The organism is Sulfurimonas sp. (assembly GCF_016744025.1).
In the GTDB taxonomy this organism is placed as follows: Bacteria; Campylobacterota; Campylobacteria; order Campylobacterales; family Sulfurimonadaceae; genus Sulfurimonas.
This window is the reverse complement of sequence record NZ_JADGFC010000007.1, coordinates 1-42,025: the sequence shown is the minus strand read 5'-3', so window position 1 is coordinate 42,025 and position 42,025 is coordinate 1. Positions and strand designations below refer to the sequence as shown.

Annotated in this window: 34 protein-coding genes; 28 read left to right on the top strand and 6 right to left on the bottom strand. The window is 31.4% G+C overall.

The window, feature by feature from the left end; translation table 11 throughout:
* Positions 1-72: 72 nt before the first annotated feature.
* The 28 genes from QZZ48_RS02425 to QZZ48_RS02290 all read left to right on the top strand — a co-directional run bounded on the left by QZZ48_RS02425 (position 73) and on the right by QZZ48_RS02290 (position 36,872).
* Complete coding sequence (locus tag QZZ48_RS02425; RefSeq protein WP_294961545.1) at positions 73-1,704, top strand: TraB/VirB10 family protein; 1,632 nt, start codon at positions 73-75, stop codon at positions 1,702-1,704.
* A gap of 11 nt (positions 1,705-1,715) precedes the next feature.
* Positions 1,716-2,378 (top strand): hypothetical protein, encoded by a 663-nt coding sequence (locus QZZ48_RS02420; protein ID WP_294961543.1) that lies wholly within the window; start codon positions 1,716-1,718, stop codon positions 2,376-2,378.
* The gene (locus QZZ48_RS02415; RefSeq protein ID WP_294961541.1) at positions 2,378-2,689 is read left to right on the top strand and encodes a hypothetical protein; all 312 of its coding nucleotides are present in this window, start codon (positions 2,378-2,380) and stop codon (positions 2,687-2,689) included. The genes QZZ48_RS02420 and QZZ48_RS02415 overlap by 1 nt, the downstream gene beginning before the upstream one ends.
* A 33-nt stretch (positions 2,690-2,722) precedes the next feature.
* The gene (locus QZZ48_RS02410; protein WP_294961538.1) at positions 2,723-6,202 is read left to right on the top strand and encodes an EAL domain-containing protein; all 3,480 of its coding nucleotides are present in this window, start codon (positions 2,723-2,725) and stop codon (positions 6,200-6,202) included.
* Positions 6,192-8,039 (top strand): TraM recognition domain-containing protein, encoded by a 1,848-nt coding sequence (locus QZZ48_RS02405; protein ID WP_294961535.1) that lies wholly within the window; start codon positions 6,192-6,194, stop codon positions 8,037-8,039. The genes QZZ48_RS02410 and QZZ48_RS02405 overlap by 11 nt, the downstream gene beginning before the upstream one ends.
* Positions 8,036-9,352, top strand: coding sequence for an AAA family ATPase (locus QZZ48_RS02400; protein WP_294961531.1), 1,317 nt, complete (start codon positions 8,036-8,038; stop codon positions 9,350-9,352). The genes QZZ48_RS02405 and QZZ48_RS02400 overlap by 4 nt, the downstream gene beginning before the upstream one ends.
* Positions 9,353-9,421: 69 nt before the next feature.
* Positions 9,422-9,751 (top strand): hypothetical protein, encoded by a 330-nt coding sequence (locus tag QZZ48_RS02395; RefSeq protein ID WP_294961529.1) that lies wholly within the window; start codon positions 9,422-9,424, stop codon positions 9,749-9,751.
* Between the two features lie 10 nt (positions 9,752-9,761).
* Positions 9,762-10,403, top strand: coding sequence for an SH3 domain-containing protein (locus tag QZZ48_RS02390; protein WP_294961527.1), 642 nt, complete (start codon positions 9,762-9,764; stop codon positions 10,401-10,403).
* 11 nt (positions 10,404-10,414) lie between these two features.
* A complete protein-coding gene (locus tag QZZ48_RS02385; protein WP_294961524.1) occupies positions 10,415-10,945 on the top strand; it encodes a hypothetical protein in 531 nt (176 codons plus the stop codon).
* Positions 10,945-11,574, top strand: a complete 630-nt coding sequence (locus tag QZZ48_RS02380) for a hypothetical protein (protein WP_294961521.1) — start codon at positions 10,945-10,947, stop codon at positions 11,572-11,574. The genes QZZ48_RS02385 and QZZ48_RS02380 overlap by 1 nt, the downstream gene beginning before the upstream one ends.
* Positions 11,574-12,599 carry a hypothetical protein gene (locus tag QZZ48_RS02375; RefSeq protein ID WP_294961518.1) on the top strand — a complete coding sequence of 342 codons (1,026 nt, stop codon included), beginning with the start codon at positions 11,574-11,576 and terminating at the stop codon, positions 12,597-12,599. The genes QZZ48_RS02380 and QZZ48_RS02375 overlap by 1 nt, the downstream gene beginning before the upstream one ends.
* Before the next feature lie 3 nt (positions 12,600-12,602).
* On the top strand, positions 12,603-13,193 hold the full coding sequence (locus QZZ48_RS02370; RefSeq protein WP_294961515.1) for a TrbC family F-type conjugative pilus assembly protein: 591 nt from the start codon (positions 12,603-12,605) through the stop codon (positions 13,191-13,193).
* Positions 13,156-15,726 carry a hypothetical protein gene (locus QZZ48_RS02365; protein ID WP_294961512.1) on the top strand — a complete coding sequence of 857 codons (2,571 nt, stop codon included), beginning with the start codon at positions 13,156-13,158 and terminating at the stop codon, positions 15,724-15,726. Before QZZ48_RS02370 ends, QZZ48_RS02365 begins: the two co-directional genes overlap by 38 nt.
* Entirely contained in the window at positions 15,726-17,168 is a 1,443-nt protein-coding gene (locus tag QZZ48_RS02360) for a hypothetical protein (RefSeq protein WP_294961509.1), read from the top strand. The genes QZZ48_RS02365 and QZZ48_RS02360 overlap by 1 nt, the downstream gene beginning before the upstream one ends.
* An 8-nt stretch (positions 17,169-17,176) precedes the next feature.
* On the top strand, positions 17,177-17,338 hold the full coding sequence (locus QZZ48_RS02355) for a hypothetical protein (RefSeq protein WP_294961506.1): 162 nt from the start codon (positions 17,177-17,179) through the stop codon (positions 17,336-17,338).
* A complete protein-coding gene (locus QZZ48_RS02350) occupies positions 17,335-17,940 on the top strand; it encodes a hypothetical protein (RefSeq protein WP_294961503.1) in 606 nt (201 codons plus the stop codon). The genes QZZ48_RS02355 and QZZ48_RS02350 overlap by 4 nt, the downstream gene beginning before the upstream one ends.
* Positions 17,937-20,348 carry a hypothetical protein gene (locus tag QZZ48_RS02345; RefSeq protein ID WP_294961500.1) on the top strand — a complete coding sequence of 804 codons (2,412 nt, stop codon included), beginning with the start codon at positions 17,937-17,939 and terminating at the stop codon, positions 20,346-20,348. Before QZZ48_RS02350 ends, QZZ48_RS02345 begins: the two co-directional genes overlap by 4 nt.
* Positions 20,327-24,367 carry an interleukin-like EMT inducer domain-containing protein gene (locus tag QZZ48_RS02340; RefSeq protein ID WP_294961498.1) on the top strand — a complete coding sequence of 1,347 codons (4,041 nt, stop codon included), beginning with the start codon at positions 20,327-20,329 and terminating at the stop codon, positions 24,365-24,367. The genes QZZ48_RS02345 and QZZ48_RS02340 overlap by 22 nt, the downstream gene beginning before the upstream one ends.
* Before the next feature lies 1 nt (position 24,368).
* Positions 24,369-25,955, top strand: coding sequence for a hypothetical protein (locus QZZ48_RS02335; RefSeq protein WP_294961495.1), 1,587 nt, complete (start codon positions 24,369-24,371; stop codon positions 25,953-25,955).
* 204 nt (positions 25,956-26,159) lie between these two features.
* Complete coding sequence (locus QZZ48_RS02330) at positions 26,160-27,221, top strand: hypothetical protein (protein ID WP_294961493.1); 1,062 nt, start codon at positions 26,160-26,162, stop codon at positions 27,219-27,221.
* On the top strand, positions 27,211-28,893 hold the full coding sequence (locus tag QZZ48_RS02325) for a conjugal transfer protein TraH (RefSeq protein WP_294961490.1): 1,683 nt from the start codon (positions 27,211-27,213) through the stop codon (positions 28,891-28,893). The genes QZZ48_RS02330 and QZZ48_RS02325 overlap by 11 nt, the downstream gene beginning before the upstream one ends.
* A gap of 2 nt (positions 28,894-28,895) precedes the next feature.
* Positions 28,896-29,615, top strand: a complete 720-nt coding sequence (locus QZZ48_RS02320; protein WP_294961487.1) for a hypothetical protein — start codon at positions 28,896-28,898, stop codon at positions 29,613-29,615.
* On the top strand, positions 29,606-30,127 hold the full coding sequence (locus QZZ48_RS02315; protein ID WP_294961485.1) for a hypothetical protein: 522 nt from the start codon (positions 29,606-29,608) through the stop codon (positions 30,125-30,127). The genes QZZ48_RS02320 and QZZ48_RS02315 overlap by 10 nt, the downstream gene beginning before the upstream one ends.
* 28 nt (positions 30,128-30,155) lie before the next feature.
* Positions 30,156-31,790, top strand: coding sequence for an EAL domain-containing protein (locus QZZ48_RS02310; RefSeq protein ID WP_294961483.1), 1,635 nt, complete (start codon positions 30,156-30,158; stop codon positions 31,788-31,790).
* 73 nt (positions 31,791-31,863) lie between these two features.
* Complete coding sequence (locus QZZ48_RS02305) at positions 31,864-32,058, top strand: hypothetical protein (protein WP_294961480.1); 195 nt, start codon at positions 31,864-31,866, stop codon at positions 32,056-32,058.
* Positions 32,033-34,678, top strand: coding sequence for a DNA topoisomerase (locus QZZ48_RS02300; protein WP_294961478.1), 2,646 nt, complete (start codon positions 32,033-32,035; stop codon positions 34,676-34,678). Before QZZ48_RS02305 ends, QZZ48_RS02300 begins: the two co-directional genes overlap by 26 nt.
* Positions 34,679-36,658 carry an ATP-dependent helicase gene (locus QZZ48_RS02295; protein WP_294961475.1) on the top strand — a complete coding sequence of 660 codons (1,980 nt, stop codon included), beginning with the start codon at positions 34,679-34,681 and terminating at the stop codon, positions 36,656-36,658.
* A gap of 37 nt (positions 36,659-36,695) precedes the next feature.
* Positions 36,696-36,872: a hypothetical protein gene (locus QZZ48_RS02290; protein WP_294961472.1), complete on the top strand. Its 177-nt coding sequence runs from the start codon at positions 36,696-36,698 to the stop codon at positions 36,870-36,872.
* Positions 36,873-36,944: 72 nt separating this feature from the next.
* Here the strand turns inward: QZZ48_RS02290 and QZZ48_RS02285 are convergent, their stop codons facing one another.
* The 6 genes from QZZ48_RS02285 to QZZ48_RS02260 form a co-directional block, all read right to left on the bottom strand.
* A complete protein-coding gene (locus QZZ48_RS02285; RefSeq protein WP_294961469.1) occupies positions 36,945-38,204 on the bottom strand; it encodes a helicase C-terminal domain-containing protein in 1,260 nt (419 codons plus the stop codon).
* A gap of 216 nt (positions 38,205-38,420) precedes the next feature.
* Entirely contained in the window at positions 38,421-39,350 is a 930-nt protein-coding gene (locus tag QZZ48_RS02280; RefSeq protein ID WP_294961467.1) for a tyrosine-type recombinase/integrase, read from the bottom strand.
* A 75-nt stretch (positions 39,351-39,425) separates the two neighbouring features.
* Positions 39,426-39,605 (bottom strand): hypothetical protein, encoded by a 180-nt coding sequence (locus tag QZZ48_RS02275; protein ID WP_294961466.1) that lies wholly within the window; start codon positions 39,603-39,605, stop codon positions 39,426-39,428.
* Positions 39,605-40,504 (bottom strand): GGDEF domain-containing protein, encoded by a 900-nt coding sequence (locus QZZ48_RS02270; RefSeq protein ID WP_294961464.1) that lies wholly within the window; start codon positions 40,502-40,504, stop codon positions 39,605-39,607. Before QZZ48_RS02270 ends, QZZ48_RS02275 begins: the two co-directional genes overlap by 1 nt.
* 28 nt (positions 40,505-40,532) lie before the next feature.
* Complete coding sequence (locus tag QZZ48_RS02265; protein ID WP_294961462.1) at positions 40,533-40,889, bottom strand: helix-turn-helix domain-containing protein; 357 nt, start codon at positions 40,887-40,889, stop codon at positions 40,533-40,535.
* Entirely contained in the window at positions 40,886-41,962 is a 1,077-nt protein-coding gene (locus tag QZZ48_RS02260) for an ATP-binding protein (RefSeq protein WP_294961460.1), read from the bottom strand. The genes QZZ48_RS02265 and QZZ48_RS02260 overlap by 4 nt, the downstream gene beginning before the upstream one ends.
* Positions 41,963-42,025: the final 63 nt, after the last annotated feature.

The window sequence follows — 42,025 nt, the reverse complement described above, 5'->3', positions numbered from 1 at the left end:
CTTACCCAAACAATTTATAAAAATAATTAAGGAGAATACAAATGATTATAAAATCTCACAAAAGGGGTAACTTTGCCTAATAATGAAGATGCTATTAATAACGAAGAAAACTTCTCTGATAGAAAAAAGAATTTTTTCGTTGAATTATATTCTAAGATTGAAAACTTCAATAAAAAAGAATTTGCTAAAAAAAGAGAAGTTAAAAAAGATATAAATAAAGATATAAAGCAAAAGCAAAAAGAGCTTGAAAATAGTGAAACAACTCTTGGTGATATGCAAAAACAAAGATCTGGTTATCTTAAAAAAATGGCACAGAAACTTGGACTTGTAGGATTGGTGGTTATTTTAATAACGGGTGCAGTTATCCTTGCTCTTCAAGATAATGAACAAATGGCTAGAAGACCAATTAATATCAAAAGCATATTGAACGATACTACGTCTTTTGGTGGAATTGATAAAAAAGATTATTTTCTTGAACAAAATATTTTAGATGACAAAATCAATATTGTTGAAAAAAAAGCTGAGGATGGCAGAAAAGTAATTAGTGCAAATATGCTAGAACAAACAAGCGTTATAACCGAGCATATTGATACGAAGTTAACAGAGCTTAGTGATAAGCAGACTATAGAATTGGAAAATACAAAAAAAAGTATTCTTAAAATAGTTGACCAAAAAGTAGGAGATGTTATTTCTGCAAACACGGATACTAAGAGGACGATAACTAATTTAAAAAAAAAAGTTGAAGGATATAAAAATGCTCCAAGACTCAAACTTAATAATGGAAAAATAATATTTCCAAATGCGAATAGTTCAACGAAAGTTATTAACCCAATTCCAGATCTAAATACCAACAATAGTAATAGCGGAAATGAGCTTTTGGATACGAATAATAGAGTCGCAGATATAAAAATTATAAAAGAAGTCGAATATGAAACAGTTGAAGTTGATATGGGTTCTGTAGAAATTCAAGAACTATCGTTTGATACGGGAATGAAAGATTTAAATCAAAGTAAAATAAAAAATTTTGAATTTGACCTTACAACTACTCTTGTACGAATTACCCTTATCAATGGAATTAAAGCTCCCACCCTTGATATTGGCGTTAAAAATCCAACTCCCGTTCTAATGAGTGTTGATGGTATTGCATATGCAGCTAACGATCAAACAAGCGGGATACTTAAAGGATGCCTTTTGAGGGGTGTTGCAGTTGGAAATATTAATACAAGTCGCGCTGAAATATTTGGAACACATCTAAGTTGCATTCTTGAGGGAGATAGTGGTGATTTGTATAAAATTGAACATACCTTTCCAGATAATGAAGTGTGGATTAAGGGAGAAGATGGTGCTGATGGAGTGTCAGGTTTAATAGTAGACTCTAGCGGTAAAATATTATCTAAGTCAGCAGCAATTGGATTCTTACAAGGGCTTACAAACTACTTTTCAGCACAAAATCTCGTTACTGGAGGGGTAGTGAACACTACTCAATCAACTATATCTCAACTTGGTACTTCTGTTCAGAGTGGAGTTGGTTCAGGTATGGAAACAGGATTTGATTTAATTATAGCAAAATATGAAAAGATACTCAGCGGTTACTATCCATTTATTGATATAAAAGGTGGTAGAAAAAATCTAACTGCTATTTTTGCTGGTGGAGTTAAAATAATTGCTACTCCATATAAAGAAGCTCATTTAGAAAATTACTAAAAGGAAAACAAATGAATAAAAAAATAATATATTTTGCACTTATTACTATCACTTTAACTTTTGGAGGATGCACCACTTCTCCAAAAGTTAAAACAAAGTGGGTGAACAAAAGTACTAAGAATTATGAAAGAAGAAATAATCCTATTGAGTTTAGATTTAAACCAGTTATTGGAACTAAGCAATCAGACACTAAAGTCATGATTGACATGGGAGAGTGGGCGAAGATTTGGGTAAAAAATTACAAAAATAAAAATAAAACTTTTGTAGCCACTCACTCTATTGTAACTATGATTAGAGAGCCAGGATTCATTGCAGGAGAACAAATACCCAGAAGTAGAAGAGATACTGTTAGCAAGTCATATGGAGCTCGTTCTTTCTCTTTTAGAAGTCAAGATTTGACGTATAACAACAGCAGTTTAGGAAGTGATAATATATCAGATAGTCAAATTAAAGATTATATGAACTCCTACGAGTACTCTAAAAAAACAAAAAGAATGAAGCCGCAAAAAAAAGAGTCAATACTTAAATATGATAAAGCAATAAAAGAATACATGAAAAAAGCGAAAGTAGATGAGAATAACAATGCAAAGATAGTTAAAAAAGAATCTGTAGAAAAAGAGATTAATATATCCTATGGTAGTGAAGATGAAAATATAAACGGAGGTTTAAAATAATGGAAAAGAGAAAAATAATTTTAGCAATGCTAGTTTTAGTATTAGGTGCTTGTAATTTGAGCGCTCAGGATGATGTGAGCATTATGGATTTAAAAGAGACGACATACTTTTTACTGCAAGATGTAAATAATATGAAGCAAAAAGAAGAGAAAGTACTTGGTGAAATTAAAACAATATCATCTCGAAATATCTCAAAAATTGAAGCAATGCAAATTAAAATTGATCAACAAGAAAAAGAACTAGATATATTGAGAAATAAAGAAATAATTCCAGAGTATCAGGTTTCAAAGAAGCTTGAAAATTACAAATAATAATTATATAACAATTACAAAAAGGTATTAAATATGGGTAAATATATAGATTTAGGCATCGAAATGGCAAAGATTTTTCTTGCCCCGAAAGAAGAACTTCAAAATACTCAAGGACTTTCTCAGAAAAATTTAAAAGCTTTTTTAGAACAAAAAGGAGTGTCTGATTTTCTTTTGTATAGATATTATAAAGAAAATGATAAAGGTATGGGAACATATCATATGGCAGACGGCAGAAAAGGAATTATATTAAGAGTTTTTCCTACTGCTTTTTCTTCTAAATCTATAGAAGACTCTATGTTTAGCTTAGTTGATACTCTTACAGATCCGGGGACTATTATACATTTTAATACATTTGGAAGTAGAAATATAAACTATTTACTTGAAAGCTTTAAACATCTTCATCATTGTAATATTAATGTAGACCATACGAGTGTTTTAAAAGAGCTTGTTGATGATTCTTACGACTTTATGAAGTCTGGTATTAAAGATAGTCTTGTGGACGGTGTAGACTTTAGGATTAAAGATTTTATCAGTACAATTTCAATCTTATTTCCAGAAGGTACAGATGATAGATATATTTCTCAGGTTTATAATCAAAGTTTAGGAAATCTACGAAATTTGTTTCCAATAAACTTTAATGGAGGCTCTCTTGTCAGAATGTTGAAAGAAATGTTAAATCCAGGACAAGAAATGGAAGATTGGGAAAACAGCTACGATAGACATAAGGTAATGAATCAGCAGATTGCTTCTATGGGAACAACTATTAAAACTTCTGCGGATGCTGATTATATTTCAGTGGGGGATGATTGGAAATATAGAACATTCACAACAAAGCAATTCCCAAACAGTTCAACTATTTTATCTAGCTATGATTTTTATAACTTATTTTTTGATAGATTCGGGGAGAGCATACAAATCCCACTTCCTTGTCCATTTTTTGCTTCTTTAACTGTTATAGTTGATGATGTTGATAATGCCCGCGAAAATGCTTCTAAAAAATCAAGAAATGATATCACTAATGTTAGAAAGCTTAAGCGTGATGTTAGAGAACAACATCCAGAACTAGATGAGAGGTTGAAAGAAGCTAAGCGAAATATTGACTTAGTTGAGCAACAAAACCAAACTCCATTGAAAGCAATGTTTCAAGTAACTTTAATGGAAAAGAACATAGATGATTTAGATAAATACTCAAAGGTTTTAAAAGAAAGATTTAGAGCAAAAGATTGGCATATAGAAGAAGAAAAGTTTGGAAATATTACATTATTTGCATTTTTATATTCCCTTCCTTTGCAACATCATAAACATGTGGAAGATTTTTTAAAACGATATGATATTTTATTCACTAGTAATACAGCTTCAATTGCCCCATTATTAGGAAATATTGCTACAAATCGAATGATGATTCCCTACTATGATAGAAATGGCCAAATAATTCCATATGACAATTTTAGTGGAGATAGTTACAACGAAGCTAAAACAGGTGCTACTGGAGCAGGTAAGTCATACTCACAGGCATATGCCCATATTATGAAACTTTCATCCGGAGTAAAAATAAGAGTTATAGATAATGGACACTCTTATAGAAGATTCTGTGAAATAGTTGGTGGTACATATATAGATATTGGAGGAAATAAAAGTGTTTCACTTAACTTTTATACAAAAGCCAATACTGCTAAGGTGCTAGTTGCTAATGAACAGGGCGAAGATGAAGAAACCGAAGAAGAATTTCTTGTTGATGTTGGTAATGGAAGTAGAGTACCAACTCTTCATACTGAAGAGATAGACGGTATTGTTCCTATTATTGGATTAATGGTAGGACTGAATCTTGTTCAGACAGGAAAAGAGCAGAGTGCTTCAGATGCAACTGAAGAAGCTTATCTGGCAAGTAAAATCAAGAGGGCAGTTATAGAAACTTTCTTGGTTCATCAGCATGAAGGGAGACTTGAATACACAAAAGATATTATAGAAAGTTACTCAAGAGAAGAAAAATCAAAAAAGAATTTAAGACAAGCAGAACTTCTTTACAATGTTTCAGTTGGGATGTTTGACTTTGCAGATCCTAAAGGTAGTCATTATTCAAAATTCAACACACCAAACAATCTAGACCTTGGAAAAGACTACGTTGTGCTAGACACTCTTGGTCTTAAAGGGATTATTCTTGATGTTGTATTGGTCTCACTTGCATTTTCTATTAAAAGTGAATTTTGGAAAGAGGGTAACGTAAGAGAAAAAACATTAGATATTGATGAAGGATGGATGTACAAAGACAATGAAATTGTAGTAAAAATTTTAGAAAATAATGCAAGAACTTTGAGAAAATCTTTAAGTGGTCAGGGTTTTATTACACAAGGCATTGAAGATTTTTCAGCGAATAGCAGTATGCAAGTATTGTTCTCTAGCTCATACCATAAGTTTCTTTTGGCACAAGATAAAAAAGAAATTCAAAAAGTTGCTGGTGGAAAATTCTTTCCATTAGATTCTTACGAAGTTAGAACTTTTGAATCAGTAGCAAATAAAAAACCATATTGGGGTGAGGCTTGTTATATGTCAAAGAAAAGTGGAGCTAACGTTTTCATAATCAAGACTTCTCCTAAAACGCATTGGGTTTCAGCCGGTGCTGATCCGTCAGGAAATAAAATATTTGATGATACAAGAAAAAAATATAGATTATCAATAATTGAAACAGTTCGATATCTTGTATATAAAGCACAATACCCAGATTCTAATGATAATGATCTTCTCTTTAAAGCTAAAACATACTCTGAGCATAACCGCATAAAAGGCACTGAAGAGAAAAAATATTGGGAAGAAGAGATATCTAGTGCAATCAAAAATAGAAGAGTTCAAGTTAGAGCAGAGCCTATATGCTCGATAAAGGAAGATAAAATAACTGGTTATGAAATTTTCTCTCAAATCAAGCACAACGATGGAACTATATCAACATATGGAGTTGTTTCAAAATGGCTAGAAGAATTTAATAAAGTAGAAGAATACAATATGATTATGTATGCAAAAGCATTTAAGTATTTTGAAGATATTGACTTAGATATCCATATAAACGAAAACAACTCTGAAATCAGAAATGAAGACTATTGGAGAGCCTTTATCGAACTAGCTGTATCTTATAGAATGGAAAATAAATTAGTTATTGAGTTAAAAGATACAGTAAGCAATAATAACATTGAAGAGTTGAGAACTTTTATTTCACGAATGAAAGATTTAGGAGCAAGAGTAGCAATTGATAATGTCGGAATACACTATCATAAAATGTCTTACCTTGTTGCTTTAGACGTTGACTATATCAATATAGACAGAGGATTATTGGATACAGATGATAATGAACCTGCTTCAAACATTCTCGAAATGATAGTGGCCTTTTCAAAACACGAAAGTAATAAGAAGCAACTTGTTGCACTTAAGGTAGAAAATCAAAAAGAATTATCAAAAGCTAAAGAAAAGGGTCTGGATTTTTATCAAGGTTGGTTACTAAAGGAAGAACAAGTTGTTATTTAAAAAAAAAAGAAAACCAATCAAGAAAGCGGATGAAAATTTTAAAGAATTAATGTATTGGAAGAGAGAATTTAAAAAAATAAACAATGAACTTGATAAAGTCAAAAATGAAATAAGCGAACACTCAGAAACTGAAATAGTACAGAGAAAAATTCATATAGAAAAAAAATTAGATGCAGCAGAAAGAAATATGTACAACATAAGTGAAGGGATGTATTTTGGAGTTGGCTTTGAACTCAACAATACTAACACGCCTGAGCCTAAACCTATAATAGCTAAATGGGGGAAACTTGATAATCATTGTGGGTTTAAGGGTTCAACGAGAGTAGGAAAAACAATAAATATGCAAGGACATATTGAACAATGTGTTGCCAAGAATATGGACGTCATTGTGATAGACCCTAAAGGTGGAGTAAATCAAGAAGTTCTGTCTTCAGTTGTAGAGAGCTGTTTTAAATATAAAAGAGCTGAAGAGTTAACATATTTTTCACCAGCATTTGCTTCAATATCGCAAAGAATAAACGTTTGCTATGGATTAAGTAATTTAGAACTGACCGGAGGAATAGTTGAATCAATTAAGACACCTACAATGGACTCGTTTTATCTTGAAACTGCTGAAGAAATACTTATGGCAATAACGAGCAGTTTTGAATATTTACAAGAAATAAGCGATCCTACCGGAAAAATTACAAAAATGCTAGAGCAAAAAGAATTGAAGAGATATCATGCTTTTTTAAATAGTAAAAACAAAGAAGAGTATGACTTTTTAGAAAATATTGATCTTGATAATATTGATATGATTGAAGAATTTAAAAGCAATGTTATTGATGAAGCTCTTTTGTTGGAATTTCAAGAGAATGGATTCAACAGAAGTCTTATAACTTTTAGGGAGCTAGAATATTATGCACACTACAAGACACTTAGATCTCTTAAAACCCTTGTTGAAACAGTAGAGATAGAAAGAGAAGTTAAATACAGAAAAAATATAGCAGCTCTAAGAAGAGATGCATTAGTCCTACTCAAAAGTGCATTATCTACTGAAGAGACTCATTTTGCAAAAGTATCAAAAACTCTAACAAATAGACTTACCGCTTTAAGTGTTGGTCCGATTGGTGAACTATTATGTGGAATCAGAATAAACCCACTTATGAACAGACTACTTAGAGAAGACAAAGGTATTGTTTCTGTAATACAGCCTTTTCCTATGAAATTCAAAAAATCAGCTGACATATTTAATAAAATGCTTCTAGGTATGCTTGATTCGATGATGGGTGCAGTTGGAGCAGAAGGTAGAGGATTACCAAGAAGAGTAGCTATATTTATAGATGAAGCAGGTGCAATCGCTTACCCTGGTATTGAAAGTTTTTTTAATAGAGCAGGTGGTTTAGGGATTAGTGTTTTTGTTTACACTCAAACTGACGAAGATTACAAAGAAGCAGTAGGTGAGACTTTGTCTAGCATAATATTAGACAATGTTAATAGCAAGGGAATTATGAGACAAAACACATTGTTATCATTAAGAAATGCTGCTGAAGAGATTGGCACATTTAAGCAAATGAAAACAATTGCTATGGTTTCAGCAGGAGGAAGTGGCTCAGAGGGTAGATACACTACTGATATTTCGGAAGAATTTATGTGTAGTCCACAAGATATAAAAGCTCTTCCCGTAGGAGAAGGTATATTTATGCATGATGGGAAAACTTTTTATATGGAGTTTCCATTTAGAACGCCCCCTGCTGCATCCATTAAAATGCCAAAGCTAAGTGAAGAAGTAGAGAAAAGAGAACTTGCGAGTTATGAAAAAATACTTGAAGATAATGAAAGGGAATTGGCATCATGAATCCAGAGCATATAGAAGAACTACTAAAAAAAGTAGTTGAATTAATGAATGAGTTAAATGGAAAACAAATAGACAGAGAAGAACTAGTTCAAATACTTGTTCTTTCGTTATTTTCTCTAAAGCATACGTTTTTATTAGGTGAACCTGGCGTTAGTAAAACAGGAATATTAAAAATTTTAGCCACTGCAATAGATTCAAGAAAATCTTTTAGCATAACCATCAAGAACGATACAAAGTATGAAGAAATATTCGGGGATAGTTACAGAGAAGATGGGGGAAGATTAGTGAGCGACTTTAATAATTCAATTGTTGAAGCTGACTTTGCTATTGTTGATGAAACATGGAAAGGTAATTCTAAAATAATGAATGCTTTTTTATCAATTATGTCTGATTACAGAACAGTTGATATTATAGGAGAGGGTTCTGTAGAAGTACCTCTTTTGATGGTTGGAGGTGCTTCAAATGAGTTGCCTACAGATATAGAAGTGAGACCTTTAAGGGATAGATTTTTATTTTCATATAAAGTTGAGAAGATTTCCGGATCGGATGATTGGATAAAGTTTGCTTCTAGAGATTATGATACAAATCCCATAATGAAGACCAAGTTTTCACCAGATGAAGTTAGAAGCATTAATACCCTCTCTAAAGACGTTAGTATTCCTGATAACATATACAAGACACTGTATGCTATTAGACAAAAAGTCGTGTTATTAGAAATTGGAGTAAGTGATAGAAAGTTCGATGGGGCGGTAGATGTTTTTTTAGTATCAGCATTTCTGAATAAGAGAGAAGAGGTTGATCTAAGTGAGTTGTTTTTAATGAAGCATATTATGTGGAATGAAGAAAAAGATATCCCAAAGATAGAGAAAATATTAAACGATGAAATTTTTGGACAATTAGATGTAGTAATTAAATTTATTGAAGAAATTGAAAATAGTCAAAACAAACTTCTTTCAGTTATTGATGGACAATTCGCTGATTTTTTAAAATTTAGGAGAACATATGCTTATGGTGATTTGGAAGAATTTGAAAATAAAAAAAATGAGATAAGGAATATAATACAAAATTTCTTAAGCCTCATAAAACAAACGCAAAGTGTAATATCTCATCATGAGCAAAATATGATACTTGAACAGATTGTAGATAAAAATATTTTGGTGACTAATTTGTATAGCCCAGTTTATCAAAATCTGAAATTCTCAAAAGTAACGGATATATATAATCAACTTACAACCAAAAAAGAGTCCCTAGATAGATGGTTAAAAAAGAACGATGCATTACATACATATAATATGGAAGTAAATAGTGTTTAATTTAAAAGAAACTAATTGTGATATAATACATAATACAATTCTCTATTATAATAATTTAAGGTTTAACATATGAAATTTAAATATCTCCTGCTATTGGCTTTAACTTCTTCAATGTTCGCTAGTGAATCAACAACTGATACAAGAGTAATCAGTGAAACTAAAAACACAAACCTCGTAACAATCCTTAGAAAACACGAACAAGTCCTGCTTAAACTTATTGATGATATTGACTTTTTAAAAGAAAATGCTATTTTAAGAAATAAAGAAATAAAAAAGCTAGAAGGTACTATTAATAAATATAAAGAAAAAGATGCAGCAAATAAAAAAATCAATAAAACTAGTATTGAAATGAAATTTGACAAAGAGTTTCAAAAATATTTAAATTCTAAAAAAGGCTAGGAATATATATATGTCTAGAAAATTAACAGTATTGCTTTTATTTGTATTTAGTTTGCAAGCTAATGACTTTAGAGATGAAGTTCTTAGTCAGCTAATTAAAGACTCAGAAAATTTCAAGCACGCAATTATTCAACTAAAACTAGACATAAAACAAATGAAAGATAAATCTACTGAACTTGAATTAGAACTAGAGAAGTTCAATAAAAAAACGAAGGTTATATCTATAAGCAAAAATCAATTAATAACAAGTGATAAGCATATATTTTCACTGCATAAAGAAGCAATTGTCACATCGTGGCATTTAAACTTAAGAAAAGAGCCAAATAAAGAAGCAAAAATTATACGTACTTATGAGATGGGAGATATAGTTACAATAGTTGATTTTAATAATAAAGGTTGGTGTAAAACTACTCAAGGCTTCATAAAATCTACATATATTGAAATAATATCCAATGAAAAATTACTTCATATTAAAATAAAAAATAATCTTGCAAATATAAGAGAAAATCCATATTTTTCAAAAAATACAATAGACACGTTCAATAAAAATAAATCCCTAGTTGTATACGCAGTTTTATTTAATAAAGAGTGGTACAAACTAAAAAATAATATAGGTTATGTGCATAGGAACATAGTGGAGATAATAGAATGAGGTTTTTATGTTTGTTATTAATAGCAATGCTTTCTCAGGGTTCAGAATTGGAACAAGAAAATGCAATACGACTTATAAAAATTGAACTTTCTGAAGTTGCTTTTGAAAAAGAGTATAAGAAATTTCTGAAATACAAGAGACAAATTGATGAACTGAATAAATATAGTGTTAATGCATACAGCAAAAATAAAAGTACAAGATTTAAGATACTTGATGGTCTTTCAAAGATACAAAAAGACTCAAAGTCAATTATAATTTCTCAGTATCAATTAAACCAAACATTAAAATATGTGAGTATTAAAGATAGTGTAAAGTTTACAAAATATGCAAAACCATCAATAGACTATTTACGAATAAATTATTTATGTGATGGTTTTTTATTCAGTGGTGATTATGAAGAAAAAGTTGAAGGAAATAAAGTTAAGGCACTAAAGACTTATGAGCAAGGACTGAGGGTTTGTAAAGTTAAATGGAAGCAATTTGAGTTAAAAGGAAGGATAGGACAAGTTAAATATAGACTCTCTAAGAGAAATGCAGAATAATGATTAAAAGCTTTTTAATAATAGTGTTTATTGTTAACTTGAATGCTGAAATAGTTGACTTTGGAGTGCAAGGTAAACAATTTAAGATAGTTGAAGAAAATGGGAATGAACTTATTCAAAAAGAGTTAAAAAAATTAGATTACAAAAAAATTGATAAAGATATTAATGACTCAATAGAAAAACTTAAAACTTCAATGTATAAAATTAAAGCTTCTGCTGTTGATTCAATAGAGACAACAAAAGACTTATATAAAGCTAAGTGGGATATCAAAGATGTTGATGGCAGTGTGTTGTACACAAAAGGCGATTATATCCCTACAACTCTATCCAAAGGTGTTCAGTTAGAGCTATGTTTTGTAGATGGTTCTCTATTGAAAGGAGTAGTTGATGAAATAGTTAAAACATTTGGTAATAAATGTAAATACTTTATTAATAAAAAAAATATTGATCTTTTTGCAAAAGAATATGGTGTTGAAACTTATCCGCTAGGAGGGCAAAATGTACCATATCTTACTAGATATAAGATTGAATCTCTACCTACTAAAATCATTCGTATAGAAGATAAATTAATCACGCAAAGATTAAGTATAAAAAGAATTGCAATTTCAGTTGCTAGTGGGGAAAAATAATGAAAATATACATAGTTATAGCTATTCTAACCTTCCCTTTATTCCTTCTAGCACAAAGTAGTGTGGACGAAGCAAGAAACAAGTCTGGAGTAGAACTTTTCTTTGAAAATTATGACTGGGATAGTATGTGGGCAGAAGTAACAATGACTTTTAAGATTACCACTTGCACCCCAGAGAATACAGATAAAGGCTTTATTAGCCCATATATAGCAACTATAACAGAACCCTTGTATCTTGCAGGAGTCAGTATTAGAAAAGGAGAGATGAAAGCTTTCAGCACAACTCTTCTTGAAGACGCGTCTAAAACAGGAAACAATAGTGATGATGGTGGCATATATGTTAATTTAATAAAGTTCCCACTAATGAATATGTTATTAAAGAATACAACTAGAGGTGCAATGGTATTTGAGAAAGGGAGCATCAACCCTGTCTATATAGGTATATTTGATCCTAAAAAATGGGATAATATAATGGCAAGTGACATGACTCCAGAAAAAAAAATATTTGCTTCAGTTAGAGCGCAACTTGCATCTGCAGTAACCTGTGTTGCTTATTCAGGACTAGATGCTATGTCCCCTTCATCAAGAAGAGTAAGTGGCATAGCAGAGAAACTTAAAGACACAATTGATCTGTTTTACTTCTCTACAGGTTGCCTCGGACCAACTCCAACCGGAACGAGTACTGTACATCAAGACCCAATATCAAATGGCATTCTTGCAATTAACTCTATTTTTTATGATATGTTTAGTAGAAGAGGTGTTGTTGCAGATATTTCTGCCAACCACACCACAAGGAATATACTAAATAATCACTCTAAAGAAATATTATGTCGTTCAGTAATTAATCCAATTTTTCCTCAATCTGCATACACTACTCAATTGTTATTTCCGACAATTAGTAAAACTCATGAACTTGGAGTATCACCTGCCCAGTATAATTTTCATGGTGCAGGAGAAAGTGGTAAAAATGTTTTCTTTATTATTAATCAAAGAAGAGATTATGCAGCTTTTGCATATCAGGAGTAGTTAATGAGAAATATTTTCATAGCCTTACTATTTATATGTTATACGTTGAGTGGAGAAGTGCTTGAGGTTAAAACTCTATTACAGATGCTTAAACACTCAGATAAGCAATCATATGCTAAAGCTCTAGAAATTCAAGAATTAGCAAAGACTTCAATTAATAGTAATGGAGACATAGTCTATTGCTTAGTGAGTGAATCAATTGAAATAAAGTATTTAAAAAAAATTATATTTGAAATGACTGCACTTGGAGTTAATACGGATACTAAAGTAGCATTTATAACGCAAGGTGTTTATTCAAAAAAATTTATTGACAAGATAGCAAAACTTACTGAAGAGTTTAATGAGTATGAATCTGGAGAATACTTTAAAGCAAATGTGAATATTTTTATAGCTCCTTCTCTTTTTACGGAGTATAAGATAATGAAAGTTCCTGCATTGCTTTATGGAAAGTACAAAGGAAGTATCTATCCTCAAAACAAAAGAATATTATATATTGCGAGAGGAAATATAAGCCCCTTAGATTTTTTTAAACTTATATCAACAAAGGAGAGTAGATTTGAAACATACTCAAATATTATTTCTACTCTTTATTAACTATTATTTGACCTGCTTTGGTTATGATTTTTTACCAGATGATAGTGTCATTGCTAATAACCTTAGTGAGTTTAATACTTCAACAACTCCAAATGCAAGTGATTCAACAACATTTACTAAGTACGATTCTAATACTTCAATTGAATCACTTTCGATATCTACTGCAATAGAACAAATAACAGATGAATTTGGAAATTCTGAATCTGATTCAAATGTAAGTTCATTTAGTGTGCAAGACCTTAAAGGGTTTTCTGATAGTAATAAAGGAAAATATGCAACAAAAGGTAGTGCTTTATTCCAAACACTAGGGGAAAGTTTTGGCGGAGTAAATACGGGTAACATGGAAACGCTAACAAGAGAATACATTCTTGCGGAAGATGTTAACTCTAGTGAATCAAGAGCAATACAGTTCAATGAGGATTTTTATGCAAAAGCTAGGTCTCTAATTGCAAACTTGAAAACAATTAGTTGTTACGCAACAAGAAAGCTAGTGAACTCTTATTATTGTCCTCTTCCAGGTATGGAAGATAGCTTTTTTAAAGGAGGAGATGCAAAAGATTCCAAAGAGAATGCTAAAGAAGCGTGTGAAGATCTTTGTGATATTCCAGTTAGTTGTCTTCATAAAGAAATGAATAAAGATATAGAAACTGTAACGGAAACTACTTTAGAGCTAATAGACGATTCAGTTAGTCTAGAAATTGAAGCAGATGAAGGAATGTTGGGTGAATTTATAGAGTTTAGTATAGAAAACAAATATCAATATGATGATAATATTACATTAGACTCAGATGAATATAATGCAACTAAAGCCCTTGAAATACTCCAAGACTCAAACCACGGAGTAAAAATTGATGTTAGCTATATGGACAGTAACAGTTCGTATAGAAAACTATTAACAAGTTACGATTGCAAATTAAATGAACTAACGAATGATTATAAAATATTTTTAACAGGAATAAGAACAAGCAAGATAAAGATAGATTTTTATAAGCCATATAACTTTATTAATAAAGCAGCAATGGTACAAGAAGATGAAAAGTTAAAAAGCAACCTTATAAAAGTAAAATTGAAATATTCCGGTAATGAATGGTGGTTCTGTCCTGAGATACATTTTGTCTCTAGTTCAGCAAGTTGTTCTGGTGAAATTGAATCAGTTTCAATTGGAAGTCAGGTTTATTCCGTGTGTGTTACAGAAGCAAGACAAAGGCAAGAACCTCAATACGGAGCATTCTATTCAGAGGCTTCATGTCAGTCAGCTTGTAGATCAGTTGAGGATTGTGTACCTACATACAAGCATCTTACTAATATTGATCCGTATAACCTTCCTGCATCGTTAAACGACATTGAAGTAGGTTGCGTTGATGAAGCAACGAATACATCATGTACAGATGCATTATGCATGGAAAAATTTATTGCAGATGATATGCCATATCTTGAAAAAAGTTGGATAAATGATGATACGGTAAAAATAACAGTATCGTCTGGAATAGTATCACAGGATACAGTAAGACCAAGGATTGATATTGAAGGTGGAATAAGTGCAAATGATAATGAGCAACTTAGAGAAGAATCATCAATAAGAGAAATGTCAGAAATTTCATACATGAATATGCTGAATAGCGACACTTATGATATCTCACAAAATAAGGTTAGCACTAATATACCAATGCGTAATAGTTACGATATTTTAAGTAATGGTTCAGGAGAAGGTTCATTGGTTTGGAATCTAAAACCAAACTCTCATGATATAGGAAATGGAAATGATTATTATTTTTATTCTTTATTCGACATATCTTCAAACTATATACCAAATGCTCCTAATTTAGCAGATATAAATGGCACGATAAATCCTAGACTAGATAGAACAATAATGTTAAAAACAGAAAGTGGTTATAAAATAATTAAAAAGATAGAAAATGCAGCAATTCAACTAACGTCTGATGATGGTACTTTAAAGTGGTTTGTTACTCCTACATCAATAGTTGAAAAATTTGAAACATTTAATGGAATTGGATTTAGTAGTTTCGATGAAAATTCAAATGCAGAGTCATTTGCTTCGTATCAATTTACAGGAGATAAAAATTATGAAACTTTTATCTTATATGACTCACTTGAAGTTTTAGTAGAAACACCAGGTGTTTTATTTCTTAACCAAACGTCACAAGGAAATGGTAGATTCTTTACTCGAATATATGATGGAACAGCAAGTGATACCTATTCTTCTTATCTCAATGGAATAGTGGCATATGGTATTTACTCAAAAGAACAGTTGTCTTACAAGAACTTAGTAGATGTGACAATAGGCACTATAGATAGTCTATATGCAGTTTATTCTACAAAATATTCTTTACCAAAAGGGGAAATAGCTTCAGATGGAACATATAACACAGAGAAGGTACAAATGTTCATTGGTGGAAGCCCTAATAATATGAATGTAAACGTTACTCTTACTCCAAACTCAAATGAAGAAGGCAAAAAAACATTTATATATATGCTCTTGTATGATGAAAATTCAACTGAAGGAAGTGATTAATGAAAACTCTATACGGAATACTAATAATATTCCTAATATCTCAATCTAGTTTATATAGTTCATCTAAATTTCTCTTAAAAACAGGAATCGTTGATATTGGACATAAAGAAGAAAGCTCAGAAATAGAAGTACCAAAAGAAAGAATAATTAGTGAACCTAATATGTCAACGTCTGAAAATAAATTAACATATCAGAAAAGAATTCAAAGTGAAAAATTTGATTGCGAAACAGATTTTTTAGGTACTGAAACATGTACTCAACAACAAACAGTTTGTCCCTCGTATGGTGAGTATGAAGATGGTTACAGTGTAGCTTCTATTGGAAGTAAAATAATCTACACATCTAAAACAACAACAACCTCCACTGCTTCTTCGTATTACGGTTCATGGTCAACAGCAAATAGATTTTGGAGAGAAAGAAAAAGTGCAAAAGGTTGGAACACTTTTGACTTACCAAATAGTAGTAATCTAGTGGGCGGTGTCACTATTCCTCTATCGAGAAATGCAGGTTCACTTTCAGCTACAAAAGTTTGGAGTTCTTATTATGGAGGCTATATAGATTTCACAGTTAGTTTCAGTTCACGAAGTGGAGGAAGAGGCTCTGATATGTACTTCAGCACATCAATTAGAAGATATTATCCTGCAATTACAACAACAATAGTTTCTTGTCCATCAGGATATTCAGAGGCAGAAGGAACGGGTAGTAATGCTTGTAAAAAAACAATAACATATACTTATTATAACTATTTATGTTCTACAGAAACTAATGAACTAGGGCAGAGTTTTAGTCCAATAGATGGGGGTGGAACTACTACCACCTCTGCCATTCCACCAAGCAATAATTGTGTAAGACTTAATTACACATGTCCGCTAGATTCAAGTCAGAAATGTGGAGAAACAATAAACACAACGGGCATCTGTGAAGATGGTTATATATGGAATAGTAACCGGTGCGAAAGAGTGGAGAGTTACTGTGGAAACTCTTTTTATAATGTCTCATTAGATGTATGCCAAGATGTGACAAATTATGAAAAACTTTGTATTAATAGCAACGAAATTTACAACAATATAACAAATAATTGTGAAACAAATACTAAGGCTTGTTCTAATGGTGTATTTAATGAAGATACAAATAAGTGTGTTTCAGATTTTGAAGTTATATGCCAAACAAATGGTTATATATATAACAATATGTCAGGGGTTTGTGAAGACCCAGATAGCCCAATATGTGAGACCCAATATAACTATAATGGTTCTTTGTGCAAGGGAGAAATGACTATGTGTGCAACAGGATTTTTTTATAATAAAGAGTTAAACAAATGCGAAAAAGATATTTGTAAGATTCTCAACACAAGTGATATTGGAGCTAGATGTGAAACACCGATACAATGTGAAGGCGTTGTAAATAATGGAAGATGTATACCAAATACACTTCAAGAATAGGAAAATAAATGTATAAATATCTTTTTTTAATTTTAATTGGTATTGGTTTCAGTTCTGGAGCGATTGAATATAGTAATGGAAACTTTTCTTTCGATGCGAATAGTGCTAAGAATACCATAGTTGGGTCATTTAATAAACTAGTTGAGTTGGCTGAAAAGTATGATAAATGATTGAAAGTCAATTTTTATTTTTTTATGAATCTACAGAGGCATACATTTTTGATAATTTCAAAGAAAATATTTTATTCTATTCCATTGCACTAGCAGCATTAATTGGAAAAATGAAAGAGTCTTCTAAGAAAAACATGTTATCAGCATGGATTATGTACTTTATGGGTACTTTTTTTCATGAACTTTCGCATTTCATAATATCATTTTTTACTATAGGCAAGCCATTCCGTTTTTCGGTTATTCCATCATCAACAGTTGATAAGCTTACTGGCCAAAAAATGATAACACTAGGACATGTTAAGTCTCGAAATGTGAAATGGTGGAATGTTTTTTTAATATCCATGTCTCCTTTACTCTTGTTCCCTTTATCATTTTGGGTGTATAGCAATTTTTTTAACTATTTAGAACTTAACTTATGGACTGTAATTATATATGTGTTTTCAATAGTTTCATTGTTATTTAGTGCCATTCCATCTGGAGTAGATTTTAAAAATGTTTTTACTATTAGTACTCCAATTAACTTAATAGTGCCATCAATTTTATTCATGCTGTATTTATTTTTGGACCATAATAATATTCTTTACATCGGAGGTTTATTTTGAGATATTTTTTTAAAGTATCAGTTATTTTTGTTTTTATATTTAGTGTTAGTCTATTCGCTAGTTGTAAATATGAATACGAAGACACAGAATCTTCTATTGAGATTACCACAAAGACAATTACTGATTATGCTGGAAAAGTAAATACAGTGGTGTCTGTCCCCGGATACTACGGTTCATGGTCAACAGCAAATAGATTTTGGAGAGAAAGAAAAAGTGCAAAAGGTTGGAACACTTTTGACTTACCAAATAGTAGTAATCTAGTGGGCGGTGTCACTATTCCTCTATCGAGAAATGCAGGTTCACTTTCAGCTACAAAAGTTTGGAGTTCTTATTATGGAGGCTATATAGATTTCACAGTTAGTTTCAGTTCACGAAGTGGAGGAAGAGGCTCTGATATGTACTTCAGCACATCAATTAGAAGATATTATCCTGCAACCACAAAAATAGTTGTTGAGTGTCCTAATGGATATTCTGAAGTTTCAAATCCAACAGGTGGAGCAGCATGTAAAAAAGAAATATCTTATTCTTTTGAAGAATATACATGCGAAGAAAATAGTCTGAATCCACAAGGGTTTTCGTGGGAACTTAATAGCCCAATAGAAAATGATGGTAGCAAGATTGATGGTGAGTTGACAGTGGTTAATAATTTAACCACTACAATATATAGCCATTCGGTTCAACCAATATGTAAAAGGAAATATCAGGAGTGTTCTATTGATTGTGAGTCTCCTCTAGTGCTAGAGCCCTCTAGTGGTAAATGTGTTATAGCTTACGAAGATATGTGTATAGAAAAAGGTATGATTTATAATTCATCTACTCATCAGTGCGAAAAAGAAAATCAATGTGGAAATACTGAGGCATATGAAGATAGCAATACATCATATTGCGCTATGATGCCAAATTGTCAATCAACAGAAGAAGGATGTGGAGAGACAGTTAATAGAACCTGCAATAATGCCGAGTTTACATATTCAACATTAAGTGATGTGTGCGAAAAAGATACTTCATGCTTAGAGAATGAGCATGTATTAAGTGATGGAACATGTGGAAGTACACCGTTTTGTAATGCTGATGATACAGAGGCATTAGATAACTGTATCCGCACTGTTAACTTAACTAAAAGTTGTGCTCCTGATAGTAGAAATGGTAACCAATGTTTCGTATCTAGTGGAGATAATATTGGTAATAAATCTATAGATTATTTTAGACCTCTTGCAAAAAACAATGTGTCCGGCTCTTTTAAGGAAGAAGGATATGGAAACAACCTACCAATATTGTGTACAGATTCATCAACTAAATGTGAATATAGATTAGTAAAAATGTATGCAGAAGATGATGGAAAATCTATATGCTTTGAAGATGCGCAAGGTATTAATAGTTGTTTGGCGATTAAAGGAGACTGTACAGTTAGTGGAAGTATTGATTATTTGAATGGAATTAAGCAGTTAAAAGTTGAAGATGGAAACAAGATTATTGCGTACAATATTCAAGAGCAAAAAAGCAGTATTGGTTCAATCCACTCTACTTGTACCTTGAGTGGGAAAGTTGGAAATATTGAAGGAATCTATATATCTAGTGATATTACATCTGTGCTTGCAGATGAACAAGACATTAAATTTTGGGATGAATACAAAAGGGGCTTCATTGGAGTAATATCTATACTACCTTCTGTTCCTAAAGAAGATCAAGATGATGGATTCAATTATCAAGATAAAGAAGTTCACTCATTGTTCAATGAAGGATTCACCGGATTCTATTCTGAAAACAATTCTTCGGTGTACGGAGTTTATAATGGCTTAATATCTAAAAGTAATTGTCAAAGTCTTATTGATGGCACAACATTTTATATAGCTATGGCAGAGACAGAAGAAGAAGATAATATTTTAAAAGGTCTTAGTTTTAAGAGTGGAAGTGCATATAATTATAGCGATGGTGATCTTGAGAATGGCAGTTGTGTAATAAAGAGTGATAGTTCAAACTCATTTTCAAATCAAGACTATTCTATAAAAAGCACAGCAGTTAATAATTTAAGTACTATATTTGTATGTTCTCCACTCGCTTGTTCTGACCACTACTGCCAATATAATCAGTGTCCTACAAATTATTCACCTACTCTATACGATCAAACGTACTTTGATACAATAATTTCATTAGATTTTCCAGATGCAATAGCGGAGGAAGTTTGTGTTACTGAATCATGCGATAGTAATAAACCATATTTTGAGTATTGTGGAAATGGATACGGTTGTGAAACTAAAGAGAATGTATACCAACAAAGTGATGGTTCTTGTGTTGAAGTAACTTGCGAGAGTGGAAAAGAGTTTGACATAGATTCTGGAAAATGTATTTCATTTGGTTGCAAAAATTCAATAGAAAGGGATGGAAAATGTTACAAAAGTTTATATTAATACTACTTTTCCCTTTATTACTTAGCGCAGAGAATACTTTGTATGAAAGAGATGTATCGGGCGTAAATCTAATCAGTGGTACAAAAGCTACGGATATGCCATACGGATACTATGTTGAACAATTTTCTAAGAGTTCAATTAAAGCTTTTGAAAATATTGATTTATCTCTTTATTCAGATAAAAAATTACTAATTGGATTTGGAACATATGATATAGACGAAGAGAACTGTAGATACTTAGATGTGCCAAGTAATTCAAGTATGCCTACAGACTTTAAAAATATATCCACATTAGGTAATGAGACTTACGCTGTAAGCAGAATAAGAATGTCATATACCCAATGTAAAGCACTTGTCGCTACATATTCTGGTTATGTGTACACTCCAAAAGATGCATCTAATTATACTGCTGTGTTAAATAAACTGAACAACAGCTCTGGTGGTGACTTAGCTAAAGATTTATGGGTGGGATATGGACGAGCTGATTGTGCTAGTGAATACCTAAACGACAAGGGTTCTAGTCAATCTTACACAAGTTTCGTAATTGATAATGAGATATGTAATACTTCTAATATTTACACTTATTCATCTCCTGATTCAAAGACATGGCAGAGAACTGGTTCATCAGATCAACACTATTGCCCTATATCATTAGATTCGCCAGACTATCTAAGACCTATAAAATTTTGTGCTCCTTGGTTAAGAGTTGAACGTTCTTGGAAACTCTACAAAAACGAAGATTTATACGAGATGAATGGTCATACTTATGATTACAGGTATATGAAATATGTAATGGAATATCCCAAAGATGCAACAATATGTACGGAGATAGACACAAACGTAGCTACATCTGGCGATAGATTTGAATTCACTTGTAATTCTTATGACGATATTAGAGCTTCAGCAGCTTGTGTGGAGCAGATTACACTTCCTCAATGTCATGTTAATACTTGTAAAGGATATGCAGAAAGCTCTTGCGTAAAAACAAATTCATTCACTCCTTTTAAAGACTATGATGTTGGGTATATCTTGATTAATGGAGTTGAGACAAAGGTAAAAACTAAAGATAATAAAATCGTAAATGTTTACGATTGTCCACCACCAAACCCATCTTCTGACAATTGTCTAAAAAAAGAAATAGTTTCTGTAATACCAGTAGAGTGTCCTTATTCAAAGTGTGATGAACTAGTCGCTTGTCTTCAGAGTGATACAGAAACAGCAGATGAATGTTATTCCACTTATACTTGCGAGCGTTCTTATGGTTCAACAAGTAGTATCAAATACGAAAATGGTATAGCTGTTGGACTATGGGGAATATGTAACGATGCTAACACCTCTGTTCAGGTACTAGCACTAATTGAAAAAAAATCAGCAGTAAAGAAGATTTGTACGGAATTTAATACTTATGATGAAACAAACACTACTATTAAGAAATGCACAACAGAAGCAAATATAGAAAATAAAATTGTTAGTACTTCTATTACACAGGAAGATATCTATCAGGACGATCCTAGATGTATTAGAACCAATAATGTGGATGAAGCTAGACCAAATGTTGAGGCAATCTTTGATTACACGACAAAGGGATTTTTTAAGACATTAATACAAAAAGCGTATATTGATGGAACTACAGAAAACACAGAAGTAAATAGTACTCAATATTTACTAGCTGCTTCTAGTTTAACATTGACACCTTTTACTGATGATTTTGAGATTACTCTTGCTACTGATGAAGAATCGACACAAGAGTTTTGTGAAAGTAAATTCTCAGAAAATTGGTTTAAACTAAGATACCAAGCATTACAAGATACATCCATCAAGGGATATGTATATAATAAAAGTGGAAAAGCAACAAGGAGCATAAAGGTATATTCTTCCAATAGTTCGAGTTCTCACTCAATTCTTGATAGTTTTGGTACTAGCAAAAAATCTTCAAATTGGGGAGTTGCGGTATTTAATGATAATTATAAAATAATAGAATATAAAACTTTTAATGTAAAAGATTCAAATACTACTGCTACAGAGATGACAAACTACTTAACATCTTTATCAACAGATACATTAATTGCCGTCCACACTTTTGGTGATGCAATGACTAATGTGTACAATAATAATGACTTAAAAGTAGCGTTATCTAGTTTTGGAGCAAATACAACAATATTAAGCAATTTAAGTACAGTTGGTTCATATTTGCTTGTGGGGAAAAAAGATTCATCTAAATTGGCGGAAAAAGTAAGTAGTGTAGCTAGTATTACTTTATCATACACCACTGATATATCAGTGGACGTGCCTTTTGTTCTATCTGTAAGCGATACTTCATCTTGTGCTTCTAACGAAACCTTTTTAGAAATGACGAAATTTGAACCCGCCTACACAGACTATGGTTTTACTGATTTAGGGGTTAGTGAATCAGATGTGAATAATGAAAATTATTGTTTTCTAGGTGGTTCACTCATACAAGGAGACAGCGATATTGATTCAATTCTTAATAATGCGGGAATAGAAGCATACTATCAGCTTACAAGCAATGCTAATACTGATTGCAATAGTTATAACAATTGCTTATCAGGTGAGATTATTTCTACATCAAATTGTAAAATACATGTTAGTGACGATACGCAAGATGGATCTGAGTCGAATAGCACAATACCCTCTCAGACAGGTAAACTTACAACTTTCACTTCACAAAGTGGTTCTTTCGCAAGTGAAATTAATGGGTACAGAGATATATTTTCTATACAAGAATACACAGAGGGAACTTTCGGTTATGTAAGTAATTATATTTTTAAATTGCCAGAGAATAATATAGTATTACTAGATGGGAAAGAAGTCTCTCCTATTATTGGACAAACTCCGACAATTTATGATTTGTTATATGATCATGCAAATGGACAGCATACAGAGAAAACAAAAAATAGGACACCAACAGAGAAAGATGGAAGTTACAGTGGACTAGTGGGAATCACAACGCAGATGGGAGATAGTGGAATAGACGGTAATCTTCTTGTTACTGGTGCAGTTGTAGCAGGAGTGGCAAGTGTCTTCACTGGGGGTGTTTTTACAGCCGCAATATTAGTAGTAATGATGTTTATGGGTACTCAACAGTGGGGTTGGTATGATTCAGCCTATAAGATTTATCAAGAACTTTCTGTTACTTCTAAGTATATTGAAAACGTATATGGATATGATCCTCGTATTATTGAGTCTGACTCTTTAACATGGGCAAGAGAGGAAGCTCATAGTGGAACTTTAAAAAAGAGTGATTATACGAGATTTAGAGATTCAGTCATATCTGTAAAGAAAAATTATTTCTTAAATATGGGATTTTCGACGACAGTTGTGAATAATAAGATGACAAGTACAGCAGAAAAGAATATGATAGGTTGGGGCAGTATTAAATGGTATGAGTTATCAGCTAAAAAAAATAAAAACTCAGAATCTACAGGTGTTGCTACGGGTATAAATAAACAAATAAATACGATATATATGGGAGCAGTTAATATGCTATCAATAGTCGTTCCATACACAGGGGACTATGAAGTGATTGCATATGACAAAAACAATAACATTCTAGGAACTATAACAGTCCAAGAGCAAAATTTTATGAAAAATACTACAGCTACGTCAGGGAATGTTGCTCAAACTTATGCAAAAGTTCAATTTGCAACAGCAGAAAATTTTAATATATCAGATGGCCAAAATAAACAGTATCAAAACGGAAGCTGTTTAGCTAGTGACTTTGTGGAATGGGGAGGTGGTGTGTCAGGTGCTTATTATGAAAGTGGAGTTCCAGATTTGGGAGTAGGAAGCAGTGATTGCTTAAAGAGTAACGATGTTTATGTTAAAGAACACTCCGCAGTGAAAGTAACAGTGAGAAGCCTAGAAAGCAGTGTTCCTTTTGTGATTGATTTAGTTAAACCTCTTCCTTTCTCAAATAAGGTATATTTAGTAAATATGTCAGAACAAGAAAATAGAGAATACCAGTGCTTCAGTTCACTAGAACCATGTGAGGTGAATTAAAATGAACATAAAACAAATAATAAAGAAGATTTTTTCTATTTTTTCTTGCATAGTCTTACTATCTTCAGTTACTTATAATCAATTACTTATGGCAGAAGAAATATGCGTACCTATTTCTTCTCAGCCGTTTGGATACACAGGTGATGTATCAGGTAAACGTGTTTATACAAAAGAAGAATATACATTTGAATGCACAAATACAACAACAAAAGTTGGGACATGTAAAACATGGGAAGAGGAGTATCAAGAGTTCGACGTAAGTGGACTTGATGTAGATGTTTATTATAAATCAGAAAAATTTCAAGGTGGCATCGGGGAAGCACTCGGAGTAGCTCAAGCATATGACAAAATAAATGGTCTATGGTCTGGATGGCATGGTCTATGTATGGACGGCTCAGATGATGGAAATTGGGATTGGATGAACGACCCTTATGTTTTGGCAGGCTTTGCACTAAGTGCTATAGGTGGCGCAGCAACAGCAGGTGTTGGGAATGGTGCTATTGGAAGCGTAGGGCAATATAGTAGTGAGCAAGTCAAGTATGTAGCTCGCATGGCTGTTTGTGCAGCTAGAGCAGGGTTAGATGCAGGAAAAATGATTGAAGAATATGAAGATGATGGAGAAGAGTGTGATGAAGTAGATGAAATTTGTGGTGAAGTAGATGAAATTTGTGGTGAAGAAGATGCAGCAGACGATGATACTAATATTTTTACAATTCCAGAAGATGAATATAATCAGCTAGTAACCAATAACCCAGACATTATTGACAATATGGTAATAATTGACGGAGTTGGGACTGGTGTGTTGACATTAAAGGTAATTGCCGGAGATGTAAATAAGAGTGGAATGAGTTCTGATGAGGCTCAAAAAGCCGCTAAAGAAGCCAAAGAAAAAGCGTTGAAAATCAAAGCAGCTATGACTACCATACAGCTTGCTGCTTGCGTTAATGGAAGTGATACAGGAAGTGGAAGTAGTTCCTCCTCAGATTCTGCAAGTTCTCTTTTGTCAGCCAAAAATATAGCATTAATGGCTCTCGGTTCAATAAACCCTTTATTAGGTCTTGCCGCACAAGTGGCAAGTAAGATGTATGACAGCATTGCTTCTAGCGTAGATACATGTAACAATCTAGACGATGCAAAAGGAAAAGGCTCAAGGCACGAGGCTACTTACCATGCTAGAAAATATGACATGTGCCACTTGATAGAAGTAGTGGAAGATGGAGACAAGACTTGGAATACATACCAAAGGCGATTTAGATATTGCTGTTATGATGATAAAACTACAAGAATTATAGTTGAACAATCAAAAGCTCAATTTGCAAAAGATTGGGAACACTGTACAGATATTACTCTGAAAGAACTTGAAGTAATAAGCTTTAGTGCTTGTGATCCTGAAGAATTAGATTCGAGTATAAATGGTGTTACTCTCCCGGCAGATGCAACTATAGCTGAACGCATGGGAGCATATCAATTTACACACAAATGTATAGATACAAGAGAATATATAGATGTTATGCTTGAAAAATTCGGCGGAGAAGATATGCTTATTGACTCGTCAGATGCTGAAAGAATTTTGGAAGAGTTAAGATAGTCATAGAAAGGCTATCTGTCTATATAATAATATATAGTGAGAACAAGACTATATATACCACCCATTAAATAAAATTAAAATCTATATTGCACCTCTAAAATAAAGACTTCACCTTTCAATATTGTTAATTATAGAAGAATATCGCTATAATATAGAATTGTATTACATAATACAATTCTATATTATAATATTAAAAGGTAATGGATGAAACTAGTTAAAACTAAATTTAGTATTGTTTTGGCAATCTTCTTAATAAATGGAACATTTGTAATAGCAAATGAGTCAAAAGAGAAACCAAAACTTGAAAGGGGATTTCGTTTTGGTGATGTTAAAGAAAGCAAAGATGAAAAACTTAAAGAAAAATCTTCACAAGAACTTCTCGTAGAACTAGTTAAACTCAGTAAAAAACAACTTATAGAACAGACTAGAATTAGAGAAATTCTTGAAAATGAGTTTGATCCTCAGCAGAAAATAATGACTCTTCCAGATGGTACTGAATGTGTTGAAAATTCTTCTTCAAAATGTTTCAAAATGCCTGTAATTAATTCAATAAAAAAAATACCTGCAATCGCTAATGCCTATAAAAATCCTTCACTTGAGAATGTTAAAACTAGGGAAATGTGGTATGGAACGTATGTTTTAAATGTATTAAAAGACAGCTATCTTAAAGGCCAAGCTATCAGAGAACTTGGTCCTAAATATCCTCTGGCCACTAAACCTCTTGGAACAATTAATAATGTTGGTTATGACTCTCTTGCTTTAAAGAATTATAGAAAATCTCTTGTAGATAAACAAATGCCAATTTTTGAACTAAACATATTTATTGGATTGAACAAGTCATTAGATATGTACTCTTTAGTTCGCTTGGCTTATTTAGTAAAAGATAATCCAACATGGAACTTCAATCTTGTGTTTAATTCTTATAAATCTAAAGAAGATTGGGAAAAACAATATAAAAATTTTTATGTATCTAAACACCTAAAGAGATTAAATGCTGTAATACAACCTGAAGCTTTTGAGGAATTTAAAGTGTATACAACACCATCTTTCTTTCTTAAAGATAAAAAGAAAAGCAAAGACACTTTAATTTTTGTAGGTAGAGCAACACAAGCAGATATTGTATCTCGTGTTATCGAATATATGATTCAAAGTAAATATATAAAAAGAAATGAACTAACTGCTTCTAAAGCTTGGAGTTCAAAATCATCTGAACAAGTTGTAGAAAACTACTTCAATGGTTCATTAGGAATAAAATATGAAAAATAAAATTATATCTATTTCGTTGGTGCTTGCATTGCTTTTTACTAGTTCTAATGCAGCTGATTTGGTTTTACAACAAAGTAGCACTACTGCCTCAAGTGAATGGAAAGATCCTTCTTCTGGAATAACATATAATAATTTTGGAGCAGTAAATTTTAAATTTAAAAAAAGTGTAACCTCTTTTGCCCCTTGGGTTAAAGCTAGACCACCATCAATAACAGCAGGATGTGGTGGAATTAGTCTTGATGCAGGGTTCGCGGCTTTTTTAGATTTAGAAACTATAGGTAAGCAACTAGAACAAGCCATTTCATCTGTAGGAATGGGCGTGATAGTTGTTCTATTGCAAACAATGCCAAGCTTAGCTAAAGCCTTTGAAAATATTCAAAAGTTAATTAGAAAACTGCAAAGTATGCTTGCCAATGCTTGTCAAAGTACAGTGGCGTTATTAAATAACAACAAAACAACTTCTAAGGCTAAAAAGGAGACTCAAGATTGGTTATCTGAAAATTCTGGCGCTGATTATTTTAACGATACTATGCAAGGAGCTGTAGACAAAGTTGAAAAATTTGAAAAGATGCTTGATTGCGAGACAACGGATACTGCTTGTATAAAAAATGCAACAGCCGTTGCTATGGGAATGTCGGCAAAACCTGGTGTAACTGCGAAACCAAAAAAAGAAGTTCTTGGTGTAGTATCTTCTGTACTTGCAGATGTGGTTACTAGTAAATATAGTATTGCAGATGCTTACTCAGTCAAGAAAGATACTTTAAAAAAGGTTCTCAACGACAATGAATTTGATAGTAAATCATTAAATATAAGTTCAGAAGAGAGAAATTATGAGGCAATGAGAATTGCAATATTTGGAGTTCTAGCAGTAAGTTCAGAGAACGGAACAATGGCAATTACGGGGCTTGATGAAGATGGTAAGATAGAGCTATCTGCAGAATCAAAAAAAGCAATAGCAGAGGCCGTAGTGAAAGGTAATTCTCTTTCTCCTTCATATAAGTTAAATTTCTACCCTCCAATTAACGACAGTGAAACAGTTGTTTCTTTTATAACTGGAGAAGGACTAACGGGAACTTCAACAAATAGTATAAAAGTTCCAACAGATTTTGAATATGTTTTACTATTGAGTAGTGAAAAAACATCAAAAGATGGAGGAGCAGATGGGTCTATAACTTCCAAATTTTATTTACAAGCTAACGGGGATTATAATCCTACGAATTCTTATGACTTAAATTTTGCGGGAATTAAAAATGCAACATATGAAACAATATTGCACATACTAGATAGTGCTACATATTCTGCCGCAACTACCCCTATAGGAGTATTCATGCCTAAGGGAAGTCAATATGTTTCAATAATTAAAAAGTATGCTGAATCAAAAGATTTTCCCAAATATGCAGACCTATTAGCTAAAATAAATGTTAAATATGCGATGGAACAACTTATTAGAGATGCTAAAAAAGATGCCGCTGATAGTATAAGAACAAATGCTGAAAATGCTCATGAAGCAGATAGATACATTAAAGGGATTGAAGATATTTCAAAAAGAATAGCTAAAGCTTTAGTTGATTATTCCGGTGATGTTATCTATCTTAATAATCTCGATAGTATTTTCAACAGTTTGAAACAAGACACTCTTCAAAAACGACTTAATAAAGCAAAGGCTCATTAGATATGAATAATATAATAATTGCTTGTTTACTCTCTTTTAGCCTCTTAATGGGGCAAGAGAGTACAGAAAATCAACCCCTTAGCGAAAAAGAAGTGGTGATGGTAGAACAAGGTATTTTAGGCGAAGCAATTAGAGCCAATGACTATGACACTATATCAACAATGGCTCTATCTTTTTATGCTACATCTATGAACTCAGAATTTGTCGGTAATGGGAAAAGACTCTATAAAAGGTCAATAGAGTTATTAGAGATTTGTCATAAAGGAGCACATATAACTTCATCACTATATTTAGTGAAGACTTTTTTGAAACCAAATCCTACATACAGCAGAAGAATAGCATCTGAATCAATTTTATTAAATGAAAGCAACAATAAAATTAGATACAACCCTAACTACATAAGCTTGGTTATGCTCTATGTGTCTTCTGTTTTAGATCATACAAGCACAAGCAGAGATGAAGTTAATAATGCGATAGAAGCTCTTCAAAGTCTTCCTGAAGAAAATGCTCAAACTAAATTCTATTCAGCTTTTCTATTTAAATCTTTGGGTTCAGAAGATATAGCAAATATGTATTTAAACGATGCATGTCATTCGTCTACAGTTGGAAGCGAAATTTTTAAGTATTGTACTACTGGTGAAAGAATTGAAAGGGAGGATTTACTAAAAAATAAAGTCTCTAATTCTGACTGTAACAAGGATATTGGACAAAGATGCAAATAAAGCTTTTTTTTGTCGTAATAGCTCTTATAATTTGTCTCAGCGCACAAAGTGATGAATGCAAAGTTGACGATAATATTATGTACGGCATTGCAACAATAGAGAAGAATAAACATACCCCAGTAGGATATCCATTTTTGATTTCTCTTAACTCTGCAAAAGATCAAAAATCAATTCGTGCGAATGATGAGCTTAGTTATTTGTTTCTTGACGTTAGAACTATTGATTGTGTAAATCAAAAAAATTGTGTCTCAGTATTAAAAAGCCTTAAAGCAAAAGGAATAAAGAACCTTGATTTAGGTGCTTTTCAAATATGTCAATTATTTTGGGAAATGCCAGAAGCAGATTATTTTGACATAAAAAAAAGTTACTTAAAGGCATGTTCTATTGTTATGTCTCATAATAAAAAAAAGTGGTCTTGGAAGAATATAGCCAAATATCACAGTAAGACTAAGAAGCATAATAATAGATATAAAAAAGAATTACTTGCTGCAGTAAAAAAAAACTTAATGTGAAAAATACTAATTTAAGGGAAGTTGTTTTATGAAAAATTTAGTAATTTCTGAAATACTTAAGAATACAATATATTGTGTTTATGATAACAATGCAAATATTATTGATTGCTCAGAGTCTTTTGCATCAATGATGAAATATAAAAAAAAAGAACTAGTAGGGAAAAATCAAAGCTTTTGTTGCAGTGAACAATCAATAGAGGAAGTTGAGCAAATTGCTGAATCATGGATAGTTATAAGAAGAGGTGAACTGTGGAAAGGAATACAAATATACAGGACTAGAGATAACTCTCTATTATATTTGAACACAATTATTACTCCTCTTTTTTCAGAAGACAAAGCTAAAAAAGATATTCAAAGATATTTATTAATAAGTAATGATGTAACAAATTCAATGTATGAGAAAACTCATTGCTTATTGACAGACTTAAAAAACAAAACATCTCTTAAAAAAGATTTATCTAGTTGTAATGATAAGAAAAAAGTATTTTTTGCAATTGTAGATATTGATGATTTTTCTAGTATTAATAGTATTTATGGTGGTGAGTACGGAAACCATGTATTAAAAGTAGTTTCGCAAAAACTTTCATTGATTGGAAAATTTACATTATACAGAATTAAAGATGATGAATTTGGACTGCTTTATAATGCGGATGAAGTAGCAGAACAAGATGTAAAGTTAATATTGAACCGTTTAATAAATTCTATTAAAAAACTATTTGCAACTGATATTAGAATAATTGACAAGAATATAAATGTAAGAGTTACTCTAGGAGCTTCTTACACTCTTCCATACAACGCATTAGAATATACGAACCTTGCCTACAAAGAAGCAAAAAGATTACACTATACCGGTTGTCTTTATACTAAAAAACTTGATTTGACTGAAGATAAGGTCAATAATATGAAAATGACTTCTCTTTTACGTTCAGCTTTAAGTGACGATAGAGTGATTGTCTTTTATCAGCCTATAGTGTGTTGTTCTTCAAAATCTGCTTATAAATATGAAGCACTAGTTAGAATTAAAGACGAAGAAGGAAAAATAATCAGTCCAGATAAATTTCTAAATCTTTCTCAAAGAACTGGCATGTATAGTCAAATAACAAAAGTAGTACTAAAAAGAGTATTTAACAAGCTTGAAGAAGACAGAAGTATATCTCTTTCTTTAAATATATCCATGGAAGATATTATTGATGTTACAACACGTGCATTAATTTTTAAATTACTTTTAGAAAAAGGAACACAAGTATCCTCTAGAGTTACTTTTGAAATAGTAGAAACAATAGATATTTGCAACTATGAGCTTTTTAACAAATTTAGTCGTTATGTCAGAGGTTTTAATGCCAAAATAGCAATAGATGATTTTGGAGCAGGATATTCTAACTTTGCTCATTTAACAAAAATAACTTTCGACTATGTAAAAATAGATGGTCAGTTTGTGAAAGGTATCGGATGCCCTAAGAACAAAACAGTTATAGAGTCAATAATGGTCTTTTGTAAAAAGCATAAAATAAAAACAATAGCTGAATATGTTGAAAATAAAAATATTTACGAAGAGTTATGTAAACTTGGTGTGGATTACTCTCAGGGTTATTATTTTGGTAAACCAGCAATAAACCCAGAGGTTCTTTTTTTGGATAAAGAATTTCATAAACATGTAAGCTGAATAAATAGTGCAGGATACAAATTGAAAAATATAAAAAAATGCTAAAAGTTAACTATATTTAGAAAGGATTTTCATGTCAGAACTGCATGATGACAGCTTGTCACAAAGCATTGAAAAAATATTGTCTAATTCAATTGATTGGCAAGATGGTCTTGTAAAGTTAATAGAAAGTGATTTAGATATAAGCGAGAAAAAGGCTACAGACGAAGTTGATAAATTCTTTTTAAAAATAGGAGCGTGTCATGAAAAATTTAATTATTGTAGATGAACTTGATAAAAGAACTCTTGTTATTGATTCAGTTTTCGGAACAGATTCAGATATTTTATTATTATCTGATATTGTTTATGATTTCAATATTCTTAATGATATTGAAATGGAAGAACTGTTTTTTTATTTTGATGAATCAATAAAAAATAAAGAGCTTATACAAGAAATTTCAAGAATATTACAGGTCCGACAATACTATGTTCTTAATGCTAATAGTGAAGATTCTTTTGATAATAAAATAACTAATGCTAACCAAATATTGTATGGGAATATAAAAGCAGATGCTCTAAGAAAAAATATTGACTTAATGTATCAAAATAAAATAAGCCAAATGGTGAGATGGATGTTGTTTAAGCATAGAAGCGCTGATGCTAATTCTATTAGAAGATTGCTGTTTAATAGAGCTTCCCCGGTAATAATGGGCATCATTGCTAATGCAGAGCAAAAAATAACAGACTTTAAAAAAGAAGATTATATTAGAGTGTCTGTAGAGTACATTCACAAAGAGTATTTATGTAAGCAAGGGGGCGAGCAAGTAGAAGAAAACAGCATTAAAGGTTCTAATAATTTATCCGGTGAACAAGTAAAAATACATAATATTAAATTGCACTGCAAAACTAAATTTAAGAAAGAACACCAGGACGAACTAGACATTACATTAAAAACTCTTAATGATATTAATATCCCTCATATAATCAAAGATTTAAAACCTAAAACAGAAGAAATGAGACCTTTTGCTCCGTTAACAACGGTTAGACTTCAAAGAAACTGCTTTTATTTATTTCGTATTGATCCTATTAAGACAATGTCGATATGTGAAGAGTTATGCAATGGAATCTCAATAGATGGAATTAAAACTAAGTTGATAACTAGTCCTTTTACTGAAGGGCATCAAATTAATGACGAAGCTATACTTGAAATAAACAAGGCTCTAATAAAACTATATGGCATAAATTATGTATTGCCATCAAGAAGAACATTTGGAGAAGCTGATGAATTAGAACACTCAGAACAAGAAGCAGTTAGACCACTGTATTTTTCAGATAAGTTCTCTCCATCAAGACTTAAAAGTAAATTACCATCATTACATTTCGAGATATATAAATTTATTTATGACAGAACACTTGCTACTCAAATGAAAAATAGCATATACGATGCGTCTAAGCTTGTTGTTGAAGTAAATGGCATGGAGTTAGTTGCTCACGCACATAAACTGGAATTCGATGGTTGGGAGAAGTTAGATGGATATCGACAACGAGTATCAGAAGAAGATGATGGGTTAAGAAATGAGGAAATTGTGTTTCCTAAAAATTTATATTTAGGAAAAGAGCTAAAGCCTGTAACAATATCAGATTATGATAAAAAAGAAAAGAATCCACCGAGATATGGTAAAGGAAGATTATTATCCATCTTGGTTGAACAAAAACTTTGTAAACCTGAGTCAGCTCATATCGTAATTGATTCAATGGAAAAAGCGGGATTAATTATAGAGAGACAACAAATGATGCATCCACAAGAAATTGGAATGATTTCTAATGCTCTTTTTAAAGAATATGCACCGGCTTTAATAGAAGAAGAATTATTGCGAACTTTCGAGAAAAATGTAACAATGGTTGGTGAAGAAGAATTAGAACCTGAAGAGATTGAAAGTGAATACGAACTTTTAGGAAACGATTTTGAAATTGCAATTGGTTTTGAAGGAAAAGATGACGAACCAGAGGACTGGATGATTGAAAAAGCAAAAAAAGTTGCTTTATTTCATGGAGATATTCTTACAGATAATAATCCTATATTTTTTAATAGACAAATGATATTGAATTACTTAAACGCAAAAGAAAATGAGTTAGAAAAAATTGGAAAATGCCCAGAATGTAAAAAACAACAAGTCGTAGAAGATAGCCTCTCCTTTAGGTGTATAGACAAGGAATGTAAATTTATTATTTATAAATCTGGTAAAGATGGTAAACCCGGAGGTATTAGTGGATTTTTTAATCATTTTCAAAAACCTGTTCCAATAGAAAGGTATAGAGACATATTAGAAATATTGTTAAAAAGTAACGGTAAGTTATACTTTGAAGACTTAGTTAAAAAAAACAAAGAAACTTTCAATGCATACGTTGTTCTTAAAAAAGACACTACTTACAAGACCTGGCAATTGTCACCAAGCTACCCAAGGTCTAATACAGCGAAAATAAACGATAAGCTAAAAGCTAAAACATTACTAGGTGAATATACAGAGCGAATAACAAATACAACCGATAATAAACTTCTGCATAAAGAATCAGTCAGTAAAGATATTTCTATTAGTGGTGTAAATAATATTGAATTGTTACCTGCAGTGGAATATGACATTCATATTGAGAAATTCCAAAAAAAAGAAATTTTAACAACAACATTAAGTATTTCGGTAATAAAAAAATCTAAAGACGTAAGTATATTATCTTTATGTACTCTTATAGATAACTCTCTTAATGAAAATAAAACAAGATTCAAAATTTATGAAAATGGAACAGAAGCATTAAGGGTTCTTCTCGTTGGTGAGTACTTAATAACTGATTTAATAGACTTAGGACTTAGTACATTGACTTTTAACAATAAAATAGGATTACAGATAAGCTAAATGATAAAAGAAAACATATATGAAAAATTAAATGAAGAACAACATCAAGCTTCGATTTCTGAATTTGGAAATATTTTAGTACTTGCCGGTGCAGGAACAGGAAAAACTTCTACGATAGCAGCAAGAGTTGTGCATCTACTCACTGAAAAAAAAATAAAACCAAAAGATATAGTTCTACTAACATTTACAAGTAAAGCATCTATGGAAATGAAAGAGAGATTAAAAAAGTACATTGATGATGATATAGTCGGCAGTATTTCTGTCTCAACGTTTCATGCTTTATGCTTAGGAATAGTGAGAAAATACTTTCCAGAGAAGAAGCTTATTAGTGAAAGAGATGCAAGAAATCTTCTAGATACAACTTATTCGAGAGTAATAAAATTTATTCCTGATGGACTGTATTCATCTAATGCAATTTATTCTTTTATTGATAATTATATAAATAGTGATTCTAATATTATATTTAGTATTTGGCTTAATGAGGAAATTGTAATTTGTGAAGAGAACCAAGAATATTTATTGGGGCAATACCAATTAATCTATGATAGTTTTTTAGAAGACAAAAGTAAATATAACGCTTTAACTTTTGCTGACTTGCTTTTGTGCGCAAGGGAGTATTTGTTAACAAATAAGAATACAATACAAGAAATGATCATAGATGAATTTCAAGATACTAATCCTTTGCAAGATTCTACAATCAAAGCTATTAATAGCAAATCTTTATTTTGTGTTGGTGATTACGACCAAAGTATTTATGCTTTTAACGGTGCGGATTTAGAAATAATTGAGCAGTTTAAAAATAGAGATAATTTTAAACTGCATAATCTTAGTAAAAATTATAGATGCCAAAAACCAATTTTAGATATTGCAGAAAAAGTTATTGCAAATAACGAAAGAATATATCCTAAAACGCTTGAAGTTATGATAGATGTGTCAGAACCAATGAAGCCCTACTGTGTTGTTGCGGAAAGTACATTTGAACAGTATACGAAAGTCGCAGAGCTTTGTCTTGAAACTATTGCTAGAAAAAAAGTAGACGAAACAATTGCTATTCTATATCGCTCTAATGGTTCAGGAAATGGTATTGAAATGGTATTTAAAGAATATGGTATAGCAGTAGAAAGAAATGTAAAAAATACTTTTATGGAAAATATTGATATTCAGATAATATTTAATGTAGTAAAATTGATTCTATTTAAAAATCTTGAATACTTAGAGTTTTCCAATGTTTTTACGGGTGTCGTTAATCATCATTCTAAAGAAGCGATAGAGAGCTACTACAACATGCTAACTCACAATGGCACAACTAGTCTACTAGATGGTTTACGCAAGGATAAGGCTAGGCAAATAGGTTCTAATGGTGTCTTTTACTCAGATTCAAGAGAAAGTGTATTGAGCCTTTTAGAATTATTAGAATTTAATAAACACACCAATACGTCTAGTTTGATTAATTCTTTAATTAAATCTAAGTTTTTTATCAATACTCTTAATAGATTTGCAAGTAGTTTTACGAAAGGTGATGATGAAAAAGCAGATAAACTCTTTAATGCGTCTGTTGCTAGAGCTGAATCAATGTTAAAGATTGCAAAAAGATATTCAAAGTTACAAAAGTTCTATCAGGACTTAACAAGACCTAATTTGAATGATGATAACGATGAAGAGGCAAATCCAGATAAAGCGACATTGCTTACTGTGCATTCGTCAAAAGGATTAGAATATACTTACCTATTTATTATAGATATGGATGATGATACATTTCCAAGTAAGAAACTAATGAATAAAAGATCTGATGATGAAGAAAGAAGATTGTTTTATGTTGCATGTACCAGGGCAAAAAAAGAGCTTACATTTTTTTATGCAAAGAGAAGTAGTAATGGTAAGCAGAAGAAACCTTCGAGATTCTTAGTTGAAGCAGGATTGGTAGCAGAAGCAGTAAATCAGAATGCTGCATCGAAAATAAAGACAAAGAAGCGAGCATGAATAATACTCACTTAATAAAAAAAGATAGGATTAAAATATGAAGTCAAAGAAAAATGTAACAATACTAATATCAATTGGCTCTCTTATATTTATATTATTGTCTTTGTTAATAGAAAGCAACATAAGTGCGTCTTTTAGTTTTGTTTTTGGGCTAGTTGGTATTGGTTATATTAATTATGATGAGTTTGCTAAGAAGCTGGATATTTGGTTTTGAATCTTTATTCAACTAGGTATTAACTATTTTATCAAATAATAGCGTAAAACCACCTCTTAGCATAATAACATGCTATGAGCTTACTTGTCCTATCTCTTGTCTTAATTCTCTACATTTTGTTTTAAACTCACTAGTGAAAGTATCCCCTAGTGCAAGAGGCAGTTTTTTTGTGCTCTTTATCTTCTCTATATTTTCATGATAAAACGATTTTATATCATCTTCGCAGTCAAGACTATTGATGAACTCTTTTAGAAGCCCATCTTGAGAGAGTTTTATTTGACAATTCTCTTCATCAAAGATGATAAGATCTTTTTGAATTATTCCCATTCTCTCTAGCCAAAACTTCAAGGTTTTCATATATCTTGTATCATTGTATCTTCCATCCAAAATATACAAATCGCCTTTATCATCTTTTGTTCTTATTAATCTTCCTATCCATTGTCTAAAGTTTAATATCATCTCGTTTTTATATGTAGATTGGTAGAAGCTTGTATTATTTTTTTTATCTTGCTCTTTAATATCAAGCCACTTCTTAGTGTTGAATACAGGGAAAGGTAGTTTAACAATAAATTCTTTCTCTAACTGTTTCTTTGGTAGATTTAAACCTGTTCCATAGTTACGAGTACCTATCATTATTCCACTCTCTTTTTTAAACTGAGCTACTACTTGTGAAGTAGGTCTATTTCTTTCAGCACTAATGATGTTTTCATTAGGTAGAAGAGTTTTTAATCTGCTTGATATTTGCTCCACCTCATAGAAGCTCCCACATATTACAAGTGTTGCTTTCTCATTATAATTTTTAGCGATAGTGTTTACTATCATACTAAACCATAATACTTCATTCTCAGAGTCTTTTAGAGCAGGTTTTACTAAATCTTTATGAGGAATAAATACTCTAGCTTGTTCTCTGCTAAAAACTAAAGGTTGTTCAACTACGCCATATTTGATATGTTCTACATCTTCTTTCTTTTTAGTCTCAATTTTATCGCCCTTGGGGATATCTTTAAACAGTACGATATCAAACTTCTCAATTAAAATATCTTCCTTGTCTTGACTTAACCATCCTTCTTTATAGCCTTTCCTCTGATTGTTTAAAAATTGAACGAGTTGTTTATCATCCTCTTTTTCATCAAGCGGGACTCTTTTTCTCTTTTTTAAATACTCTTCGCACTCTTGTACCTTCTTCTCCCACATCGCATAGGTACTCTTGGTTACACCTAATCTTGCAAATGCTGATGCATTGTCTCTCTCACTGATTGAGTCAGGGTTTGTTTTAAGTGTTGCACTTAACCCAATAAATGACTCTACTTTGTTCCATAGTGAGATAAGCACATTATTTCTCACATCCCCTTTGAGTGAATTTAGTGTTGGGTAGCCTTTACTTGGAGAGAGGTAAACTGTTATCTCTTCTGGTGAGTAGATTGTACAAACCTAAGGGTAAAGAAGAACTATTTTCATCTTGTGTTTTACATATTATTTTAGCGGTTTAAAGACCCCGATGCTACCTTGAAATTGTTTTACATATTATTTTAGTGGTTTGTTTCACTCTTATTTTGTCAATTCTTTCTTAATAATACTCTCCGTAGGATTAGCATATATAGACGTAGTTTGAATAGAACCATGACCTAGTATAGATTGAACTACAACAATAGAAACGCCATCTGCTAATAATCTTTTTGCAGCAGTGTGTCTAAGAATATGTACTCCAGTTGCTTTAACCCCTGCTCTACAATATGCGCTATTCACCATTTTACTTAGCTGAACTCTATCCATAGCCTTTCCTGATGTAGTAAGTGCTATAGGCTTATGAGTATCTATTTTGAATACATTTCGTAAGGTGTCAAGTTCATCATAAAGAAGATCTTCTTTGATATACGTTGTTCTATTTTTGTCACCTTTACCTTTGAAAACAATTTTATAAAGACCGCCGCTTATATCAAGTTCAACGCTAGATAAAGTTATTGATATAGCTTCACTTGCACGTAGTCCACCATAAAGAAGAAATTTAAATAACGTGATGTTTCTAAAATTAATAAAAGTTTCATTTAGTTTCAATTCCTCCAGATATTTAACAATCTTACTGAAGGCTTTGTCGTCTATTCCTTTTGGAATTCTTACTGATTGTTTGACTTTAATATCTTCAAACACTTTGTCAAAGTCATATGACTCGTCACTATTTCTTTCTATATGCTTAAAGAGCTTTTTAAGGTGGGAAACAATGGAGTTTACTGAACTGTTTGATAAATTGCCTTGTTTATTCATATTCGCTGATTTATACTCAATAAATGCGTATATATCATCTTCTTTTATATTCTGAAATGATAACTTTTTATCATACTGCTTACAAAAAAGAATAAAATATTTATAAGTTCTATTGTAAGAATCTATTGTATTTACAGATAGCTCATCTATTTTCATTTTTACATTTAATGATTTTTGAAATTTTTGTATACTTTCATAAAAAGTGAGTTCAGGCATGACTAACCTTTATCTCAATAAGGAAAGCTTCTCTGAACGTATAAATACTATAAATTCCTATTAATTCTTTATCTTTCAAAAACACTCCTGCTCTTGAATTGTTATCATTTTCCCAGTAGAAAATAAATCGGTAAATGCAATTAAAATAGCTTCTTCCCAAGCTCTAGCTTTTGAATTAGTTTTTATCACGAACTGTTCAGTTAAACCTATCTTACCTCTTGATACATCAATAACCTTAGCTGTAAATATCTTCACTATACTTTTTCTTTTTGGAATGCAATAGTCATACTACGACCATTGTTTTTTGCTGAGTATAGTGCAATATCGGCATTTCTAATAACATTACTCATGTTTGAATTTTCTTCATTTAGGATATCTACCCCACAACTAAATGAACAATTAAAAGATTTTTCACCGGTAGTAAATTCCATGTCTTTAAAGTCTTTAAGCATGTTATTTGCAACTTTCACAGCGTCAGCAACGTTAGTGTTAAAGAGTAATAATATAAATTCTTCACCGCCATATCTAGCCACAACATCAGATTGTCTGATTCTTGTTTTAAATAGAAAAGCTAATGACTTAATTACTTCATCTCCCATAGGATGGCCATATTTGTCGTTAATAGATTTAAAGTGGTCTATATCAATCATTAATACGGCATATGTTACTTTTTCTCTTTCGTGCTGCTTCTCAGCAACAGCACTAAATTCATCTAAGAATCTTCTGTTATATAATCCAGTCATTGAATCTCTTACAGAATAATGTCTAGTGTTTTTTTCAGTAAAAAGCTTTTCTAGTCTCTTAAGTAAAAGAGAAAAATATAATTGAATTATTTTTTCATAATCTTCATTTTTGTCAGCATTATTTTTCCAATAAATAAAACTTTCTTCATTAATAGATGTTTTGTGCTTATATTCATCTAGTGTCTTTAAATTATCAGAGAATTTTACTCCCTCTTCTTTTGCAATAAGCAATGAATTGTTATGTGAATCCTGAACAATAAAGGAATCAACCTTGTAATGAGAGTGAAGAACACCAATAGTTCTTTCTAGAATATTTTCTTCACGTTCAGTTTTGTCTATATAATTTCTGTAATTCCAAAGTCTTTCTATTTCTTCTTTAAAAGTATCTTCTCTTTTAAATAATTCTATCATGTGTTTTAATCCTTATTTCTATCTAAGACTACTCATTATTGTTTTTATTCTTTTCTATTTCTTTCTCTAATCTAGCATCAATTATTTTATTAACCATTTCTTCCAATGGTTCAAGAGCAATTGTTTTTGTTGATATCAATTTTATCAATTGCTCTGTTGAAAGGTTCTTAATAATCTCTAGTCTTTTAATCTGTTCATTTTCAAAGATATCCTTGTAGATACCTAATTCCATAGTTCTTTTTTTGATTGCATTTACATAATTCTTTTTTTTCCAGGCACTAATACTTGGCTGACTAACATTAATAACCTTCGCGAGTTGACTAATTGTATTAACCTTATAGTGCACCATCATACTATCTATTAACTCATCTGCATTATAATTCATTTTGATTTCCCCCACAATTCAAGTGTTCTATCTGGTATGAACCAGTTTTTATCTTTATCTATAATTTCATCTTTGAAAAGTGCATTGAGTGAAGATAAAAGAGATTGCTTGGATATACTATATTCATCAAGAACCTCTTTTTTATATAAGTCTTTGTGGTTGCACAAGATCTTAAAAGCTTTTTTCTTACCAAGTGAAAAACTGTCAAATAGCATAGAATAAGAACTATGCTTTGACATAACAATTTCTTTAATTATTTCATTGATAATTTTTTCTGTTATATTTTTTTTTGCGTGTCTATCATATAAAATACTGCAAATATGCACTATGAGTTTAGTCTCATTTTTAGCAACATCTATAATATGCACTATAAAAGCATCGCTTATTTTCAAATACTTTTGTATGTATTCAATATAGTCATCTAGTTTTATCCCCTGTAGCTCATAGTGTGTAGCCATTTCATAAAGAGGTGCTTTATATCTAAAAAGATCTGTTAACATGTGTCTTTTACTCCCTAAGAAAAAATAAGATATTTTTTTATTCTCTTGCATATATTTTCTTAGTAGTGCATCAATCTTTACATTTTCTATAAGTGAAACTTGCTGAAACTCATCTATAGCGACTACAAGCTTTTGTTTCTCACTCATTAGGAACAGAGCATTAAAAGCATCTTCTATTGCATCCTCAAAACTTATATTATTAAGTGTTGGGGATAGTTTTGTTTTTCCTGTAGTAGAATCAAAAACAACATCAAAACTTACTCTACTAAATAACTTTGGCAGCTTTGACATAATAGTTGAAATACCTCCTTTTTGAGCTTTTGCAATCGCTTTTAGAAATAGTCTAGCAAAATCATTTTCAGAGGTTATATCAAAAATATCAAAATATATGTATTGGGTGTCCGTATCTCTTTCAATTTGCTCTTTTATCATGGAGCTCTTGCCAAATCTTCTAAGTGAATAAATAAGTAAATTATTTGATTTTTGTGCAAAAGTATTTATATCTATAAGTTCCTCTTTTCTTCCGAAAAAAGTATCTTTTGTTGCAAACCCCTCATAATTAAATGGTAGCATCTAAGTCCTTTGTTTTGTTTACTAAAGTAATATTTATGATTATACTGCTATCTAGTACAAAAG

What these genes read in the sequence shown, in the direction of transcription:
- QZZ48_RS02420 (WP_294961543.1), top strand. Translation starts at nt 1,716, where the DNA reads ATGAATAAAAAAATAATATATTTTGCACTTATTACTATCACTTTAACT.
- QZZ48_RS02415 (WP_294961541.1), top strand. Translation starts at nt 2,378, where the DNA reads ATGGAAAAGAGAAAAATAATTTTAGCAATGCTAGTTTTAGTATTAGGT.
- QZZ48_RS02410 (WP_294961538.1), top strand. Translation starts at nt 2,723, where the DNA reads ATGGGTAAATATATAGATTTAGGCATCGAAATGGCAAAGATTTTTCTT.
- QZZ48_RS02400 (WP_294961531.1), top strand. Translation starts at nt 8,036, where the DNA reads ATGAATCCAGAGCATATAGAAGAACTACTAAAAAAAGTAGTTGAATTA.
- QZZ48_RS02395 (WP_294961529.1), top strand. Translation starts at nt 9,422, where the DNA reads ATGAAATTTAAATATCTCCTGCTATTGGCTTTAACTTCTTCAATGTTC.
- QZZ48_RS02390 (WP_294961527.1), top strand. Translation starts at nt 9,762, where the DNA reads ATGTCTAGAAAATTAACAGTATTGCTTTTATTTGTATTTAGTTTGCAA.
- QZZ48_RS02380 (WP_294961521.1), top strand. Translation starts at nt 10,945, where the DNA reads ATGATTAAAAGCTTTTTAATAATAGTGTTTATTGTTAACTTGAATGCT.
- QZZ48_RS02375 (WP_294961518.1), top strand. Translation starts at nt 11,574, where the DNA reads ATGAAAATATACATAGTTATAGCTATTCTAACCTTCCCTTTATTCCTT.
- QZZ48_RS02370 (WP_294961515.1), top strand. Translation starts at nt 12,603, where the DNA reads ATGAGAAATATTTTCATAGCCTTACTATTTATATGTTATACGTTGAGT.
- QZZ48_RS02360 (WP_294961509.1), top strand. Translation starts at nt 15,726, where the DNA reads ATGAAAACTCTATACGGAATACTAATAATATTCCTAATATCTCAATCT.
- QZZ48_RS02355 (WP_294961506.1), top strand. Translation starts at nt 17,177, where the DNA reads ATGTATAAATATCTTTTTTTAATTTTAATTGGTATTGGTTTCAGTTCT.
- QZZ48_RS02350 (WP_294961503.1), top strand. Translation starts at nt 17,335, where the DNA reads ATGATTGAAAGTCAATTTTTATTTTTTTATGAATCTACAGAGGCATAC.
- QZZ48_RS02340 (WP_294961498.1), top strand. Translation starts at nt 20,327, where the DNA reads ATGTTACAAAAGTTTATATTAATACTACTTTTCCCTTTATTACTTAGC.
- QZZ48_RS02335 (WP_294961495.1), top strand. Translation starts at nt 24,369, where the DNA reads ATGAACATAAAACAAATAATAAAGAAGATTTTTTCTATTTTTTCTTGC.
- QZZ48_RS02330 (WP_294961493.1), top strand. Translation starts at nt 26,160, where the DNA reads ATGAAACTAGTTAAAACTAAATTTAGTATTGTTTTGGCAATCTTCTTA.
- QZZ48_RS02325 (WP_294961490.1), top strand. Translation starts at nt 27,211, where the DNA reads ATGAAAAATAAAATTATATCTATTTCGTTGGTGCTTGCATTGCTTTTT.
- QZZ48_RS02320 (WP_294961487.1), top strand. Translation starts at nt 28,896, where the DNA reads ATGAATAATATAATAATTGCTTGTTTACTCTCTTTTAGCCTCTTAATG.
- QZZ48_RS02315 (WP_294961485.1), top strand. Translation starts at nt 29,606, where the DNA reads ATGCAAATAAAGCTTTTTTTTGTCGTAATAGCTCTTATAATTTGTCTC.
- QZZ48_RS02310 (WP_294961483.1), top strand. Translation starts at nt 30,156, where the DNA reads ATGAAAAATTTAGTAATTTCTGAAATACTTAAGAATACAATATATTGT.
- QZZ48_RS02305 (WP_294961480.1), top strand. Translation starts at nt 31,864, where the DNA reads ATGTCAGAACTGCATGATGACAGCTTGTCACAAAGCATTGAAAAAATA.
- QZZ48_RS02300 (WP_294961478.1), top strand. Translation starts at nt 32,033, where the DNA reads ATGAAAAATTTAATTATTGTAGATGAACTTGATAAAAGAACTCTTGTT.
- QZZ48_RS02295 (WP_294961475.1), top strand. Translation starts at nt 34,679, where the DNA reads ATGATAAAAGAAAACATATATGAAAAATTAAATGAAGAACAACATCAA.
- QZZ48_RS02290 (WP_294961472.1), top strand. Translation starts at nt 36,696, where the DNA reads ATGAAGTCAAAGAAAAATGTAACAATACTAATATCAATTGGCTCTCTT.
- QZZ48_RS02280 (WP_294961467.1), bottom strand. Translation starts at nt 39,350, where the DNA reads ATGCCTGAACTCACTTTTTATGAAAGTATACAAAAATTTCAAAAATCA.
- QZZ48_RS02270 (WP_294961464.1), bottom strand. Translation starts at nt 40,504, where the DNA reads ATGATAGAATTATTTAAAAGAGAAGATACTTTTAAAGAAGAAATAGAA.
- QZZ48_RS02265 (WP_294961462.1), bottom strand. Translation starts at nt 40,889, where the DNA reads ATGAATTATAATGCAGATGAGTTAATAGATAGTATGATGGTGCACTAT.
- QZZ48_RS02260 (WP_294961460.1), bottom strand. Translation starts at nt 41,962, where the DNA reads ATGCTACCATTTAATTATGAGGGGTTTGCAACAAAAGATACTTTTTTC.